Here is a 56,401-nt window from a genome sequence, read left to right as displayed (position 1 = left end):
CCTCTTCAGTGAACCGGTGGTGATCGCGCTGCCTCGGTCGCATCGGCTGGCGGCGGCACCGGTGGTGGCGGCGCGCGAGCTGCTGGCCGAACCCCTGCTGGGGTCGGCGTGTGCCGACCGGACCTGGAATGCGTTCTGGGAGCTCGATTCTCATCGGGGTGGGCGGCCCGCGCCGGTGGTGTCCCGATCCACCACCCTGCTCGAGGAAATGCACAAGGTGATGACCGGACTCGGGATCGTGGTCACCGTCGCGGCGTGCCGATGGCTGACCTTCCCCGGCGTGGCGTTGGTGCCGATCGCCGACGCGGCGCCGAGCCGGGTCGCGGTGGGCTGGCGGCGCGACCGGGCGTCGGAGCTGGTCCGCTCGTTCGCGGAGATCGCCCGGACGGTGCGCGACGATCACCCGGACCTGGTGCGGGCGGTGGCCGAACCCGACTTCGGCGACCCGACGCCGCCGGTGTCGTTGCGGTGAGGATTCACAGCCGCGTTTTGTCGATTGCCCGGATTCGGATGTTTCCCCGCGGCGAACGGCGGTCCTAGCGTTTGCCGCATGAGTCGATCCATGTGGCGGAACTTCGCGGGTGACCAACAGTGTCACCCGCGTGCGGTCGAGCGCCCGGCCGACGCGGCCGAGCTGGCCGGCGCGCTCGAACGCGCCGACCGCCGCGGCGATGTCGTGCGGGTCGCGGGGTCCGGGCATTCGTTCAATGACGCGGTGCTCACCGACGGCACGCTGATCACCCTGGAGGGCATGAACCGGGTCCTCGACATCGACCGCTCCTCCGGTCTGGTGCGCTGCGAGGCCGGGATCTCGTTGGGCGCGCTGAGCGCCGAGATGTGGGAGCAGGGACTGGCTTTCGCCAACCTCGGCGACATCGATGTGCAGTCCGTCGCGGGCGCCACCGCCACCGGCACCCACGGCGCCGGCGTCGGCCTGCCGAATCTGTCGGCGAGCCTGCGATCGATCGAATTGATGCTGGCCGACGGCACGCGTATGGAGGTGGACGCCGACACCGACCCGGAGGCCTACCGCGCCGCGCGGGTGAGCCTGGGCGCGCTCGGCGTGGTCAGCGCCGTGACCCTGCAAGCGGTGCCGGCGTTCACGCTGTCGGGTGTGGATACCGTGGCGCCGCGCGTGGAGGTGCTGGAGCGACTCGACGAATTGGCCGACGGCAATGATCATTTCGGCTTCTTCGCCTTCGCACACAGTCCGCTGGCGATGACCAAGACCTGGAATCGGACGCCGGAAGCACCACGGCCGCTGTCGAAATCGGCCGAATGGTTCCACGACGAACTGCTCACCAACTACGCCTTCTGGGGTGTGTGCCGACTCGGACGGGCACGTCCGCAGTGGATTCCGGCCTTGAATCGGTGGTGTACCAAGCTTTCCGGCAGTACCCGTCGCGTCGATCGCTCCTACCGGATCTTCGCGACACCACGCCGGGTGCCGATCACCGAGATGGAATACGCCATCCCGCGCGAGCATGCCGCCGACGCGGTGCGGCAGGTCCTGGCACTGGCCGAACAGCCGCGCTTCGATGTCCCGGTGCCGATCGAGGTGCGCTTCGTCGCACCCGACGATGCCTTCCTCAGCCCGGCCGGGAACCGCGCCAGCTGCTACATCGCGGTGCACCAGTTCGAGAAGATGGCGTGGGAGCCCTATTTCGGTGCCGTGGAACAGATCATGCGCGGCTTCGGCGGCCGCCCGCATTGGGGCAAACGGCATTTCCGGACCGCCGTCGACCTGGCGCCGGAGTACTCGGACTGGGACCGGTTCGCCGCAGTGCGTGACCGCCTGGACCCGGGCCGGCGCTTCACCAACGCCTACGTCGCACGCGTGCTGGGGGAGTGACGTGCCGCTGCTGCATGATCGTTACCCGGAGCTGCGCGATACCCTGCCGCACCTGTCGCTTGGAGCCGCGCCGACACCACTGCGCCGACTGCCGGCGTTCCCGGGCGCCGAGACCGAGATCTGGATCAAGGACGAAGGCGTCTTCGGCGACGGCGGCTGGGGTGGCAACAAGGTTCGAAAACTGGAGTGGCTGCTGCCCGATGTCGTGCGCCGGGGCCGGCGAACGATCCTCACCGTCGGCGGGCTGGGCACCAACTGGGGGCTGGCCGCCGCGCTGTATGCGGGTGAGCACGGGCTGGCCACCGTCCTGGCCCTGGTCGACCAGCCGGTCGACGAGCATGTGCGAGCCCAATTGGACCGTCTCCGGAATTCGGGCGCCACGGTGTATTTCACTCATACGGTGGCACGCACCGCACTGAGCGTCCCGGGTTTGCTGGTGCGTCACCGTACCGGGTGGACGCCACCGTATCTGTTGCCCGCAGGGGGCTCGTCGCCGGTTGGGGTGCTCGGCTACGTCGAGGTCGGATTGGAACTCGCGGCCCAGGTCGAGGCCGGGATCATGCCCGAACCCACACATATCGTCACCGCCGTCGGCTCCGGCGGCACCGCCGCCGGGCTCGCGCTGGGGCTCGCGCTGGCCGGGCTGCGCACCTGCGTGGTGGGCGTGGTGGTCAATGACAAACTACGGCTCGACCAGCGCGGCCTGCTGCGTGCGGCCCGGCGCGCCGAAGGGCTGCTGCGTGCCCGCGGCGCGCGTCTGCCGGATCCGGTTCTCAGCGCGGACCGACTGCTGCTGGTCCGCGATCAGCTCGGCCCCGGCTATGGTCATTCGACCGAATCTGGCCGGGCCGCAAGGACATTGGCCCTGGAGTACGCCGATCTCGAGCTGGAGCCCGTCTACACCGCCAAGGCCATGGCCGCGGTCCTGGACCTCGACCGGCGGCGGGTATTCGGCGGCGGGCCGATCGTCTATCTGCACACCGACGGCCCGCGGTGAGATCCGGCACGTGTTCGACCCGGTCCAGGGTGCCACCCGCATCGTCCGCGACACGCGCGGCCGGGTGCTGGTGGTTAGCCGGACCTCGTCGATTTGGGCCGCGCGGTAGCTGATCTTCCTACACTTGCATGATGGCGGATGCCTGCCGGGCATCCGATCGGCCGAGGGAGTGCACCGATGCCCATCTTGCAGTCCACGACGACCACCGTTGCTTCTTTCGCCATCGTGATCGACGGCCACGAAATCGCTTCGTTCTCGGATTTGGGCGGCATCGTGTCGGAGATCGAACCGGTGGCCTACCTCGAGGGCGGTGGCGGCGGTCCGATCCAACTGCCGGGGAAGGTCAAGCCGCCCCAGGTCGTGTTGCGCAAGGGCCGGACCGGCGGCGCGGAACTGTGGGCGTGGCACGAGTCGGCGCGCATGGGCCAGATGGCGGTGGCGCGCCGCAGTTGCACGCTGGCGATGTACGACGACCGGGGGAACCGGGTGGCGAGCTACGAGCTCGAGCACGCGTGGCCGTCGAAGATCGAGGTGTCCGCGGTGCGGTCCGGTCCGAGTGAAGTCCTGTACGACAGTGTCACGCTGGTGTGTGAGAACCTGCAGCGCATCACCGTCTGACGCCGTCGAGGGTGGCGCACGCCACGGTCTCGACTTCGCCGATTCCCTTCGCCGCCAAGACTGTTGACCTAGCGTTTGCTTCATGCTGCAACAACCGCTCGTCGGACACGTCAACGAAGCCGATATCCCCTGGGTGTGGGCCGGCGACGTGGGCCTGCAACTGCTTCGCGTCTCCCCGTCCGGTTTCGTGCTGCGCAACCGTTTCAAGGCCGGCTTCAGCCTGCCCACGCACAAGCACACCGGCGCGGTGAACGCCTACACCTTCTCCGGCGACTGGTACTACGCCGAGCAGGGCATCCACTACACCGCGGGCACCTTCATCCACGAGCCCGCCGGCTCCACCCACACCCTCACCGTCGCCGAGGATTCCGACGTCCTGTTCATCGTCGAGGGCGCGTTCATCGACCTCGACGCCGATGGCAATGTCACCGGCGTCGTCGACTCGAAGACCATCCAGGACGCTTACTTCGCCCTGTGCGACGTCGCCGGCGTCGAACGCCCCACCGGCATCCTCGAATAGCGGTCGCGGGTCAGAGGGTGGCGACCATCTTCTGAGCCGTGGCGGCGTGGCCGTACTGGTTCGGATGGAATTGGGCGCCTTCGCCGTTGTCGACCGAGGTGCCGTTGACCCAGCGGTCCGGGACGGCCTCGCAGACGTCGTGGCCGTCGTAGAGCTCGTAGGTGCTGAAGTAGGTGGTGCCGGGCTGGGAACGCAGCATCGTGTTGAGGCCGCCGACCACGGATTCGCGGATCCAATCGACGTCGCCGGTCAGGACCGGCTGGCGGCCCGCGCACAGGGATGCGTTGTCGGGCAGGATCTTCGGATACCCGACCAGCACGATGCGCGCCTGCGGAGCCTGGGTCCGGATGGCGGCCAGCAGCTGGGCGAGTTTGGCGGCGGTCATCGACAGCCGTCCCGGCATCTCCGCGCCGTACTTGTTCTTGCAGCCCGCCACCACTTCGGCGACCGCGCCCGCGCTGCCGCTGGCGCTGCCCGTCGCGAGACTGCCGGTGCCGCTGCCGGTTCCGAGGGTGCCCGCGAGCACGCAGTCCTTCACCAGCTGACCGAACCCGATGTCGTTGCCGCCGACGCCCAGGGTGACCAGGGTGGTGTCGGCGGTGACGGCCGGCAGCTGGCTGCTGGTCACCGTGTCGATGGTCGCGCCCCCACAGGTGACGTCGGTGAGGGCGTAGCCGCGCTGCGCCGCGAACAGGTGCGCGTAATTACGATCCGAGCGCGAGCACGGCTTGTCGAGAATGTTGGAGATCCCGACACCCGCCGCGTACGAATCACCCAGCGCCACATACTTTCCGCTGTCGGCGGCGGCCGGAGTGATGCTGGTCAGGGTGCCGGCGGCGATGATCGCGACCGCGGACAGGCAGTGCTTCAGTTTCACGAATGTTCCTGGTGACGGAGCTGGAGTAGATCGCCGCCGACCCTAGAAGATGACCTACCGTCCAGTAGGTCAGTTTGCGGGATCGTTATCAAGCAGGGTCGCGATGCGGGCGCGGTCTTCGGCGGTGGCGGGAAGGTGGACGACCATGAGCAGGTCGGGGTTCTCGACCAGGCGCAGCTGGTAGACGTCCAAGCTCACGGGGCCGGCGGCGGGGTGGTCGAGGGTGATGGTGCTGGCGCGGAAGTCCTGGACGGGGTAGTCCTGCCACCAGGTGCGGAATTCGGGGCTGGCCTCGGTGAGGGCGGCGACGATGGCGTTCAGGTGGGGGTCGTCGGGTGTGCGACCGACCAGTGCGCGGAACTGGCCGAGGATGGAGCGGGCGGCGGGCTCCCAGCGCGGCATCATGGCGCGGGTGCGTTCGTCGGTGAACATCCACCACAGCAGGTTGCGGCGGTCCGCGGGGAGCTCGGCGGGGTCGACGCGGATGCGGGCGAAGGCGGCGTTCCAGACCACGAAATCCAGGCAGCCGTCGTGGACCACCGCCAGATCCGGCATCAGCGCGTCGACCAGGCGTTGCAGGCGGGAATCATCAGTGTCCTCGTGCTCCGACAGATTCGGCAGTCCCGACAGCGCGCGCAGGTGACGGTGCTCGGCGGGGGACAGTCGCAGCGCCCGGGCCAGGGCGTCGACCACCTGCGGGCTGGCCGCGATCTTGCGGGCCTGTTCGAGCCAGGTGTACCAGGTCAGGCTGACGCCGGCCAGCTCGGCGACCTCCTCGCGGCGCAGGCCCGGTGTCCGTCGCCGGCCGGGCTCCAGATCCTCGAACAGCCCCACGTCCTTCGGCGTCAGCCGGGCGCGATGCGCCTTGAGGAAAGCAGCCAGTTCGGCGCGCTGATTGTCAGTCATCGAATCCTCCGATGACTAGCAGTATCGGTACCAGGACCAGAATTCGGCGCGCCCCCAAAGTTATGGACATCAGGTGATCGACACGGACCACCGCACACGGGGAGAACGACATGACGAACAACAAGGGCCCGGTACTGGTCATCGGCGCGACCGGACAGCAGGGCCGGGCCACCGCACAACAGCTGCTCGAACGGGGCTGGGAAGTCCACGCTTTCGTGCGCAACCTGGAATCGCCGGCCGCGATCGCGCTGCGCGCCGAGGGCGCGAACCTGATCCAGGGCGACCTCGACGACACCGACTCGATCCGGGCGGCGATGGACGGCGCGCACGGCGTCTTCATGATGCTCACCATGATGGAAGGCATCCACATCACCGCCGAAGGCATTGCCGCGGAACAGCGCCGGGGCAAAGCGGTCGCCGACCTCGCCAAGGAGCTGGGTGTCGCGCACTTCGTGTACAGCTCGCTGCGCGGCGCCGGTCAGAACACGGGCGTCGACTACTACGCGGCGAAAGAGGCGATCGAGGCGTACATCAGCGAGCTCGAACTGCCCGCCACGGTGCTGCGGCCCACCTTCTTCATGGACAACCTCAACGGATTCAACCGGCCGGTACCCGACGAGAACGGCGGGCTGGTCGTGAATCTCGCTGTGCGGAGCGAGATTCCGGTGTCGCTGATCTCGACCCACGACATCGGCGCCTTCGCCGCCATCGCCTTCGACCGGCCCGAACAGTTCATCGGCCGGATCGTGCCGCTCGCCGGGGACTACCTGACCCCGCCGCAGATCGCCGAGGTCATCGGACAGCACACGGGACTGCCCGCGCGCAGCAATGTGGTTCCGCTGGAACAGGTCCGGGCGTTCGACCCGCACGTCGGGCAGATGTTCACGCACTTCAACGAGAGCCCGGACGGTCCGCTCGACCTGGCGGCGCTGCGCGCCGAATACCCGGGTCTGCAGGATCTGGGGGCGTGGCTGCGCTCGATCGATTGGAAGCCGTGACAGTGCGGGATCACTCGGCCGGAGCGGTCGGCGGGCCGGTGAGATCCGGCCCGCGCGGGTGGCCGGTCGCGCGGTAACGGCCCAGGGCGGCGCGAAGCATCTGCTTCGTGTCGCCCGTTCGGCGTGTGTGGGTAGTCGCTCGTGGTGCCGGGTCGTGGCGCACGCCGGACCTTCCCTGTCGGCGATTCGAATGGGCTGACTCTCTCCGGATCTGCTTGGGCTGCACTGTGACTCGGGCGGATCTGCCCGGCGGCGGGCGCTCGTTGTGTCGGGGCGATCGATCGCGGGGTGCGAAGTTTTCGAACGGCCGCGGTGTGCCGTGCCGCGGGGTCAGCCTTGACGCATGAGCACACAACGAAGCCGAATGGACTCGGCGGCACAGCCGTTGAAGCGGGCGGCAGCGGCGGCCCGGCTGGAAATCGCGGTGGCGGACCTTCCGGAGCTCGGCGCCGGCTGGACGGTCGGGGAGGTGTGGCGGCTGCGGCGGGAACGGCCCGACTGGCTGATCGAGGCACGGCGGCGGTTTCCCGGGCGCGGGCCCCGGGGGCGGGTCCGGACACGCGCCGGTTCGATTGGCCCCGCCGGCGGGCGGTGATCGGCTTATGCTCGGGTTTACTGGCACGCTCTGGGTATCGAGGTCGCTGTGGCGCATGTCGATCCGTTCTCAACGCGCCGCGATACCACCCTCGGGTACGCGGCGGAGCTGGAGGCTGCCGGGTTCGGGGAGGCGGTCGAGGTCGGTCGCGGCGGATTCGGCGTGGTCTACCGGTGTTTCCAGCCGTCCCTGGGGCGGACGGTGGCGATCAAGGTGCTGACCACGGACCTGGAATCGGACGGTCTGGAGCGGTTCGTCCGCGAGCAGCTGGCCATGGGCAAGCTGTCGGGGCATCCGAACATCGTGCCCGTGTTCGAGGTGGGGTCCACCGAGACCGGGCGGCCCTACATCGTGATGCCGTACCACTCGCACGGGTCCCTGGACGCCCGCATCCAGCAGCGCGGCCCGGTGGACTGGCCCGAGGTGCTGCACTTCGGGGTGCGGCTGTCCGGGGCGCTGGAGACCGCGCACCGGCGCGGGCTGCTGCATCGCGACGTGAAGCCGGGAAACATCCTGCTGACCGAGTACGGGGAACCGCAGCTGGCCGATTTCGGTATCGCGCGGGTGACGGGCGGGTTCGAGACCGCGGCGGGCACGATCACCGGATCGCCCGCCTACACCGCGCCCGAGGTGCTGCAGGGCCAGGCCCCGGACGCGACCGCCGACATCTACGGGCTGGCCGCCACCCTGTTCTGCGCGGCCACCGGGCACGCGGTGTTCGAACGGCGCAGCGGGGAGCAGCTGGTCGCACAATTCGTGCGGATCACCAAGCATCCGCTGCCGGACCTCACCGATGCGGGCCTGCCCGCCGACCTGACCGGCATCATCGAGTCCGCGATGGCGCGGGAACGCTCACAACGCCCGGCCTCCGCCCTCGAATTCGGCACGGCGCTGCGGGAGCTGCAGGAATCGCACGGGCTGCCGGTCGACGACATGCCGATCCCGATGCCCGCCGAGGAGTCCGCACCGGAGACCACGTCACGCACGCCGAGCCCGGCCACCCCGACCCCGGGCCGCCGCCGCGCCCGCAATACCGCGGCCACGCCCCCGGTCCCCGCCACCCGCCTGCGTCCGCCCACCATCACCCGCGCCCTGGTGGAACGGCCCCGCCTGCTCGACGCACTGGGTGCGGGCAGCGACCGGCGGCTCGCGGTGATCCACGGCCCCACCGGTTTCGGCAAGACCACCCTGGCCGCGCAGTGGAGCGCGGTGCTGGCCGCGTCGGGCGCCTCGGTGGCCTGGCTGACCGTCGACAGCGACGACGACAACGTGGTGTGGTTCCTGTCGCACCTGATCGACGCCGTGCGCGCGGTCCGGCCCACCCTCGCGGGTGAACTGGGCGAGCTGCTCGAGGAGCACGGTGACGAGGCCACGCGGTTCGTGCTCACCTCGCTGATCAACGACATCGACCAACGCGATGAGCCGGTGACCGTGGTCATCGACGACTGGCATCGCGTCGCCGACCCGAAAACCCAGGCCGCGCTGCGGTTCCTGATCGAGGGCGCCAGCCCGGTGCTGCGCATCGTGGTGACCAGCCGCTACCAGACCGGCCTGCCGATGAGCTCCATGCGGGTCCGCGACGACCTGGTGGAAATCGACACCGCCGCACTGCGATTCACCCTCGACGAGGCGTATCAGCTGCTGGTCGGGCTGGGCGGGCTGGACCTGGATCGCGGCGACGTCGAGGACCTCACCGAATCCACCGGCGGCTGGGCGGCGGCCCTGCAGCTGGCCGCGCTGTCGCTGCGCGGCACTGACGATCCCGGACAGCTCATCGGCCGTCTCACCGGCCGCCACCACGCCATCGGCGAATTCCTCGCCGAGAACGTGCTGGAGACCCTCGAACCCGGGGTGCTCGACTTCATGGTCGCCACCTCGATCACCGAAAGAACCTGCGGCGAGCTGGCTTCCGCGCTCACCGGCGTCGCCGACGCGCAGGCCCTGCTGGAACACATCGAGCAGCAGGACCTGTTCCTGCGCCGCGTCGACGGCGGCCAGTGGTTCCGATACCACCAGCTGTTCCAGGACTTCCTGCGCCAGCGCCTGGAATACGACCGGCCCGAGCGGATCGACGAGCTGCACCACGCCGCCTCGCGCTGGTTCGCCGACCACCGGCACGTGAGCGAGGCGGTCGACCACGCGCTGCTGGCCGGGGACGAGCAGAGCGCCGTCGACATCGTGGAGCGCGACGGCATGTCACTGCTGGAGTACGGCCAGATGGCCAGCCTCATCGGCCTGGTCAACAAGCTGCCCCCGGCGGTCATCGAAACCCATCCGCGGCTGCAACTGGATCTGGCCTGGGCCAATATCCTGCTGCACCGGGCCCCGCAGGCCGAGCGCGCGCTGTTCCTGGCCGAATGCACGCTGGACAGTGGCGAGTTCGACGCCCGGACCTCGGCCCGGCTGCACGCCGAGGCGGGCGTGGTGCACGCCGTGGTGACCGTGCGCGCCGACGTGCTCAACGGCGTGGAGGATTGGCTCGCACCGTGTTTCGGCATGGCCGACGAGCTCTCGCCGTACGTGGTGGCCGTCGGGGCCAACTGCGCCAGCTTCGCCGCGGGCTACCGCTACGACTTCGACGAGGCCGTCCGCCTGCAGGAATGGTCCGCGCCCTACATGCGCCGGAACAAGGGCTTCTACAACAACATTCACGGACTGTGCTTCCTGGGCCTGGCCGCCGGCCTGCAATTGAACATCCCGCGCGCCGAGCGGTATTTCCGCAAGGCCCTGAAGATCGCGAAGCAGTTCGCGGGCAGCCACTCCTACGGTGCGCGGCTGGCCGGGTCGCTGCTGGGGGCACTGCTCTACGAACGCGGTGAGGTCGCCGAAGCCGAGCGGCTGCTCGACGAGGGCTACAAGCTCGACGCCGACGCCGGAGTGGTCGATTTCAAACTCGCCCGCTACGTGGTGGGCGCGCGGGTGAAGGCGCTGCGTGGTGACCGCGGCGCCGCCATCCGCCGTCTGAACGAGGGTGCGCGCGTGGCCGAGTCGATGTCGCTGCCCCGCCTGCGCGCCGAGATCGAGCACGAACGCGTCCGCCAGGGCCTGCCGCCGCACCCGGATTTCGGCCCGCTCCCGGTCCCGGATCACGCATCCCGCCGCCGGCCCACCGACCCCATCGACGAATTCACCGTTCTCTACGAGGAATTCACCGCGATCCGGCTGCTGCTCGCCGAATCCACCGCCGATTCCCGGGAACTGGCCCGCACCTGGGCCCAGGAATGGGTCGACGAGCTCGAAGCCGTCCGCCGCCCCCGCGAACTACTCGAGGCCCGCCGCCTGCTGGTCGCCTGCCTGGCCGCGACCGGCCGCACCACCGCGGCCGAATCCCTGCTGGCCACCATCACCGCCCAATGCGCCGAACTGGGCGTGCTCCGCTTCCTCCTGGACGGCGGCTCCCACGTCGTCGCCACCCTCGACGAGCTATCCGCCGACCAGGCCGACGGTAACTGGGACCCGTCCTGGCCCGAAGTCCCACCCGCGTTCCTCCGCGCCCTGGCCGAAGCCGATGCCGCCCAGCCCTTCTGATGCCCGACCGATCATCGGGTGGGGCGAGCCCCGGGGTGTCGTGTGCCCATCGGGCGTGATGGCTCGTGGGGCCCGCGGGTGTGGTGACCAATGGGCCAACGAAAGTGATGAGCCGCCGGCCCACGAGTAATGAGCCGCGGGCCTACGAGTGTGATGAGTCGCGGGCCCACGAGTGCGATGAGCCGCGGGCGTTCGAGCGTGGTGAGGAGGTCGGGGCGTGATGCGCCGCAGCGCGCGGGTGTGATCAGTCCCGCGGTTACTAACGGGACAAACCGGTCATCGGGTGTGACTAGAGTGAACGCGCTGGAAGTGGAGCTAGGCAGGGATTACGGGTGTGACTGAACCTCGACACGAGGCGCACGAGCGGGCGAGTTGGGCGGAGTTGTTCTTCGACCTGGTGCTGGTTTTCGCGGTGACGCAGGCCGCGCATGTGGCGGTGGCCGGGCAGAACTGGGGTGCCGTCGGGCAGACCGTGTTGTTGCTGGCGGTCATGTGGTGGTCGTGGGTGGGTACGACGTTGTCGGTGCACGGGGTGGAGGATTCCAACCGGCAGCGGATCTTCCTGTTCGCCTGTGGGCTGTGCATGTTCGTGATCGCGATCGCGGCACCGCACGCGTTCATCGGTCACACGCTGCCGCTGATGCTGGCGGGCGCGCATCTGGTGCTGCGACTGCTGCTGTGGGCCGAGATGCAACGCAAGCGCGCGTTCTCGCAGACGGGCGCCTTCACGAACTGGGTGAACCCGTTCACGGTCACCGTCGTCGCGGCGGTGATCCTGGTCGTCGCCGCGATCGCGCCCGCGGGCCAGGCGCGCAATGTGCTCTGGATCGTCGCGGTGTCCTTGGCTTTCGGCGGTCCGGCGCTGCTGGCGCGGCGGCTGGAGTCGGTGCAGTTCGGGGCGACGCATCTGCCCGAACGTTTCGCCACCTTCGTCATCATCGCGCTCGGCGAGACGGTGGCCTCGGTGGGATCCGAAGCGGCGGAAGCGCATCTGGGCGTGCTGTCCTGGGTCGCGGTGGTGCTGATCTTCGTGCTCGGTTGCGGTCTGTGGTGGCTGTACTTCGCCTACGGCTTCTCCGCGGTCGAGCATTCGCTGCGTACCAACCAGGTTCGCGGCGCGGTGGTGCGGGATGTGCTGAGCTACGGCCATGTTCTGCTGGTGATCGGTCTGGTGCTGGTGGCGGTGGGCGCGCGCACCATGGTCGAGCATCCGACCGGGACCGCGCACGGCGCCAACGGCTACCTGCTGCCGCTGGGCGCGACGCTGTACGTGTCGACGTTCCTGTTCACCCGCTGGCGCATGTTCGGCGCGGCCACCGTCGGCCGGTTCGTCGCCGCGGTGGTGCTGGCGATCCTCACGGTCGCGTCGCCGCTGCTGCCGGAGATCGCGACGCTGTCGGCGGTCACCGCGGTCCTGGTCGGATTGAATGCCTGGGAGTACTGGGTGGTTTCGACCGGACGGCCGCTGCTGCTGATGTCGCGGGCCGGGTCGCGTTAACCGACGGGCACGATGGTCGCGTCGATGGTCTGGATGAGACCGTCCCGGATGACGAAGGTTTCGGTGATGTCCACCGTCACCAGCCGCACCCCCGCGATCCCGGAGTCCAGCAGATACCGTGCGGTCACCACGTCGCCCGCCGTGCTGTATCGCAGGTTGTAGTAGCGCTGCACGAGCGAATACTGCATCCCGTGCTCGAGGTCATTGCTGAGCTGCGGCCCCGAGAACCCGGTCTGCAGCCCGGCCTCGACCCGTGTCGCGTTCGGCGCGAACCGCACTGCGGAGGCATCGTGACTGATCAGCGCGTCGATGTAGGCGCCGGCGAGGTGGACATTGGCAGTGTCGGCAGGCTCCGGTGTAGCGCCGGCGATTCCGGTCCCGAGCTCGAAGGCGGCCACCGCGGCCACCGCCAGCACTGCAACATGTGTCATTCTCATTCGCTGATGCTGGCTCGAGAGCCGATGCCGTGCAATCGTTTTCCGCCCATTCGACCGGCGGCCCCACGCTCCCGCGCGCGCCGTCGGTACCGTGACGGGCATGAATTCGCTGATGCACCGGATCCTGGATATCGCCCCGGTCTGGGTGTACCTCGTCGTCACGCTGCTGGTGTTCGCCGAGGATGCGATCTTCGTCGGGTTCGTCATCCCCGGCGAGACGGCCGCGGTGCTCGGCGGTGTGGCCGCCAGCCAGGGCCATGTGCAGCTGTGGCTGATGATCGTGCTCGTGGTGGCCGCCGCGATCCTAGGTGACAGTGTCGGCTACGAGGTAGGGAAAGTCGTCGGGCCGAAGCTGTTGCAGGCCTCGATCCTGGACCGGCACCGCGGCCGCCTCGACGGCGCGCAGGACTACCTGGCCCGCCGTGGCGGCTGGGCGGTGTTCCTGGGCCGGTTCACCGCCTTCTTCCGGGCCATGATGCCCGCCCTGGCCGGTACCTCCCGCATGCCCTACCGCCGGTTCCTGATCTTCAACGCGGTCGGTGGAATCGTCTGGGGCGCAATCTTCGTGGTGCTCGGCTTCGTCGCCGGGCAGTCCTACGAGGCCGTGGCCAAGACGGTCGGCCGGGATCTGGCGTTCGGCGCGGCGGCGGTCGTGGTGCTCGCCCTGATCGTGTGGAAGCTGCGCGAGCGCCGTCGCGAGCGTTCGTTCGAGGCCGAGTACGAGGCCTCCCACGCCAGCCCGATGACCCCCGAGACCGACTGATCGGCAGCCGAATCGGACGCACCGCTGCCTGTTCACCGGCCCGTCGCACATTCGTAAGCTCCTGACGATGTGATGACCTCGCCAATCCGACTGGGTGACAAGGTTTCTCGATGCTGAACCCATTCGGCGGACGGGGCATCACCTACGCCGACGACACCCCGCTCACCGTCGGCGGGCGCCGCGTCGGATACGGCGACGACGCCGCGAGCCAGCTGCGTTTCTCACTCGTACCGCGGCAACGAGAAGCCCGACACGTTCGTGCCGGAGAGCACCCTGTGGGGATCCGACGGCAAGGCGCAGGTGGAGGTGGCCGCCTGGTCGCGGGTGCGATTCAGCAGGTACTCGTTCATCCGCGTGGACGTCCGGCCCGGTGTGTTCGCCAGCGAGATGGACGTCGTCGCCGTCGACGAACGCGGCCGCGAATTCGACCGGGTGACCTACCGCCGGCTCATCACCCGGTAGCCGCCGCGGTCGCCGCCGCGGGGCGGCGCATACTTGGTGCCGTGGTTCAGATCCAAACGCCGCTGCACCTGAGCAGCGTGGTGAGCGCATGGCGGTGGGACACCTCGACGCTGCTGGTCACGGCGCTGCTGGGGGTCGCGTACCTGGCCTGCTTCCTGATCGGCCGCCGTCGCGGGGAACAGCTTCCGGTGAGCCGGGCGGTGTACTTCGGCGTCGCCGGGCTGGGGGTGTGGCTGTACTCGGGGATCGGGATGCCGGGGGTCTACTCCGACACCTTGTTCTGGGTGCGTGCGCTGCAGGTGCTGTTGCTGCTCTATGTGGTGCCGTTCGCGCTCGCGGTCGGTGCGCCGTTCACGGTGTTGCGTGCGGCGCTGGGCCCGGCGGGGCGGAAGCGCCTGGACGCCATGCTTTCCGGTGAGGTCGCCCGCCTGCTCACCCATCCGGCGACGGCCTCGGTGCTGATCTTGTTGCTGCCGTGGGTGTTGTTCCTCTCGCCGTGGTTCGAGGCGGTGTTGCGACACGGTGGGGTCGACGCGTTCACGCGAATCCTGGTGGTGGCCATCGGGTTCGTGTACTTCTACTCGCGTTTGCAGATCGATCCGGTGCCGCGGCATTTCACGCAGGGGTTGTCGCTGCTGATCACGGTGGGGGAGTCGCTCGCGGACGGCATTCTCGGGATCGTGCTGTGGCTGGGCCCGCTGGTGGCTGCCGGGTATTACGGTGCGCTGGGCCGTACTTGGGGTCCGGATGTGCGGCTGGATCAGACGATCGGCGCGGGCAATCTGTGGCTGCTGGGGGATCTGCTGGGTCTGATCTATTCGCTGGTCGTGATGCGTCGTTTCGCCGATGACGAGAAGCGCAAGGCCGGTGAGATGGATGCCGAGCTGGATGCGGTCGAGGAGGCCGAGCCGGAGTCGACCGGGCTGTGGTGGGAGAACGATCCGCAGTTGCGGGCGCGTTTCCGGCGCTGAGCGCGGAGTCGAATAGTGGTGTGGGTCACTGATTCTGGCACTGAGTGATGTCCGCTATTAAATGCAGCATTGATAGCTACTGCTCAGTAGATTCTTATTGGACGCCCGCCCAGGATGCTTGAACCTGCGTCCCTTCCGCTCTCCCGGGCCCACCCGGTGGAAGTTCCGCCCGCCAGAAAGCCAGAAGTCATGCAGTTCAGCAAAATTGCCGCCACCTCCGCGCTGGTCATCTCCGCCCTCGGCGTCACCGCCGGCGTCGCCTACGCCGAGCCCGCGCCCGCCCCGGCCCCCGTCCCGGTCCTGCCCTCGCTGATCGACGGCGTGAACCAGGGCATCGGCCAGGTTGCCCCCGCGATCCACTGGAACGCTCGGATCGAGGGCAACTCCATCGTCGTCGACACCGACAAGGGCTCGATGACCACCGACAACGGTCAGCTCCAGGTGCGCGACGACAACGGCATCGTCGTCGCCGCGGTCCCGCTGTCGTTCACCGTCGAGGATCTCGACTACCCGATCCAGGCGAGCGTCGAAGGTTTGCGCGCCACCCTGACCCCGAACACCGACCCCGCCGCCGCGCGCCCGACCAACCTGCCGCTACACGACGTGACCACTGCCAAGCAGCAGAGCTTCGATGACGCGGTCTCGGCCGCGGCCACCGAGTTCGGCCTGGCCACCGCCATCGGCACCCTGATCGGCACCGTCATCGGCGGCACCCTCGGCCTGCTGATCGGCGGCCTGGCCGGCGGCGGCGTGTTGTCGATCCCCGGCGCGCTCGCCGGTGCGGCCACCGGTATCACCCTGGGTGCGGCAGCGGGCCTGATCCTGGTCGGCGTGCCCGCCGCGATCATCGTCGGCATCATCTTCCTCAATCGCATCAACAACCCGGCCGAGCAGTAGCCGGTCATTCGCGAGAGCGGCCCGCGGCCACATCCCCTCCGAGGGGTGTGACGCGGGCCCTTATGCATTGCGGAAAGTTGCCTAGATCACCGAACACACGGTCGGCAAATACCGCATTTACGCAAAACATACGTTTCGGACCGCTTTCGCCACGATTTGGCAACAAATAGGCAACATTTGCTGGCTTATCTTGTCTCGGGTGCTCGATGAGGACCTCGCTCCCAAGAGGGAAGCGCCCAGTGAAGAAAGCGACGAAAAGTAATGCGTTTCAAGAAGTTTGCCGCCACCTCCGCCCTCGCCATCGCGGCCGTCGGCGTTTCCGCCGGCACCGCCTACGCTGCCCCCGCCGCGGCCCCCGAGGGCATCCACTGGGATACCAAGATCGAAGGCGCTTCCGTGGTCCTGAAGACCGACGCGGGCTCGTTGACCACCGAGAACGGCCAGTTCCAGGTGCGTGCGGCCGACGGCGGCGTGGTGACCTCGTTCCCGCTCAGCTACGTGGCCGGCGATGTGGCCCACCCGGTCGCCGCCGCGATCGACGGCAACACCGCGACGCTCACCCCGAACCTGGACCCGGCCGCCGCCTTCCCGGCCCCGGCGCTGCCGGCCCCCGCCCTGCATGACGTCGCCAGCCAGGCCGACCAGGACGCTGCCATGTCGGCCGCGGTCAACCAGTTCGGTCTGTCCACCTCGATGGGCACCCTGCTCGGCACCATCATCGGCGGCGTCGGTGGTTGCGCCATCGGCGCGGCGGGCGGCGCGCTGGCCGGCGTCGTGATCATGTCGGTGCCGACCGGCATCGCGGGCTGTGTCGCCGGTGCGGCCATCGGCATCCCGCTGGGTGCGGCCTCGGGTCTGGTGCTGACCGGTGTGCCCGCGGCCATCGCCGTCGGCATCGGCCTCTACAACCGCATGACCGCGCCGGACTCCACCCCGGCCAGCTAAGCGCCGGCCGCGGCCCGACCAGGACCACCTACGGTCGGGCCGCGCCGCGACCCGGGGCGTGCGGGTTGCGGCGCAACGCAATGCCTGTGCAGGAGGCATTGCGGGACAACAGAATTCGGGCCGGATCTCCTTGGGGGTGATCCGGCCCGAATTGTTTGTTTTCCGGGACCGCTAGCGCGGACGCCGCGACACGATGGAGTCGCGGATCAGGATGAACGCCAGCCCGGCCGCGAACAGGATCAGCGAGATGTAGCCGATATTGCCGCTACCCGACGAGCTGCCCTGCTGGTTCTCGAACAGCATCGCGAGCAGGATCACGACGACGACCCAGCCGGCGATGCGAGCGGTACGGCGGGACTCGCCGCTCCAGCCCCACGCGGCGGACGGAACCTCGGCGGTGTCGACCTTGGTGACGACCTCAGAGGGGTGCGCGGGTTCCAGTTCCGTGGCGGCCACTGTGGCTCCTTTACGGCTCGAATCGATTGCTGGCCAATATCGTGACATACGACCCAGCGTCGTAGCGACCAGGGGGCGGGGGACAATAGTCGCGTGTCCGACGTTGTGAGAGTTCTGCTGCTGGGCAGCACCGGTTCGATTGGTACGCAGGCACTGGAGGTGATCGCCGCCAACCCCGACCGCTTCGAAGTGGTGGGTCTCGCGGCGCGCGGTGGAAACACCGACCTGCTGGCCCGTCAGATCGCGGCGACCGGGACCACCAATGTGGCGATCGCCGACGAGGCCGCGGCCGCCGAACTCGGTGTGGCGCTGTCGGGTCCGGACGCGGCGACCGAACTGGTGCGGCGCACCGACGCGGACGTGGTGCTCAACGCGCTGGTCGGCTCGCTCGGCCTGGAACCGACGCTGGCCACCCTGGAGTCGGGGCGGCGACTGGCCCTGGCCAACAAGGAGTCTCTGGTGGCGGGCGGCTCGCTGGTGACGCGGGCGGCCAAGCCGGGACAGATCGTGCCGGTGGACTCCGAGCATTCGGCGCTGGCCCAGTGCCTGCGCGGCGGGCGCGCCGACGAGGTGGCCAAGCTGGTGTTGACCGCGTCGGGCGGGCCCTTCCGCGGCTGGACCACCGAGATGCTGGAATCGGTGAATCCGGCCGAGGCCAAGACGCATCCGACCTGGTCCATGGGTCCGATGAACACGCTCAACTCGGCGTCGCTGGTGAACAAGGGCCTCGAGCTGATCGAGACGCACCTGCTGTTCGGCATCGGCTACGACGACATCGACGTGACCGTGCACCCGCAGTCGATCGTGCACTCCATGGTCACCTTCAAGGACGGTTCGACCCTGGCCCAGGCCAGCCCGCCGGACATGAAGCTGCCCATCGCGCTGGCGCTGGGCTGGCCGGACCGGGTGCCGGGCGCGGCCGCCGCGTGCGACTTCTCCACCGCCTCCACCTGGACTTTCGAGCCCGTCGACAACGTGGTCTTCCCGGCCGTCGAACTGGCTCGGCAGGCGGGTAAGGCGGGCGGCTGCGTGACCGCGGTCTACAACGCCGCCAACGAGATCGCGGTGCAGGCCTTCCTCGACGGCCTCATCCGTTTCCCCGACATCGTGCGAACCGTTGCGCGCGTCGTGGAGTCCGCCGACCGCTGGGCCGCCGAACCCGGTAGCTTGGACGAGGTGCTCGCGGCCGATACGTGGGCGCGCGACACCGCTCGCACGATCGTGCGCGGCTGACTGCAGGAGAGGGCTCGTAACCGGATGGTCTACGCGATCGGCTTCGCACTGTTCGCCCTCGGGATCACGGCCTCGGTCGCCCTGCACGAATGCGGTCACATGTGGACCGCGCAAGCCACCGGCATGAAGGTGCGGCGCTACTTCATCGGTTTCGGGCCCAAGATCTTCTCGTGGCGGCGCGGTGAGACCGAATACGGTCTCAAGGCGCTGCCGCTGGGCGGTTTCTGCGATATCGCGGGCATGACCGCCCTCGACGAGCTCGAACCCGAGGATCTGGACCGGGCCATGTACCGGCAGGCCACCTGGAAGCGGCTGCTGGTCATGTCCGGCGGCATCCTGATGAACTTCCTCATCGGCTACATCCTGATCGTGATCCTGGCCGTGGGCTGGGGGCTGCCGCGTTTCGACCAGCCCGCGGAAACCCAGCTCGGCAAGCTCGGCTGCGTCTCCGACATGACCGCCGACCAGAAGCTGCTGGACTGCACCGGCACCGGGCCCGCGCAGTCGGCCGGCCTCCAGCAGGGCGACAAGGTCACCAAGGTCAACGATGTCCCGATCAAGACGTGGAAGGAATTCCGCGCCGAGACCGAGAAGCAGACCGGCCCCTTCACCTACACCTTCGAACGCGACGGCAAGACCATGACCGCCCCGGTCAACCCGCAGATGGCGGTCGTCTACCCGGAGAAGAACGGCACCCCCAAGACGGTCGCCAAGGTCGGCGTGGGCCAGGATTTCTACGGCCCGGTCCAGTACAACGTCCTGTCCGCGATCCCCGCCGCGGGCGCCTTCACCGGTCAGATCGCGGTCCGCACCGTCGAATCCCTGGCCCAGATGCCGTCCAAGGTCGTCGACCTCTGGCATGCCGTCACCGGCGGCACCCGCGATCCGGAAACCCCGGTCTCCGTCTACGGCGCCTCCAAGATCGGCGGCGAAACCGCCGAACACGGCCTCTGGTCGATGTTCATCCTGACCCTGGCCTCGCTGAACTTCTTCCTCGGCGCCTTCAACCTGCTCCCGCTGCTGCCCCTCGACGGCGGCCACATGGCAGTGGTCATCTACGAGAAGTTCCGCAACGTGTTCCGCAACCGCAAGGGTCTGCCCGACGGCGCTCCCGTCGACTACCTGAAGCTGTTGCCCGCGACCTACGTCGTGGTGGTTCTCGGCGGCGCGTACATGATCCTCACCCTGGTCGCCGACATCGTGAACCCGGTGAAGCTGTTCCCCTGACGAGTTGGTTCCGGTCAGGCGTGAACCACGTCTGACCTCCAATCGGAAACAGGTACTGCGGCAACGTCGTAGCCGATCATCGAACCCACCCGGTTCGCGGGTGTAGCGACGCTCACACTTGAACGTGTTCAACAATCTGCTTTACCCTCAGAGTTGAACACGTTCAAATAATGAAGGAGCTGGGACAATGGACTTAGTCGTTGCCACATACGCGACCTATGTGACCGTCAGCTTGGCGCTCACGTTCTGGGTGGCGCGCACCCTGCACCACACCGGCGCACGGTTTCTGGTGGATGTGATGAACGGTGACAGCGATCTCGCCGAAGTCGTGAATCATCTGCTGGTCATCGGGTTCTGGCTCGTCAACGCGGGCTTCGTGGCGCTGGCCTTGCGCATCAGCGGACCGGTCGTGGATGGGCGCGCCGCGATCGAGGAACTGGCCTCGAAACTCGGCATGGTGCTGCTGGTGCTGGGCGGCATGCACTTCGCAAACCTGATCGCCCTGAACAAGATCCGTCGCAGCCGGCACCAGGAGAAGCAGGACCCGGTCCCTCCCGTTCCGGTCGCCCCGGCCGCACTAGCCTGAGCCTCATGACCCGCCCCGAGCCCGCGACCGCGCGCGGCGAGGAAACTCGCCAGCAGATCATCGACGCCGCCCTGCGTCTGTTCGAGCAGAACGGCTACACGAAGACCACCATGCGCGCGATCGCGGGCGAAGCCGGCGTCAGCCTCGGCAACGCCTACTACTACTTCGGTTCCAAGGAGCACCTGGTTCAGGGCTTCTACCAACTGATCCAGACCCTGCACGAACAGCGGGTCGAGCAGACCGTCCGCGGCGACTCGCTCGCCGCCCGATGGCAGACGATGGAACTGGCCTTCGTCGACGTGGCCGCCCCCTACCACGAGTTCGGCGGCAAGTTCTTCGCCATCGCCGCCGAGCCCACCAGCCCGCTCAGTCCGTTCAGCGACGAAAGCCGGCCCGCCCGAGAGTCATCCATCGCCATCATGCGCAACCTGGTCATCGGCCATGACGTCAAGGGCGACAAGCGGCTGATGGCCGAGCTGCCGAATCTGCTGTGGCTGGCCCACATGGGCATCGTCCTGTTCTGGGTCCACGACCGCAGTCCCGACCAGGAACGCACCCGAATGCTGATCCGCCGAGTCGCCCCACTCGTCGAACGCGTTGTGGCGCTGTCGAGACTCCGTCCACTGCGCGCAGTACTGTACCCAGCCCTGGATCTCATCGAAGACCTCGGCAAATAGACGTCTATGCAGAGGTAGCAGGCCCATCGTCGTGGTTCTCGACGGCGGCGATATTCGGTTGTGGCCGTTACGATGTCGGCGCCGACCCGCTTGGTCGAGGAATTCCGACCTGGCGGGCCGGATCCCTCAGGCTCGCTCGTAGAAGCCGTCGATTCGGCCGCGGGCGTGGGCTCGGGCCACGGCCAGGGCCTGCTTGGGTTTGACCGAATCAACGGGCTTGCCCTCGACGTCGGTGAGGGGTTCGGTCAGCGCGAAGATCTGGAACGCGTAGCGGTGCGGGCCGTGTCCCTTGATGGGGGAGGGGCCCATGTAGCCCCGGCCCCAGTCGGAACGTAGCAGTCGAACTTCGGCCGGCGCCGTGGCCTTTCCCAGTGCGCCGCGCGGCAATTCGGTGACGGTTGGTTCGAGCAGTGCGACGCAATGCACGAAGGGCGCTGAGCCGGGGGCGTCAGGGTCTTCGATGACCAGGAGCAGTTGCGCGGTGCCCTCGGGCGGGGTCGACCACGTCAGCGCCGGGGACTCGTCCTTGCCGCCGATCCGCTTCCCGGTATGGACGTCCGGCAGGGTCGATTCGTGTGCGAAATCCGCACTGGTGACAGTGATTTCCGTGGAGGCGGACAGTCCCGGCCGATTCCAGGCCAGTCCCGCGTCACCCGCGCGTCGATTCTTCAGCAGCTTGCCGAGCAAAGCCATTCGGTTCTCCCTGTGTGCTGGTGGGTTTCAGAGTTTGCGCGCTTCAGGGGAGGCGAGCAGTGGTTGCGCGAACCGCCAAATCTCCTCGGCCCCATCGAATTCCATCGTCGAATTTGCGCCCGGCACGCCCGCATGCTCGGCGGGTATCACGACACCGGGCCAGGTGTGGCCGCCGCCGAACACTGTCCATTCGAGGACGCGAGTGCCGCCGGTGCCCAGCCCGGACAGCTCGCGCTGGGACTGGTCGGTGCGAATGGTCTCACTCGCTCCGGCGCAGCCGTTCAGCTCGCGCCAATGCTGCCCGGAGTCGGCCAAACCATAAGTGCGGCCACGTAGTTCACCGTCGGGCCCGCGATGGCGGGAGTGCCCGCCCTCGATCGGCACCCACGGATCGCCATCGCCGTTGATCAGGATGCCCGAGACCGCGTGCGTCGGCTCCACTCCCGCCAGATCGGCAGGCAGTCCACCGGAAACCGCCGCGAACACCGGAACCAGATCCCCGATCTCCAGCCCCGCACGGTGAGCCATGAACGCGCCGTTGGAGATTCCAGCGACGATCGAATGCTCGGCCACCGTGTCATAGCGCTCAGCGCTCCACTCGATCACAGCGCGCAGAAACGCCACATCATCCACACCCGCCTCATCAGCGAGCGTTACCCCACGCCCATCGGCCCAGCACCCCGACCACCCCTGTGGAAACGCGACCCCGATTCCCCACCGGTCAGCATTCGTCCGAAAGGTGGTCCAGTCCCGCCATTCACGCTTCGTACCCCCCGACTGATTGCCGTGCAGCACCAGCACGAGCGGCCGACCAGGTTCGCTGGGCGGCCGCATCAGAACTGTCCGCTCCCGCCCGCCCAACGTCAGTTCGCCCGTGACCATCCCATCCACCATCCGCCGGACTCCCTCCGAAATGAATACAGTCAAACTGCGCAGTCTTCCTGTACTTTATGGAGTCGTGAGCGAACTGACAAGCGATCCAGCAGAACTCGCCGACAACCTCCAGTCCGTAGTCGGCGCCCTGGTCCGCCGCATGCGCGCAGCCTCACCCCGCCGAGCAATCTCCCTGTCCCAGATATCAATCCTGAAACGCCTCGACCGGGACGGCCCCGCCACCGTCGCCGACCTCGCCCGCGCCGACAAGATCCGCCACCAGTCCGTCACCACAGCCGCGTCCACCCTCATCGACCGCGACCTGATCCGCCGCACCACCGACCCAACCGACCTCCGCCGAAAACTCCTCGAACTCACCCCCGCCGGCCGAGAGCTACTGACCGAACGCCGCGAAGCCGGCTCGGGCCATCTCGCCGATCTCCTCGACGAACGCATGACCGCGGCCGAGCGGAAGCAACTCTCGCAGGCGCTGGACCTGCTCCGCCGCCTCATCGATTGACCTGCCGCATGTCGAATCCACAGGCCGGCCCGATCAGGCGATTGCACAGCCGACGACGGCGGCCGCTGCGGAGAATTGATCGGTGGTCTGTGAGGTGTTGACGCTCAGCGTCGCCGCGGTCCCGTGCGGCGTGGCGACGGCCAGGGTGCTGAATCCGGGGATACCGCCGGCATGCCCCCAGACGTCCTTCATGTCCTTGCCGTCCTGGCCACAGGGCAGGTGTAGCCGGATCAAGCCGAGTCCGTAATTCATATCTCCGGACTGTTCCATCGCGACGGTCTGCTCCATCTGCGTGAGTTGTGCTGCGGGAAGCAGCTTTCCGGCGACCAGGGCAAGGAAGAACCGGTTCAGATCGGCGCCGGTGGAGATGAGGGCGCCGGCGGCGCCCGTCCACGCCGCCTCGGTGTCGGTGGCGTCGACCCAGTTGACGTCGACCTTGCGATAGCCCAGCGGGTGCGGATCCCGGATGGTGGTGTCGCCGGCCGCGGGGAAGTAGGTGTCGTGGAGCGCGAGGGGTTCGAGGATGCGACTGCCGATCTCGACGGCGAGGGTTCGCCCGGTGAGCTTTTCGATCATCATGCCCAGCAGCACGTAATTGGTGTTCGTGTACTCGAACCGCGCCCCCGGCTCGAACTGTGGTGGCATGCTCATCGCGATCCCCACCAGATCCGCCGGTGCGAGATCCCGGTACGCCTTGCCGTCACCGGTCTGATCGAGCTGCTGCGGCAATTTGTTCGAGGGATCCTCGGGCGCGAAGTCCGCCAAGCCGCTCATGTGCTGCAGCAGCTGCCGCACGTTGATGCGGTCGCCGTCATTGCCGTTGCCCTGCACCGCGCCCGGTAGATAGCGTGAGATCGGCGCGTCGAGGTCGACCTTGTTCTCGGCGGCGAGCTGCAGCACCACTGTGGCCACGAAAGTCTTTGTGACACTGCCGATCCGGAAATGTGCGCCCTCCGCGTAGGGCGCTCCGGTGGCCACGTCTCCCGCCCCCGCGGTCACGACCTGCCGCCCGTCGGGACCTTCGAGAACCACCTGTGCCCCGGGCATTCCGGAACGCACCGCCGCTGTCACCGCATCGGACACCTGCCCGACCGCCGGCGACCGACCCACGGTTTCACCCGCCCCACTCCCGCACCCGGCCACCACCACCGCTGCGACCACCAAGCCACACCGAAACCCATTCACACCCATGCGTCCACTCTAAGGACGACCCTCTTCCCACCCATCCGGCAAAACCCGGAATCCTGTACTCGGGGTGTGAGGTCCAGATCCGCGAAAAGTCACGCTAAGCCCCCGCAGCCGTTTTGCGGCTGGTGACTCGTTCCTGAATGGCCTGTTCTGCGATGAACTCTGTTGTGGCACATGGGTATAGCGGAGCCGATCCCCATCGTTGAGCGATGGACACGCCGGGCGAGGCAGCATCCGCCGAAAATCGGGCGGATATCGGCGCGGTCACCATAGGCGCTGGTCAGGCGAACTTCGTGGCGGAACAAATTTGAGTGGCCATCGCGTCGCCTCGGTGTGCACTCGACGTGCGGTGCCTCACCGGCCTCTCGCCTGTCCGATTCTTCAAAGACGCCACGCTCACCGCCGCCTAGCCTCCGGTGCATGAGTATCGACCTGGAAGCTGCCCGACAGTTCATCGAATCCGGCGCCCGTGTCCTGGAACGCCACCAGCTCGCCGTCCTTCTCGACAACGGGCCCGTCGAGCCCGTGCTGACCGCGCTCGCGGCCTATCAGAACGGTGACGGTGGGTTCGGCCATGCCCTCGAGCCCGACGTGCGGTGCCCTGGCAGCCAACCGGCCGCGGCAGTGGTGGCCCTCGACGTCCTCGCCGACATCAACGCCACCCGCGCCCCCATGGTTACCGAGATCGCCGACTGGATCGCCACCATCGCCCACCCCGACGGCGGTATCCCCACCGTGCTGCCCTCGGCAGACGGCCACCCCCGCACACCCTGGATGACACCGAGCCCGGAAGCGGGCTTCCTCACCTATGCCCTCGCGGCCGGACTGTGGCGACTCGGCGCACAGCATTCGTGGCTCGACACCGCGACGACCTGGTGCTGGAACCAGATCGAGGCGATCGACAAACCGGTCGGCTACACCGTCAAATTCGCCTTGCAGTTTCTCGACGCAGTCCCAGACCCCGCCCGCGCCGCCGCGGCCACCGAGCTGCTACGTCCGGCGATTCGCGAGGACGGCACGGTGCCCGTCGAAGGTGGAATCGAGAACGAGCACATCAAACCTCTCGACCTTTCGCCCCGACCCAACGCACCGAGCCGGGCCCTGTTCGACGACTCCACGATTACCGCCGAACTGCAGCGACTCGAACACGAACAACTCGACGACGGCGGCTGGGACTTCGACTTCCTGCACTACTTCGCCGGCCAGACCGTGGAATGGCGCGGCCTGACCACCCTGGCCGCCATCCGAACCCTGCGCGAGCACCGACGGATCTGACCCGCACCACAACAGCTGCTTCGACATCTGCATCATCGAGGACCACGACGCCCGAGGACGTCGTCAGCCATCGTTCTCCGAACCTCTACCGGGCACGCCTGTTCGGTCCGGGCTATCGAAGCCGATGCCGCCCGACCGTCGAGTTCGGTAGGGCGGGAAGTATGCCGGGCGGTCAGCCACTGATCGAATGCATCATCGTTGTCATGGAAGCTGGTCATGGCTGATCGCCCCTGCCGTAGTCTTCGAGCCGGGCGTGCCGAAACCGGGATCCCGTCAGTCCCGCTGCCGCTACGGCGAGTCCTGCGACCGCAATCCAGAGGGCTGTGCGCTGACCGGACCAGACAGCGAGTGCACCGCCCAGTGGTGCACCGATCACCACTGCCGCACGATTCATCGAACGCATCGTGGCGCGCATCCGTCCCAGCAGCCGGTCCGGTGTCACCGACTGGCAGTACCCCATCTCCAACGGAGAGTCGATTCCGACCGACAGCCAGAACACGAACTGCGCGGCACACAACACCGCGATACCGCTGATTCCTTGGTGTGCCAGCGGGATCAGCGCGTATCCGGCAGGAGCCAGCCAGCGGCCGACGATGATCGCCGGCCCCACCCCCAGCCGGGTCCCCAGCCTGACCGCGACCGAGGAACCCACGATGCCGCCGACTCCACCGACGGCGAGGGTCAGCCCATACACCGCGGCATCGAATCCCAGGTCCGAGATGACGAACACGACATAGATCGTCGACACCATCGACGTGCACAGAAACCACGCGTGCGTCGCCAACGTCAGCGGGCCGAGCATCCGGTGCCGATAAACCCACCGCACCCCTTCGCGTAGCTCGCTGCCCATGTCGCGGGCCTGCGGTTGCGGTGGGATCGTTTGTTCCGGGACTCGCAGTCTCGCTATCACGACACCGGAGATCAGGTAGGTCACCGCGTCGATCAGAATCGCGGTGGGTGCGCCGAGCAGTTTGATCAGCAATCCCGCGCCGGCTTGACCGCCGACCTGTGCGACCGCTGCCGATTGTTCGAGGCGCGCGTTGGCCTGGGTGAGCAACGGCGCGGGAACCAGGCTGGGTAGTAACGACTGGTGCGCAACGTCATAGGCCAGCGACACCGCACCGAAGACCAGCACAAGCCCGATCAACAGCGGCATCGTCAACACCTGGGCCGCAGCCGAGAGCGGGATCAGCGCCAGCACCGCGGCTCGAATGAAATCCGCGCCGACTACGACCGGTTTGCGCCGGTACCGGTCGATCAATACTCCCGCGATCAAGCCGAACAGCAGGTATGGCAACCACTGGGCTGCCCGCAACACCCCGAGCTCGAAACTCGAAGCACCCAGGGTCAACAACGCGAGGATCTGCAGGGCCTGCGCGGTGATGTAGGTCCCGAAGATCGACACACCGTCGGCGAACCAGAACCACCCGAAACCCGGAACCGCCAACAACGGGTACCGAGAACGCGATCGCGCGAGATCTTCTGCCGGCACTCGATTCCCCTCCCTTTTCCTACCCGAGACCGTCTCTACCAGAACACAGTTGCACCAGCCGCGAGCAACTTGCCGACCCGGCGTCCGTCGTTGCTGTTGCCCGGCGGTGTTACGTGGTGCAGTCGAGGTGGCGGTAGATCGTCTTGCGGGAGACTTTGAAGGTTCCGGCGATTTGGGCGACGGCGTAACGGCGTTTGCCGTCTTCATCGGTCTCGTCGTACATCTCCCGCGCCTTGATTACCGCCCCGGTGAGACCGGGCATCGGGCAGAGATTCGGAGACTCGCCATGACAGCAAACCCATCACATGAACCGCGCTGCGACCAGCCCGCTCGCCGGCCGGGAAAGCGGCATCCGAGCGCACCGGCCATCGCGCGGGGTCCCGATGACGATGTGCCCGTCGTGTGGCCGGATCCGAGTCGGCTCGAATCGTGGTGGGACGCCGTCATGCACCTCGCCGCCGAGCCACCCACATCCACCTGACCAGGTGCTATGTGCGGATGGCGGCGGGCGTCAGGTCGATCATGTTGTCGGCTGTGGTGATGGTGTCGGTGCGGTGGGTGATGGCGATGATGGTGGTTTCGTCGGCGAGGGCGCGCAACGAGGTCAGGATCTTCGCTTCGGTGTCGCTGTCGAGGGCGGAGCTGGCTTCGTCCAGGAACAGGATCCTGGGCCCGGCGATGAGCGCGCGAGCGAGGGAGAGCCGCTGTTTCTCGCCGCCGCTGAGCAGGCGCCCACCCTCGCCGATCGTGTGGTCCAGGCCGTCGGGGTACTGGTCGAGTTTGTGGCCCAGCCCAACCTTGGTCAGGTGTCGACGATCTCGGAGTCGGTGAATTCTCTTCCCAGCAGGACGTTTTCGCGGATCGACACATTCATCATCATCGGTTCTTGGGGCACGTAGCCGACCCCGGACCAATAAGTGTCGTCGTCGAAGGTGTCCAGGTTTTGTCCGTCGATGCGGACGGTGCCGGTGTAGGTGGTGTTGAGTCTGAGCAGGATGTTCATCAGCGTGGATTTGCCCACGCCGGAAGGACCGATGATGAAGTTGAGGGCTCCCGGGGTGAACGAGGCGTTGAGTCTGTCGAGGACCGCGGGACCGTCGCTGGAGTAACGCGTGGTGAGGTTCTCGATGTCGAAGACCGGTGCTCGGGTGAACATGGCCACGGCTGTGTCCGCCGCCCGGTCAGAGGTGGTGACCGGAGACTGGTCGCTGAAAAGCTCGAGAACGGGTGCGGCCATGGCTTTGGCCTGCGCGAAGTCCCGCAGTGAGGTGCCGACGAGTTCGAATGGCCTGTTGAGCTGGGCCAGGACCAGGACGAGCAGCAGTATCTGGTCCAGGTCGTAGCCGCCGCGGTGGAGCAGCAGCAGGGCGCCGAACGCGCCGCAGTACTGCACCATGACCAGCAGGCCTTGCAGTCCGCCGTGGATGACGCGGCGGCTGTAGAAGGCGTTCCAGTTCGTGCGGGCGTCGTCGTAGTTGCGACGATTGAGGTCGGCGATCCAGGATTGCCCGCGGTAGATGCGGATCGACACGATGGCGGCGACGACATTGCCGAGCAGGTTGGCGTTGTCGTTGGTCTTACGTTGAGCCTCACGTAAGTACCTGTCGGTGACCTTGTTGCTGCGCAGGGTGAGCCACACTGTCGCGGTCCCGTAGGCAAGGACGAACACCGCGACGACTGGATTGATGCTGCGGCTGATCACGACCATGGACACAGCGACGTCGGACACGCTGGCCACGATCACCATCATGAACATCTGGATGTAGATTTTGTTCGACTGGCTGAAGCTCTGCACCAACGCAGAGATCTTCGCAGCGTTGGCGCGGGTGAACACCGAACTGTCGGCGTTCATCACCTTGCTCAGCAATTCGTCGCTGGTGACGTATCCGACGTCCTGTTGTACCCGGTTCATCAGCACGGTCTTCGCGTCCTGAAGGAACCGTGCGGCCGCGGTGGCGGCGGCGAACAGGACGAAGAAGCCGAACAGCTGCGCGGTCGGGCGGGTGATGTCGGAGACCGCGCGTACGAAGATCAAAGGACCCGCGATCGAGGTGAGCGATGCCAACAGGGTGATCGCGGTGAACGCGACCATATGCGCGCGCGAGGACCGCAGCCCTCGCCGCAGGATCGCGGCTTGCTCGCGGCCGATGATCCGATCAGAGTGGTGCCAAGGCACGGGTGATCCATTCGTTGGTCAGGGTCGCGCGAATCAGAGCAAACTTTGTGTCGCCGTCGGGGACACGTCCGTCGGCGAGGTGCGTAAGTTCTTGCCGGTCAAGAAGATTCCGGTCGCACAGCTCACCCTCGCACAGGTCCTGGGCGAGTCGGCGGTAATCGTAGCGGGTGTCCGGATCCCGTCCGCCGCCCTTACCCGCGCGGTGGACGATCTCGGTCGGCAGTTCGGTGAACAATGCCCGCTCCAGCGCGCGATCGATGCCGCGGTGCAGGTGATGGGTCCTCGAGGTGGTGAGGCTCGCGCGGATCAGCGGCCAGAACAACGCCGGTTTACGTTGGGTGATCTCACTGCCGGCCAAGGCGATCTGGTTGATCTCGGCGTTGCGCAACGCGACGTACTGGAATCCGAGCGACAGCGGCCAGGCCCCGACCTTGCTCGCGAGCGCATCCGCTACCCCCACCCTTCGTTCGCGAGACACTATCGGCGGCAACGCGTTTCCGCAGTTCGAGCGCGTAACGCATGCCCTGTACGCGGCAATGTCAACCCTTCTGGGTTAGCAATACACCACCCGCGGGCGAGGGCCAACGCCCATATCCGTTGTTGTTTCGGCGATTACTACCCGGACCCCCACCTCAGCGATCGTCGATCCTGTCGTGAGGGTCTGGAATGCCCGCCTCACCGAATCAGGATCGGCCCGGGACACACTGGCCCGCTATTGGGGATATCCCCCACTTCCGGGTGTCGGGGTGGGCGCGCGTTCCGCGATACACCACGCCGCAACTTCGGCCCGACTGCTTGCGCCGAGTTTTCCCATGATGTGGTGCACGTGGACTTCGACAGTCTTCTCCGAGATTCCCAGGGCACGCGCGATCTGACGGTTCGTCCGACCCTGTGGAACAAGTGCGGCGACCTGACGTTCGCGGCGCGTCAGGCGAGGTTTGGGTGACGAGCCCGCCGGGGCCTCGAGTTCGTCGAGGATTTCCCGCACATACCCGTCGCGGTCGGCCTCGATACGTTCGGCGCCCTCACATCTGCAGAGATCGAACTTGTGATGACCGAGCTCGTCGAGTGCTCCGCTGACCGATTCCGACGCCCACTCGGCCATGAACGGCAGAGCAGTGGTTCCCATCGCGTTCCACAGCGCGTCGCACGCGCCGACCAACTCGGCAAGACGCGAGGGTTGAGAGCGGCCGAACGCGATCACGCCTGCGGTGAACAGCGCCGTCGACAGCCCGAACAGCGCACCCAACTCGCGAAACGCCGCAAGACTGCGGTGAGCGTGGGTACGTGCGTCGGTGAACCGATCGGATCGCCACACGGACTGCGCGCGAATCAGAGAAGTCCAACTCATCCCCTCGCTGTCGCCGACTGCTCGCAGAATCCGTTCCGCGGCTTCGGCATCACGATCCGCAGCCCGATACTGTCGGCGTCCCAGTTCGACACCGGCAAGAAGCATCAGGCTCCATCCCTGCGCGAGGAGCCCCGAGGGTCTGCCCGCGTCGATCGCCGGCTCAGCCACCACCAGCGCTTCGCGGATCTGCACTTCAGCCTCGTCCACATCGTCAGCGAACAGCGCAGTCAGGCCTCGGTACTGAATAGTCCGGGCCAGCCTGGCCGAGGAGCCCAGCTGGCGGAAGATGACAGCCGCCCGATCCAACGCCTCCCGCGCCGATGCGACATCGTTCTGGAACGTGGCCAATTCTCCGACGCCGAGCCACGCGCCCGCGGTGGCCCCGGCGTCCACCTCGCCAGGCATGGCCAGCACCGTCACCAGCCACCGGCGACCCTCCCGGAAGTGGCCGCGGACTCCCCAGAAGTGTGGAAGTGCAGCGGCGATGCGGGTCGCGGTGGCCGCGTCGCCGCGTGCCACGCTCCATGCCAGGGCGGCACGGAGGTTCGGATGCGATTGTTCGAGCCGTACGAGCCACTGTGTGTCGCCACGACCACGGAACGTTGTCGCGGCAGCTTCGGCGACCGCGCAAAAGTGTTGTGCGTGTGCATGGTTGAGGCGCTCGAGATCCGCGTTCTGGCGCACATGCGCCAGGGCGTAGGTGCGCAGGGTTTCCAACAGACGATACGAATTCGGTTCCGTGTTCGTGTCGAAGACGACCAGCGACTTGTCGACGAGGGCAGCAAGTCGGCCGACGGTATCCACTCCGCACACCGCCCGGACATCGTCGATTCGGAAGCTGCCCGTAAACACCGCCAGGCTGTCGAACACCTGCCGTTCGGCAGGACTGAGCAGGTTGTAGCTCCAATCCACTGCGGCGATGAGCGTCCGGTGATGCGGTAGCGCCGCACGGTTCCCCCGCGTGAGGAGTGCGAATTGATCGTCGATGCGCGCGGCGATCTCATCAACGCTCAGCGAGCTCGTTCGGGTGGCGGCCAGCTCAATGGCCAGCGGCAGGCCGTCCAGACGCCGGCAGATCCGGGCAATGTCCACGGCGTTGTCGTTCGTTGCTGCCAGCTGCGGATGCACGGCCCGCGCCCGTTCGAGGAAGAGCTGGGTGCTGTCCGCGCCCGCGACGACACCGGCCGCGTCCGCGGATTCATCGGGAATGCTCAGACCCCTGACATGCTGGATCGCCTCACCCGCTATGGCGATCCGCTCCCGACTCGTCGCGATGATCCGCAGACCCGCGCACCGGCCGAGCAGTACCGACGCGATTGCAGCGACGGCGCCGACGAGATGCTCGCAGTTGTCGAGCACGATCAGCGCAGGCGCCGCGCTCAACCGAGCCGCGAGAACATCTTCCGTCGGACGATCGGGGTGTTCGGGCACCCCGATCACCGACGCGATCGTGTGTGGAACGAGGTCGGGGTCCGGAACCGAAGCAAGTTCGACCAGCCAGCAACCGTCGACGAACTCGTCGCTGTACTCGCGTGCAAACTCGAGTCCGAGACGGCTCTTGCCGGCACCACCTGGCCCGACGAGGGTCACCATGCGATGCCTCTGGAGCAGCACCCGAAGCTCGACCAGCTCGGACCCACGCCCGACGAAGCTGGTTACCGGGTGAGGAAGATTGTTCAGCGGCGGCGACGGTAACCAACCGCAGGAGGGAGTGGACGATCCCTCACCCAACTCGTCGACCACCGACCTGTCAGCGCCACCGAAGGCCATGGTCATGAGATTATCGTCACCACACGCCAGGGCCTGGTCAAGCTTGGGCCCACCCCCGACCCTGACCAACCAGGGATCCGAAATCCGCCCGGATCGCCGATCGAGGACCGTTATGTTGTCCGCGGCGAGGAGCAGGCCCTCGCGCTGCTCACCGGCGAAACGGGCGATGCCGATCCCGACCCGGTCGCCGGCTAGTGTCCAGGGAGGAGACAATCGCTACCCTGCCAGCATTCGGTGGGCCCATCGTGACGGCATGAGCATCCGTGAGATCGCGACCCTGATGGACCTCAGCCCGGCACGGGTCGGGCAGATCCTCGCCGAACCCGACCACGGTCCGCTCGTGGATCAATTGCGTGCGCTGCGACAGAAGTGGGGTGTCGATACCGAACCGGCGACCCGCGCCGCCGCAGATCACATCATCGCCGCGCTCACCGCCGCCGAACTCGCCGACGCCAGTCCCGAACCTGCCGGTGCCCGACGTCATCAGACCGTTTTCCGAACACCCCTGAGGCGGGCGGCAGCCGGCTCGGGCCCGGTGGACCCCTACGACCCGAAGTCGATCCGGGCGCTCGGGTGCGCGGCGGTGATTCGGTCGCGGACCTCTCGGGGGAACCGGTTGCCGTAGAGGTCGGCGGTTTCGAGGTCGGGGAGCGTGTCGAAGTCGGACGGCAAGTCTTCGAGGCCGTTGAAGGCCAGGCGGACGGTCCGCAGCCGGCGGAACGTCCCGATCCCGGCGAAGTGCTCGGGCTCGAGCCGGCGACGCTTGCCGTCCCGGCGCCACCTGTCGATCCGGAGTTCCTCCAGATCGGTCAGCTCCATGGCGAACAACTCCCGGAGGAAGGCGTGCCCGGGCTCGGGGCCGCGGCTGCTCTGCCCGCTGAAGCCGAGGACCCTCAGCGCGGGCAGGCGGCCGAGGTCCGGCAGCGGGTCGCGCAGCAGGCCGAGGCTGCCGCCGAGGTCGAGGTCCACCAGCCGGGTCAAGTGGAGCAGGCTGTCGGGGATGGTGTCGAAGTTGTTGCAGCTCAGATCGAGTCGGCGCAGGTTCGGGAAGGTGGTGACCACTTCGGGGAAGGTCAGCAGGTACCGGGCGGGACTGCCGGACATCGACACCTCCTCGACGCCGGTCAGGCCGCGCGCGGAGTCGGGGAACACGACGTTGGTGCCGTCGGCGACCAGCTTCCGCAGCCCGACCAGACCGCCGAAGGTGTCCGGCAGCAGGAATCGCGTCGACTCGGGCGGCATCCGTCCCACCTCGTACTCCGCGCCGGTCTGGACGGACAGATCGGAGATGTCGAGTTCCTCCAGCGCGGACAGCCGCCCGACGGCGGCTGGCAGGGTGAACTTGACCTCGTTCTCGTTCAGGGACGAGTTGCCGGCGACCCGCAGTACCCGCAGCCCGGCCAGGTCGCCGATCGACCCGGGCAGGGCGGTCAACTCGCAGTCGCGCACCGACAGGTGCTCCAGTCCGGTGAGCGTCCCGATCTCCTCGGGCAGCTCGCGGATCGGATTGCGGTCCAGGATCAGGGTGCGCAGCCATGGCATCCGGAGCACCTCGGCGGGGAACGCCTTCAGCTTGCGCCCGGTCAGGTCGAGATGTTCGGCCCGGTCGGCCAGGGCCCTGGACAGCTGGTCGTCCAGCGCCGCGGCCGCCGACTCGCGCGCCGACCGGGCCCCGGGCCGCAGGACGGGCAGCCCGGCACGCAGCCGGTTCAGGAACGCCTTGATGTCCAGGCGACCCTCGTCGTCGACGACCTCGGGCACGAACGCCTCGGCGAGGCCGTTCCCGGCGACGAAGTCGGCGTCCCGGTCGCAAACGCCGAGGTTGTCCACCCAGCGCGCGCCCGGGGCCGACAGTGCCATGTAGTGGTCGAAGTGGATCGCCCAGGGGGTGTCGACCACCCCGGCCGCCAGGGAGCCGTGGTTGTAATAGCCGTACACCATGTGGGTGAAAGTGCCGTTGTGGATGCGGATCTCGGCGTCGCCGCCTTCCAGTGTCTCGGCCCGGGTGTGGCCGCCGACGTAGAGCCCGGGCCAGTCCTCGTAGAGCGCGATCGGGCCGTTGACCGTCAGGTCACCGGTCACCACGATCAACTCGACATCGCCGTCGCCGTCGGCGTCCACACCGCGCAGCTCGGCGACGGCGGAGAGGAAATCCCCGTCAAGGGTGAGGTCACCGTCGAAGAACAGCACCGTGGGATCGTCGGGATCGTCTGCGGCTCCGTCGAACTCGGCGGACAACACGCCGCCCAGGCGGGCGTCCACGTCGGCGTAGGACAAGCGGTCGGGCATGGAAAAGGTCGACATGCGGGAGAGCATATGTTCGTGGCTCGGCTGCGTTGCTCGCTCGACCAGCCGCCGTCACGGGGGCGTTTGAGCCGGGCTCGGTGCAGGTTTCGCCCTGCTGGCGCTGTCCACCGCCACACCGCCGGTCACCGGCACGGTGCCGGCGTCGATCGCGGTCACCGCGCACTGGGTCGCACCGCAGCTGGTCGGCGATATCGCCTACCGCGAACGCACCGCCACCGGCTTGCGCCATCCATCCTGGCGCGGACTGCGATTCGACCGCGCACCCGAGGACATCACCATCCCTGAGGTCAACTGACCCGCCCATCCACAAGCCGCTGGCCATCGTTTTCCGAACGCCGCGGCAGCCCCTGGAAATGCCGCCAAAGAAACAGAGGGCGCTCAATCTCGTTCGGAACAAGCCTATTTCACATAGCTTCGGCCTGTGAACACTGAGAACCGGGCAGTCTGGACCCGACTGACAACCCTCGCTCCATTCATGAAAGTCGAGACGCTGCCCATCAGAGGTCTCAGAACTATCGCCGTTGCGGCCGCAGCAGCGGCCGCGCTCATTGCGGGAGCAGCCCCGGCATCGGCCGACATCGTCTCCGTCGAGCTGTTCAGCCGCACTGGCGACGGCGGGTTCCAGGGTGCCTACATCTCTGTGAGAGCGACGACCTCGACCCCGGTGACGATCGAGGTCAATGGAGTCACGCTGGGGGGCAGCCCATTTGCGCTGAGGCCAACCAACGGCGCCAACTACATCGTCACCGTCGAACTCAACCTGGCAGCCGGCGACCAGCACATCGTCGCCTCGCAGAAGACTGCCGATGGCACGACCAGCCAGCAGTCCGCCGACGTCAGGTCCAACGGCACCACTGGAAGCTCCTCCTTCACCCCGAACCCGATCCAAACGATCCTGAACGGCTTTCAAACCGGCAGCACCGGCGGCCACACCGTGACGTTCGGAGTGAACTAGGCGATGGACTCGCGGTCGAATCATTCCGTTCTGGCGCGCCCCGCCAACCTGGGTCGCCGCGGCACCGAGGCGGTCGAGAGGACCGCCTGATCGTTCTCCGAACAGCCCGGCGTGAGCGGGAATCGGCGGGAATTTGGTTCGAGTGTTCAGCCCGCGGTCACCACTGCTGCGCGGGTCCACCGTTGCACGGGATGACCTGAACGACGCTCGTGAGGGTTCTGCCCTCGAGGGTTTGGCCGTCCAGGCACATGGCTCCGTCGAGGCCATTGTGGAGAGTGTTGCCGGGGCCGGTGAACCACTCCTGCACGAGGCCGCCGTTGCACGGGATGACTTGAGCGACTCCGGTCAGGGAGGTGCCGTCCATTGTCTGCGCGTCGAGGCACATACCTGGGTTGAGGCCGTTTCGCAGACTGTTGGCGGATCCGTTGATCCACTGCTGCGCGGGCCCACTGTTGCAGGTGATGACTTGAGCGACCCCCGTCAATGTGACACCGTCCATCGTCTGCGCATCCAGACACGTGCCCTGAACGAGCCCATTGACCAGCGTCATACTCGCCGCCGAGGCCGACGGCGCGCAGATCACCATTGCCGCGGCGGCCAGCGCGGCTCCTGTCCCGAGCAGCCGCACCGGCTGCCGACTCCCCCGCTGCGCCGACGAACCGTCCGCCCACTGACCCACTCGAGTAACACGCGACTTCTTCATATAGTCCCCTCCGCATCGCATCCACATCCCGGAGCGACTTCCGTTGTAGCCGAACATCTTCCGTCCGACGCGAAGCGAAAGTATCCAGGCCAGCTTTCAAGATCCTTAACAACCTCATGCGCCCGGCCCGCCCGATCGCACTCGACAATGTCGGGCATCGTCGTTTGGCGCCGTGCTTCCCGTACCAGGCGTCCTGCTGACGGGAATGCTTTGGCGCGGTGCACATTCCGTGTATCAATCCGTGTTGCCTTTGCCCCCGGGTGGGCATGTCGTCGCCGATGCGCTGTCCGTTGTCGTAGAAGTAGAAGTGGCCAGGTCCGGAACTTGACCCGCTCGCCGACCCGGTCGGGCCGGACGAGACATTGAACGGGATTCCGGCCGCGCTCGGTGCGCAATAAACGCCCGCAAGCTGGAGGACTACAGCCACCCACTGACAGCACTGGATTGACGAGCCACTCTTCGCCGGAGAAGACCGAGACGGAGCTGGTGGGTTCTTGGAGTCCCGGACACCGCCGCCGACGCGGGGGACCGCGATGTGGCGTCGGGGTGCTGACGGCCGGTGTGGTGGACACGCGTCGCTGTGACACCGCCTGGATGGTGGCACCGTCTAGGCTTGCCGAGCGGCATCCCTCCGTGTGGGTTTGCCCCATGTGTTGTCGAGTTGCCGATAGTCGCGAACCGGAAGGCTCCAGGCATGCGACGTTCGTTCACCGGCGCCGTGGTCGCCATGGTCGCGGCGAATCTGGCCGGGGTGGGATTGTGGGCCGGTGGCGCCGGACTCGGCCGCGCTCAGCCGCCCGGCACGGATGTCTCGGGTGGGGGAGTCCATGTGACGGCGTCGGTCGACAGCATCGTGGTGAACCCGCCCGGTGACCGGACACCGAACTTCCTCATGACGTTCTCGCATGCAGCGCAGATGTCCGGCGATTACTCGGTCACCGTCGACGGCGGCCGGATCACCTCAGGTGAGGCGGTGGCGGGATTCATCCTCGGCTGCGGGATCAGTGTGGACGGCGGCTTCGGCGTCGATATCGGCACCTATCAACAGCTGGGCACGATTATTCCCGCTGGGGTCATCAGGCCCGGTGTCGTCGGAAATCTGGGCGTGGCCGAAGGCGTGTTCGCGAACCTGGGACCCGGCCAGGTCACTGTCGCGAGAACGGAGACGGCCCGCCTGGGTGCCACCACGACGTTCCCGCTTCGCATCGCGTTCAACAATGCCGCGCTCAATATCGCGCAATGCGCCTCGCCGGTGTCGGCCGTCCCGTTCGTCACCACCACGGTGAGCACCGCTGTGGGACTCGCGCAGACCACCGCCTACGGCGACCAGTTCACCTTCTGAAGCGGTGGCCCGGTTGGAGTTGTAATCCTTCGCGCCGCAAAGTGTCTCGTTGAAGGCGTGTGGGGCCCAGTGGCGCGGCTGTGGCGCGGGGGCACTGCCTTCGGGCGCGGGGAGCACGGTGACGGTCGCCGACTTCGACTGTGTGCCATCGGAATTCCGGGTATCGGGGTTCAGAGGTGACTGTCGATGCCAGGGCCGGCGGGCTGAGGCTGCACCGCGGGCCCGATCGCGACGTGTGCGAGAAACGCCGGCAGATCGATGCCCAGATGCTGGGTGACCTCACGCAGCGCGTTGTCGAGTGCCGCCCGCGTGGACCCCGGCTGGGGGTGTAGCCGCACGACGGTGCCCGCCCGCCGGATTTCGATGTGGCAGACCTTGTCACCGCGGGTGGACCCGGCGACCGGGCGCGGTGCACCGATGACGACGTGGGCCTCACCGCCGCGGCGGCCGACCCGACCGCTGATGAATATCTGCACGCGAGCACTTCCTCTTCGAGCGACGATTTCTGCCGTGGCGGTCCGAATTGCTGCTCGGGCCGGGTGGATAGGGAGGAGCCCGGAGGCTGATCCACCCGGCCCGAGCACGATGCGCCGCTCGGAGTCTGCGAAGCGGGGCATCGATTCCGGAGTCGTCCACGGTTGACCCCGGCCGGATGATCCGAAATGAGAATGCGGCGCGATAACCGTGCCCTGATTCCCGCCACGCTCCACGATCGGCTCACCCGTACCGCACCGTATCGAGATCCTGGGCTGGAGCGGCCCGAATGCCGCGTTGATGGCACGAATCGAGAGTGTCCAGGCACGGAAAGTCACCGACATCTCGGAATTAGCTACGTGATCGAGATTGTCGTGCAGAATGCCGAACAGAACCGGCCCGACCGGTCGGTGAACCCTAATGGGGTGAAACACCCCCACAGCCGTGCGCCCAGTCGCAGTGGCACCCTCGGCCGGTGGCCGGCACCGGCTCGCAGAGCCCACGGGCAACGTCTGTCCTGGGGCGGTCGGCCCCGGCGCCGGCCGGGGCCGACCGCGCCCTGGCTGAGGATCGTTTTCCGAACGTCTATCGGGCACGCCTGTTCGGTTCCGGCTATCGAAGCCGATGCCGCCCGACCGTCGAGTTCGGTAGGGCGGGAAGTACATCGGTGGGTGTATCCAGCGCTATGTGCAGGCGGGTGCAGAAGGCGTCGATACTGTCGTAGCGAGTGAGAATCTCTCCGAGTAGCCGGTGACCGGCTGTCGCCTCGATTGTGTCGCTCACTTCTTTCCCCTCTCGGAAGTGCTGCCGCGGGTCTGGACTGGCGTTGCCCGGCATTCTGCACGGTGTCCTCGCCCCCGGGGCAGTTTCTTCGTAGCTATCTATGACTTTTTGTGCCGAGAGCACTCTCGATTCGTGTCAGCGGGCGACGAATCGACCTGCTCGGACCTCGGCGGCCAGTACGGTCCGGTGAAGGGTGGGCTGATCGGGGACATGCGGCGGTGCTCGGGTTCGGTTACTCCGCCGCGACCGTTTCGCTTCGCCCTGCCGGGTGGATCGCTCAGACTCCCGATCCACCCGGCCCCGCCAAGCCATCACCGGTGAAAGTCCGGCACGGGAGTTCATCCGCCTGGGCTTGTTCGCCGACCGGCATCCGGCGCGAGCCAGCCCGGGTAGAGATTCACTAGGGGGTTGCCAAAGCCCGGGTTTCTGGCACGAAAGGTCATACCTTTCAGTGCTGTTGCGCCGTCTTTCCCCGTCTACAGTGGTCGTCGTCGCCGAGTGCTGGGGGTTCGCTCGGAGATGATGGGTAGGTGTCTCGACTCTGTCGGTCCCAAACGCACGTCCCAGCGTTCGGCAATCGAGACCCCTACTCCCGGCCCAGCCCCCTCACCGGTCTCCGTCAGGCTGCAGTAGCGACTCCCATGGCCGGCGCAGGCGCTGCTGGTCGGCCTTGCTGAGGGTGTGACGGGAAACCTCCACGAAGACGGCCATTTCCGTGGCCATGCGGAAGTAGCTGATCCAGTCGTCTGGTGCAGTACTGAAATGTCTTTCCAATACGTGCTCGACCACGGCGAGCGGGTAGTTGTACTGAGCACGGAAGTGCGCTAGGCGAGATTCGAGCTCCGGGGGAGGTCCCAGCCACCCGGCATCCCGAGCGAATTGTATTGCGGAGTGCGGCATCTGACGAGCTTCCGCAAGTAGATCGGCCATGGGGAGAACATCGCCGACACCGGCCGAGTATTACTCATTTATCAAAATCGTCCAGAATGCCAGTATTGTCCGATTGCCTCACAACAGGTGTGCCGAAAATTGGCAGAAAAGCAGACAACGCCTTTCGTTGACTACCGCGTCGGTAAGCCGTCCACACCACCACTCGGGACCGCGACGAACGCATTTATGTGTTCTCCGGCGCCAGAAATGACCGGCGCCTCGAACGGCGGATCCCCGAGCCGAACGGCAGCCCAACTGGCCGGGGCCCGCAGAGCTACCGGCACGAACATCGATCTCGAACACACCTGCGTGGGGAGGAAGTTGGGGTCAACCGGGAAGTCCGGTCCGGATCAAGACCCGCTGGGTGCTGGAGCGCCGGGGCGACGGCGGCCGCTGTTGTCGACCACGGCGCTCAGGTAGTCGATGCCGGTCAGGTAACTGGGCTCGAACGTGTCGGGCTCCTTCTCCATCGGAGGCGGGTTCCAGGTGCCGTCGGAGTTCATCGAGGGCGTGCCGGGGCGGTATCCGCCGGGCACCCAGTGGCCGGTGCACCCGACCTGCAGCTGCTCGGTGGTGCGGCTGTTCACCCAGACCGACGTCTCGTACCCGTCACCGAATCCCGAGCAGTGCACCCGCACCTGGATGCGATAGATGTCGTCGGTGTCGTTGCGGCAGCTGCGATCACTGCACGAAACCCCCTCGGCCAGATCCGTCGCGAATGCGGCCGGGGCCAGGGCGCAAGCCGCGGCGGTGATCAGGGCCGCAGTGCCCAGACCGACCAGCAACCGTTGAGTCATGTGTGAATCAGCTCCTATCGACTTCGACCCGACCTGGGATTCAGCTTGCCGCACAGGAGGTTTCACGCATATCGGGGTAAACCCGGAATTCGCTCAGCGGGTTTGACGGTGACGGTGATGGTCGGGGCCTTCGAGCCGGCCCCCGCCCGCATCCCCCAGCGACCTCGAACCCAGGCCGGCCCAGCACGGTGGCCATGGTCAGCTTCCGGACGCCGATGTCAACGGGCCGTAACGACCTCATCATCAGTCGGCCACGATTGGGCACCGACCGATTGAGAGGGGCGATCTGTTGGTATGCGCTGTGTGTCGGCGCAGTGCACAACCCCGACCACTGAGCCGACACCAGGGTCGTGCCCCACGTGCACTACCGCGACGCTGGGGCGCGACCCGCGCGATCGGTACCTGGTCCACACCGGGTGCGCCAGGCTGCGCCCGCTGGGTTCGATCTCGGCTGTAGACCCCGAGAATCGGCTCGAACGTAGCCCGCCCTTGACCTTGAATGCCTAACATGGCGCACGTCGGCCCCCTCTGCGGTGGTGCAGACCCCTCGGCATTGCCCCTGGGCCTTGGTGGTATTCCTCGCGTGCGGTCGACCTCGGCGTACACCGCCGCAGCGAGTTGCGAATCCAGCCCGCCCGGTGAGACCCGGCGTCGGGCCAGAGATTCGGAGGTGCCCCATGACAGCAACCCCACGAGAACCACGCGGCGACAGGCTCGCTCGCCGGGCGGGAAAGCGGCATACGACGACACCCACCATCACCAGCGGTTCCGGTGACGATGTTCCCGTGGTGCGCTGGCCGGAGCCGAGTCGGCTCGAATCGTGGTGGCACGCCGTCATGCATCCTGCCGCCGAGCCACCCACACCCACATGACCAGAACTGGCGGGAGCATCACGACGATGCGACCGTTCGATCATCAGGAAGGTTCAGCAATGTTCGCAATGACCAGGCAAACGGTGGCTCGGGCCGTCCTCGCCGGTGCGATTGCGGTGGCTCCGGTCACCGCCGTGACCGTACCGACCCAGGCCGATGTGGTCACCAACTATGCCCCCACCCCTGTCGATCAGCACTTGGACCACGGCTCGGAAGCCAAGCACTTCTTGTTCCCTCCGGGCTGGGGAATCCCTCCGGGATGGTTCAAGCATCTACTGCCGTTCGAGTTCTTCGATTGGTTCGATTGGGACTAGCAGAGCGCTCGATACAACCGCCGGCGCCGACACTCGCACGGTCGCCGATGCATGCGCTGCGCCCGCACGCATGTCCGGATTGCGGCTCCCCGGCAGATCCTTGGTGGTGACGAGTTCCTGCTCCCTTCAGTGCAGTTCGTTGTCAGGCGCTGCCGGTGGAGGGGGAGCTGTGGACGCCGCAGTTCACCGGTGCGGGTGTTTGGATCGGGGTCCCGGCTGGGGCGGGTTGGACGGTGATGGTGATGGTCGGGGCATACACTGCGCACCTCATGACCGATAGTGCCGAATCGCGGTGCCCTGTCGAATGTCGTCGGTGCGGCTGGCTAGTGTTCTTCGCCGTGGCCGCAACTGGCGCGGGTGTGGAGATTACGAACTCCAAAGTTCCTGGCGCAGAGCGTGGCTCGTGGTCGGCTGTGGTGAGGGAACGGGGTTCGGGTCGTGGAGTTGGCGCGTGGTGCAAATGCGCTCGTGGCCGCGTCGGCGGTGTCGCTGGTTCTGCAGTGGGATGGTGGTCGGGAAGTGGACCCGCACGCTCTGCTGCTGGCGGAGTCGGGGAAGATCCGATCCGACGATGATTTCGTGTTCTTCAACGCTCCCGAGCATCCGTCCGGTGCCGTGGTCTTGGAGCGGGTTGTAGCCGGCCAGGCCGGGCTGGCGGTGAACCTGAGCGCTATCGAGCCCAGCGTGGATCGTGTCGTGATCGCGGGATCAGTGGCATCGGGGTCGTTCCAGGACGTTCCAGCGCTGGTACTCAGCGTGCTCGGAACCGGGGGCCGACTGTTCGACTATCGGGTGTCGGGCCCGGAAGCCGTGCAGGCCATGGTGTTCGGTGAGTTCTATCGCCGGGACGGCGGCTGGAAGTTCCGTGCGGTCGGGCAGGGCTGGTCGAGCGGATTGCGCGGACTCGCTGAGGAATTCGGCGTCTCGGTGGACGATGACGAGACCCCCGCGCAGGTCATCGCACCGGGTTGGTACGCGGCACCCGACGGCACCGGGCACATGCAGTGGTGGAATGGGACGGCCTGGGCGGCTGACCGTCGACCGCGGCATCCACAACATGAACCGGCGATCTGCGAGCGGTGCGGGCGTCCACGGGCTGTGCACCGAGTCGGTGGCGCACCCCGAAGTCGGAGTTTCGGCCAATCGTCCGCGCAGCCAACGGTTGTCGCGTCGCCGTGTCAATGGTGTCAGCGCGAGGTTCAGCGCCTGATGGACGCCTGGCGAGGTCAGGCATGGCAGGTGCTGACCGAGGACGGCCCCTGGGGTTCGCGGTGGGACGACCTGTGGGTGACGCTCAGGTTCCACATGATCAGTGAGGCGACCGGGCGCGAGGCCCTGAGGTCGTTGGCTATCGCGCATCTGGAGCGGATGGTCGCCTTCGCCTTCGCCGACAACCAGATCGATCAGCAAGAACTGGACGACTTCGAACGGACCGTTTCCGAGTTGCAGGCCGCGACCGATCTGTCCACCGCGGGATCGCTCATTCATGGTCTGCGGCAACGGATGCTCCGTGGCCGGTCACTCGCCGAGGTTCGGGCCGGAGACCTTCCCCGGCTGAGCCGTCCCGATCTACATCTCGCAATGGACGAGTTGCTGCACGTGGACGTCGACGCGACGCAGATACGCTTCCTGGCCAGCGGTCCGAAGCAGACCACGGGCCGCCTGCTCGGCAGCAGCAGCAAGCTGCGTTTCATCGGTGCCGGGACGGGATCCGAACTGGCGTGGGCCAAGATCGTTGCCATCCGGCACGAATACGACACGGTCGTTATCGATGCGACGACAGCTCGGGGCGGTGGCAGCTACCGGGTGCGGGATGCCGAGTATGTCGCAGCGGTGCTCGAGGGCGCGCTGCGCGTCGCGAAGCGTCTCGTGCTCGCGCCCGGACAACGCGACTCCCGTGCGATCCCGCAGGAGATGAAATCCCGAGTCTGGCAACGCGACGGCGGGAAATGTGTCGAGTGCGGAGCCCAGGAGTACCTCGAATTCGACCATGTCATCCCCTGGAGCAGAGGCGGTGCTACCAGCGTCGACAACCTCCAGATCCTGTGCCGCGGCTGCAACCTGGCCAAGGGCGCGCGAATGTGATCGCGCCCGCGGTCCCGGCGTCAGCGCTTCCAGACGCCGCTGGCGAGGAAGACGTCCCACTGGTCGGTGGTGAACCACAGCTCTGGACCTCGGGCGTGGTCCTTGGTGTCGCGGACACCGACTCGGTCGTGGCCGAGGAAAACCTCGACGCACTCGTTGGCCTGGGCGGATCGGCTGGACTTGAACCACTCGTCCATCGGCGGCTTCTTGATCATGCTGAATGCTCCCTCGCCATCCTCGATACCAGATCCCTGGTGTCTTCTTCACTCAACGCTACCGCTTGCATTCCCGCTACCGCCTGCTTGTAGCGATCGATGACGTCACGCCGTTCGAGGTAGAGCGCTCCCTCCGCGCCCTCGGTATATATCACAGGCGGCTCCATCAATTTGCTTGCCATGGGCGGGAATTCGAGCAGCGTGAAGGACTGGACTATCAGTCCGGGATGAGTGCCTACCTGATGAGGAACAATTCGGATCGAAACATTTGGTCGTTCACCGATTTCCGCGAGGTGGCGCAGCTGCGCGGTCAAAACTCCTGGACCGCCGGGTTGATGCAACAATACGGACTCCGACAGTAGTGCAACGAGATTCAAGCTGTCATTGACCAGGCGTTGCTGCCGTCGGGCGGCAAGCTCGAGCAGCCTCTCGACATCGACCGCGGACATCTCGGGAACTGTGGCGGTAATGATCGCGCGACGGTATGCCGGAGCTTGCAGAATGCCCGGTACGAGTACCAGCTGATGGGACGTCATCTGCGTCGCCGCGTCCTCCAGTCGGAGGTAGTGGTCGAAGTAGGTCTTGTACACATCGCTGTACCCCTGCCACCAGCCCTTGCTAGTGCCCTGCGCTTTGGCCAACTTGTCTTGTCGTCTGACCGCATCCCACATCTCGAGCGCCTCCGCATGCTCGGCGGGTGCAACCTGATAGATGTCGAGCAGCCGCTCGATCTGCGGTGTCGAGATCTTCGATGGCAGGCCGTCCTCCAGTCGCAGGATGGTCGGCGGCGAGACGTCGATCGCTAATCCCGCCGTCAGCATGCTTTTCTGTGATCGCTCCCGGAATGACCGGAGAAGGCGGCCGAATCCTCGTCGGGGGATGGTGGATCCAGTCATTTCGTTACCCTCGCTATCTGGGTTGATACGCGATGAAACGTTCCTCACTGTAATTCCATTGTATTTCAAGGCACTTCGGCCATGATTGTTTCATCCAAACGTCTCCCGGTGTCTACTTTCAGTCAGCGGCAGGTGCGGACGGCGCGCATCCGACCTCCGCCAAATCCACGCTCGGGGAACACCATCGACGAGGAGATGGTTGTAATGGCTTTGGACACATGCTCATTCGTTTTGGTTGTGATGTCGTGCGCGCTGATCATCGCCGCCATCCACTGGGGAGTCTCCGATGACACCCCGCGAACTCCGCCCGCGCCGAGTGACGCGCTCCTCGTCGCGGGCGGGCACCACCTTCCCCGCGTCCCCTTGCACAACCGCCACCGCCGGCACGGCCGGCACCGGGCCTGGTGACGACGTGTACTCCGCCTTCTCGCACTACCGGATTCCGGCGCTCGGCCCCTTGACCGCCCTGGAACTCCGCGCCCTGCTGCTACGTCACATGACCTGCATCGCGGGCCACGGCCACACCCCTCAGGATTGCAGCGCCCGCACCCAACTGCTCGAGATCGCCGCTCAGTGAGACACCGGGCCGACCGGGTCGGCGTCTCATTGCGCCATTTCGCGCAGCAGCGTCCGGCAGAGGCGGTCGGCTCGGCGGGTGGTTTCGGGCTGGCGGAACTCCGGGGTGAGGGCCAGGACCTGGGCGCAGGCGGTGTCCAGGTCGATGAGGTGGCCTACCGAGACGAAGACCGGCTTCACGCCGGTTCGGGTGCGGAGGGCTCGGCCTACCGGGTCGCCGTCGATGGTGATGACGGAGGAGGAGCCCCGGTCGGGGCCCGGTTCCTCGTAGTCGCCCCAGGCGTTCTTGGCGACGCCGAGGGTGGGGATCCCGGTCAGTAGGCCCAGGTGGCAGGCGAAGCCGAAGCGGCGGGGATGGGTCAGGCCCTGGGAGTCGCAGATGATCAGATCCGGTGTGACGGTGAGGTTTTCCAGGGCTGCCACCGTGGTGGGGAGTTCGCGGAAGGCGAGCCGGCCGGGGAGGTAGGGGAAGGCGGTGGTGCCGCGGGCGGTGGCGGTTTCGACGGTGTCGAGGGTGGTTGCGTCGAGAATCACGATGGCGGCGGCCACATTGCCGTTGTCGTCGTAGGCGGAGTCGAGGCCGGCGATCGTCCGGAACTGCGGTGGACGGGGATTCGCGGCGATCACCTCGGCGCGCAGCCGATCTTGAAGTGCCACTGCCTCTTCCGGCGTGCGTGGCCAGGGACCGGGATTCGCTACCTTCACTTCTCGGAGCGTAAACCTTCGCCTCGATTGCTACGAATAAGAACCGTAGGCCCCGGCCGATTCCGAGTCCTGCTCCCGGCGCGGGTACCGTTGTCGCCGCCGTCACAGGGCGACCGGTATTCGGGCCTCGGTAAGCTCGGAGCCGGTAAGGGTGAGGACTCAGTTGAAAGTAGGCAGCCGATCGTGAGCAGTGCCATCGCATTGGGGATGCCGGCCGCACCGGCGGCCGTCCTCGCACCACGGCGCAAGACGCGCCAGCTGATGGTGGGCAATGTCGGAGTGGGGAGCGAATTCCCTGTCTCGGTTCAGTCGATGACCACCACCAAGACCCATGACATCAACGCCACCCTGCAGCAGATCGCGGAGCTGACCGCGTCCGGCTGCGACATCGTGCGCGTCGCCTGCCCGCGTCAGGAGGACGCGGACGCGCTGGCGACCATCGCCAAGAAGTCGCAGATCCCGGTGATCGCCGACATCCACTTCCAGCCGCGCTACATCTTCGCCGCCATCGACGCGGGCTGTGCCGCGGTGCGCGTCAACCCTGGCAACATCAAGGAGTTCGACGGCCGCGTCAAGGAGGTCGCCAAGGCGGCCGGCGACGCGGGCATCCCGCTGCGCATCGGCGTCAACGCCGGTTCGCTGGACAAGCGCCTGCTGGAGAAGTACGGCAAGGCCACCCCCGAAGCCCTGGTCGAGTCCGCGCTGTGGGAGGCGGGCCTGTTCGAGGAGCACGGCTTCGGCGACATCAAGATCTCGGTCAAGCACAACGACCCGGTTGTCATGGTCGAGGCCTACCGTCAGCTGGCCGCGCGCTGCGACTACCCGCTGCACCTGGGTGTCACGGAGGCCGGTCCGGCCTTCCAGGGCACCATCAAGTCGGCCGTGGCCTTCGGCGCGCTGCTGAGCGAGGGCATCGGCGACACCATCCGCGTCTCGCTCTCGGCCCCGCCCGCCGAGGAGATCAAGGTCGGCTCCCAGATCCTGCAGTCGCTGAACCTGCGTCCCCGCAAGCTGGAGATCGTCTCCTGCCCGTCGTGTGGTCGCGCCCAGGTCGACGTCTACACCCTGGCCAACGCGGTCTCCGCGGGGCTCGAGGGCATGGAGGTCCCGCTGCGTGTGGCCGTCATGGGCTGCGTCGTGAACGGTCCCGGCGAGGCCCGCGAGGCCGACCTGGGTGTCGCCTCCGGCAACGGCAAGGGACAGATCTTCGTCAAGGGTGAGGTCATCAAGACCGTGCCCGAGCACCTGATCGTGGAAACCCTCATCGAAGAGGCCCTGCGCATCGCCGAGGACATGGGCGACATCGCGGGTTCCGGCGCCCCGGTGGTCACCGCGGGCTGACCCACTCCGATCGACCGGCCCGGCCTCGCCTCCGTGCGAAGGACCGGGCCGTCGCCGTTTTCGCTGGTCGATGGGCGGTTGGGGGCAATCTTGCGGCGCGGACCGGGAAGTTCTGGCAGGCTGTGAGCGTGCGGAGTGTGCTGGAGCCGACTCGCCGGGGCCGGATATCCGGGGCCCGTCAGCTCGCGAACCGCGATCTGACGCAGGTTCTGCGTGTGCTCGATACCGATCCGGTGGCGACCTGCATGGTCGCCGCGCGTCTGCAGGAGTTCGGCCTCGACCAGCGCGGCGTGTACGGCGAACTGTGGAGCCGGGGCGGGCCGGGGGACTCGCTGTGCTTCTCGGGGGCCAATCTGGTGCCGCTGCGTGGCGGCCGCGACGATCTGCGCGCCTTCGCCGAGAAGGCGATCAAGGGGCCGCGGGTGTGTTCGTCGGTGGTGGGCCGGCGGGAGCTGACCTTGCCGCTGTGGGAGTTGCTGGCCGCGCACTGGGGTGCGCCGCGGGAGCTGCGTGACGATCAGCCGTTGCTCGCGTTGGATCGGCCCGCCGCTATCGCTCCGGATTTGCGGGTGCGCCGGGTGCGGCCCGAGGAGATCGATCGGTATCTGGTCGCGGCGATCGCCATGTTCACCGAGGAGATCGGCATCGACCCCCGGTCGGGCGACGGCGGGCGCAGCTATCGACGCCGGGTGGCGGGGCTTATCGAATCCGGCCGGGCCTGGGCGCGATTCGAGGACGGTGAGGTCGTCTTCAAGGCGGAGGTCGGCGCGTTGTCGCGACGCACCGGGCAGATTCAGGGCGTATGGGTCCATCCGGACAAACGCGGCGAAGGGTACGGAACGTCCGGCACCGCGGCCGTGGCCAATGTGGTGGTGTCCTCCGGGCGCACCGCCAGCCTGTATGTCAACTGCTACAACGACGTTGCGCGCCGCGCCTACGCGAAGGTCGGGTTCCGGCAGATCGCAACATTCGCGACGGTGCTGCTGGATTGACCGGATTTCCTGTGATGTCTGCGTGAAATCCGTTCCGGTGCAGTGTGTCGCACTGGTTTGCCAGTAGTTGGCTCTAGCATCTGACCCGATGTCAACTCGGGTTTTTTCCACGCTGATCGCCGCCGCGGTCGCGGTCGCCGCGGCCGGGTGTTCGTCGGGTCCCCAGGGGCCCGCGCAGGCCGCCGAGGCCTTCGTCTCCGATTTCGCCGACCACGACGTGGACTCGGCCGCCGACCGCACCAGCCAGCCCGAAAGAGCCCGTGCCGCACTCGGTTCGGCGTGGGATCAGCTGCAGGCGGAGAAGCTGGTGGCGACCACCGGCGCGGCCCGGGTCACCGGCGACACCGCCGTCGTCGACTACACCTACGAGTGGCACCTGCCCAAGGACCGCGTCTGGACCTACCAGGGCCAGCTGCAGATGGGCCGCGCCGACGGCAAGTGGCAGGTGCGCTGGTCCGCGGCCGACATCCACCCGCAGCTGGGCAATACCCAGACGCTGCAACTGCGTTCGAACCCGGCGCCGCGCGCCCGCGTGAACGAGCGCTCCGGCGGGGATGTTCTGGTGCCGGGCTCGCTGTACCGCGTGCAGTTCAAGCCGTCGGCCTCGTCGGATCCCAACGGTGTCAGTGTCGCGCTGGCGAATGCCTTGCGCCGCTTCGACGACAAGATCGACGCCGCGACGCTGCTACGCGCCGCCCGCCGCGCCGACGGCCCCTACACCGCCGCCCAGCTCACGGAATGGGAGTTCGGCGAGGTCAATTCGGCGCTCATGGGCCTGTCCGGGGTGACGTTCAGCAAGGAATTCGATCTGGTCCCCACCGACCGCCACTTCGCCCCGGATCTGATGACCCAGATCCGCAAGACCGTCATCGACGAGGTGGACGGCAAGGCCGGCTGGAGCGTGGTGACCGTCAACTCCAACGGCGTCGACACCGATGTGCTCGAGGAGGTCGACCCGCAGACCTCCCCGTCCTTCTCGCTCAGCGTGGACCGCTACGTCCAGAATTCCGCGCAGCGCGCGGTGGACGCTCGCACCGAGCAGGCCATGATGGTCGTGGTGCAGCCGTCCACCGGCGCGATTCTGGCCGTCGCCCAGAACGAGGCGGCCGACAAGGACGGACCGGTTGCGGCGACCGGTCTCTATCCGCCGGGTTCGACGTTCAAGACGGTGACGGCCGCCGCGGCCATGACCGCCGGCCTTGCCACCCCCGACACCGTGGTGCCGTGCCCGAGCCAGATCGTGGTGGGCGAGCGCACCATTCCCAACTACGACCTGTTCAGCGTCGGCAGCGTGGCGATGGCGACCGCGTACGAGCGCTCCTGCAACACGTCCTTCGCCAAGCTGGCGTCCGAACTCGAGGGCGATGACCTGCGCACCGCGGCGGCCGCGCTGGGCCTCGGCCTGGACTACACGATCGCGGGCCTGCCGACCGCGTCCGGTTCGGTGCCCGCCGACCACGATCTGGTGCAGCGCGCCGAGGACGGCATCGGTCAGGGCAAGGTGCTGGCCAGCCCGTTCGGTATGGCGTTGGTGGCGGCGACGGTCGCGCACGGTTCGGCGCCGGTGCCGTATCTGATCGCGGGTCATCAGACCCAGGTGTCGGGGGACCGGCCGCACTTGAAGCCGGAAGTGATCGACGGTCTGCGCCTGATGATGCGCAAGGTGGTGCTCGGCGGTACGGCCGAGCGCATCGTCGATCAGGGTGAGGTGTACGGGAAGACCGGCGAGGCCGAGGTGGACGGCGGTTCGCACTCGTGGTTCATCGGCTACCGCGGCGATCTGGCCTGGGCGACGCTGGTCGTGCGCGGCGGCAGTTCGGACAATGCGGTGGCGGTGACGCGCGATATGGTCGCGGCCTTGCCCGCGGGGTATTGATGGAGGGTCAGCGTCCGGTGTAGCGGCCGTCGGGCCGGACGCAGGCGGAGGGCTGGATCTCGCCGATATTGTCGGAGACGTACCGCTGGTCGGCGAGCGTCTTGACGGGTGGGCCTTCGGTGGATCCGTCGCCGAGCATTTCGGTGACGCCTGCTCCCGCGAGAATCATGCCCGCGGTGGTAACCAGCAGAAGGGCCGAGCGCTTCATATCCCTCTCCCTTGTTTGGGGATGAGTGAGGAGACCCGAACGGTGTCGATTCGGTTGATCCGGTACTCAATTGAGGTTGGCTGAATGTTTGCCAGTGCATGAAACGTTAATCGGTGACCCATGCCGGAAGCAAGGCGTATGCCTGTTGCCGCACTCCGCTTTGACAGGAATTTGGCACGTCAGAGCCGCTATCGGACTGTAAAGTTCGCTTTCAGTTCAGAGATGAGGTCAGTTTCGGTCAGTTTGCGCGCTGCAGGCTGGCCGCCAGATGGTGGGTCAGCGGCTGCTCGACCGCGGCCATCCGCAGGGAGTAGTCGAGGGTGTCGCCCGCGACGGTGAAGGTCCGGCCCAGCGCGGTCACCGACTTCGCGCTGCTGCTCATCCCGATCGAGGTGGAGTCGAGTTCCAGGCGCAGCTCGCCGCCCTCGCGCACCAGACGGCCCTCACAGATCTCGGTGATCCCGGTGGGGTGGGCCAGGATCAGTTCGATCCGGTCGTCGCCGAGTGCACGCAGGTAGCCGGTCTCGCTGTGCATGGGCCGGCTGCCGTCGGCGGCGCGGGTGCGCTGCCGGTAGGTGAGGAAGGGGCGGCCGACATGGCCGAAGTGCACTTCCTCCAGGTACTCGAACGAATCGATGGTCGGGTATTCGCCGCGGCCGCGGCCCCGCCAGGTGCCCAGCAGCGGGGCCAGGTGGGCGATGTCGGGGTGGGGCGCGACGGGGGTTTCGGGTTCGAGCACGGCGGACAGCTTAATCCGCCGCCCGCATCGCTGCGGGAGGTCGGGGCATCCGCGCGCCGACTTTCCGGATAGGGGTATTGATCTTTCAGGCGCGGCTTGCCCGCCGATAGCCGTAAGCCGCCGGTACGGCGAACACGATGATCAGCCCGAGCGACCACACGATCGTCTTGATCAACGGCCCGGCCACCGGCCCGCCCGCGGCCAGCGCCCGCATCGTGTCGACCGCCACCGACATGGGCTGATGCTCCACCACCGGCTGAATCCACTTGGGGTAGGCCGCCAGCGGCACGAAGCCGGTGCTGAAGAACATGAGCAGCGAGGACAGCAGCGCCACCGCTTCGACCAGGGCGGCCTTGGCGGTGAAGACCGCGATGGCGGTGACCATGGTGGCGAAGGCCAGCCCGAACAGCACCGGGATGCCCAGGAACGCGAGCGCTTGCCAGGGTCCCCGCCGGAAGCGGAAGCCGATCGCCATGCCGAAGCAGATGATGACCACGGTCCCGGCGAAGATCCGGATCCCCTCGGCGATGATCCGCGCGGCCAGTCCGGAGGCGCGGTGCACGGGCAGCACCCAGAAGCGGGCCAGGATGCCCGCCTCGCGTTCGCGGCCGAGCATGACGCCGCTGGCCACCGTCCCCGACAGCGCGCCGACCAGGGTCACCATGGGCGTGGATCCGTAGAGGGCGCTGTGCCCGGAGAACTTCTCGATCTGCGAGCCCACCACGATGTCGAGCATGAGCAGCAGCAGGCACGGCACGACGAGGGTTTCGAGCAGCGTGACCGGGTCGCGCACCCAGCGGGTCAGCAGCCGCTGGGTCTGAATCCAGGTGTGCCGCAACAGGGCCGGGGCGGAGCGTTCGCCGAACAGGAGGGTGTCGGTGGCTTCGGGGTGTGCGAGGGTGGCCATCACGACCTCTTCAGGTTCTGCCGGGCGATGAAGTAGCAGGACACGGCGATGGTGCCGACGATCCACAGCACCGTCGGCATCATCAGCGACCAGGTGACCGGGTGCGCATGGCCGCCGGGGTCGCCGCCGAGTGCGCGCAGCGCCTCGGCGAATTGCGAGACCGGCTGGTTGCGGACGAAACCCTGTACCCAGTGCGGGAATTGGTGGGCGGGGGCCAGACCGGTGGAGAGCATGCCGAGGATCAGCGGTGGCAGCACCAGCATCTGGGTGGTGGCCTCGGGGCTGCGGGTGTAGGTGCCGATGGCGTCGGCGCCCAGGCAGAAGTTGATGCCGATGAGCAGGCCGAGCACCAGGAATCCGACGGTGTGGGCGAAGCTGCCGGCGAATCGGAAGCCGACCACGTAGGTGCCGATCACGCCCGCGACGAGTCCGATGAGCAGCCGGAACACATTGGAGGCCATGCGCGCCGCGGCGGGCACGATCGGGTGCATAGGCATGGCGTCGAAGCGCCGATCGAGTCCGGAGACGGCGTCGGTGGCGGCCCGGAAGGCCGCGGAGACGCCGGTGAACGCGCAGGCCTGCAGGATGACGATGGGCGCCATGAATTGCGCGTAGCTGCTGAATCCCAGTCCGGCGAAGGACATCACGCGGTTGAGCGGGATGTAGAAGCTGGCGGTGAAGGTGAGGGGTGCGGCGATGGCGGTGATGATCTCGCCGGTCTTGACCGAGGGCACGATCAGCCGCACCGTGAGCACCCACCATTGGGCGAGGGTGGCGGGGGTGGCGCGGACGTCGGTGAGCCAGCCGGTGCGTGCGGCGGCGGTGGCGGTGGCGGTGGCGGTCATCCCCGGGTCCGATCCTCGGCGGTGCGGTGGCGGCCGCCGCCGTCGCCGCGGAGCCGGATCGAGGGTGAATCCTCTTCGGGTTCCTCGGTTTTAGGGGGGATGTGCCCGGTGAGTTCGAGGAACACGTCGTCGAGGGAGGGTCGCCGCAGCGCGATGTCGACCAGTTCCAGTCCGGCCGCGTCGAGCCGCCGCAGCGCCTCGGCAAGTGTTTTCGCGCCTTCGGGCGCGGGGATGGCGAGCCGGTCCGAATCCTCGGTCAGCGCTTCGCGAACGGTGGCCGGGAGCAGGTCGCCGAGGGCGTCCATGAGGGCGGGCAGGTCTTCCAGGCGGAGCGGGACGATTTCGCAGTAGCTGCCGCCGGTGCGGGCCTTGAGTTCGTCGGCGGTGCCGGCGGCGATGACGAGGCCGTGGTCGATGACGATGATGCGGTCACACAGCGCGTCGGCTTCTTCGAGGTATTGGGTGGTGAGCAGGGTGGTGATGCCGTGTTTGCGGAATCCGCCGACCAGGTCCCAGACGCCTTGGCGGCTGCGGGGGTCCAGGCCGGTGGTGGGTTCGTCGAGGAACACCACTTCGGGTCGTACGACCAGTCCGCAGGCGATGTCGATGCGGCGCCGCATGCCGCCGGAGTAGGTGCCGACGCGGCGTCCGGCGGCCTGGGTGAGGTCGAATTCCTCGACGAGTTCGTCGGCGCGGGCGCGGGCGGCGCGTTTGCGCAGGCCCATCAGGCGCCCGAACATGACCAGGTTCTCGTAGCCGGACAGGGCGTCGTCGAGGGCGGCGAACTGCCCGGTCAGCATGATGGAGCGGCGGACGTCGGCGGCGTCGGCGACCACGTCGTGGCCGGCGACCAGCGCGCGCCCGGCGTCGGGGGCGATGAGGGTGGACAGGATGTTGACCATGGTGGTCTTGCCCGCGCCGTTGGGTCCGAGGATGCCCAGGACCTCGCCGGGCGCGGCCTTGAAGGTGACTCCGCGCAGTGCCTGGACCGCGCCGAAGGATTTCTCGACGCCTTCGACGACGACACCGTCGGCCGCGGTGTCCGCCGGGTTGGTGAGGGTGGCCGGTCCGGCGGCGCCGAGGGTGGCTGTTGTGGTGTTCACATCGTTGGTATCGGGTTTGCCATTGTCGGTGTTCACGGCGTCCCTCCCAGGTGCGCGTCGAGAATTCGGGCGATGGCCGCGAGCGCGTGCGGTGCGGTCAGTTCTTCGTGGCTGACGTCGATGTCGTGGTTGGTGATGGTCCCGGTGATCCAGGGCCGCCAGCCGCCGGGTCCGAAGATGTCGGAGGTGTGCACGGTGGCGCTGAAATACAGTGCGTCGCCGTGGAAGACGGGCCGCTGGTAGCCGGTGCGGGTGGCGGCGGAGGCGTTGTAGGAGGCGGCCATGCGTTCGAGGGTGGCCGCGTCGACCAGGTCGACGCCGCCCATGCGATCGCGGATGAGGGCGGCGGCCTGTTCGGCGGTGGTGTCGGCGGGGATGTCGGTGATGCCGAAGACGGACCCGAAGGCCGCGACGAAGGACCCGGCGGTGAGCTTGTCGATGCTGTCACCGTCGATATCGGTGCTGTCCGCGTCGAGCAGGGCCAGGGTGCCGACCTCGTCTCCGGTTGCTTCGAGCCGGGCGGCGACCGCATGCGCGATGAGGCCGCCGAAGGACCATCCCAGCAGATGATAGGGGCCGCGAGGCTGGAGTCGGCGAATTTCGGCCACGTACCGCCGGGCGAAGTCGTCGATGCTGCGGGCGTGCGGTTCGCCCGACAGGTCGGGTGCCTGCAGGCCGTAGACGGGTCGTCCGGGGGCCAGGGCGTCGGCGAACCCGAGATAGGTCCAGGCGATGCCGGACGAGGGGTGGATGCAGAACAGGGCGGGTTCGGTGCCGCCGGGCCGGATGGGCAGCACCACGTCCAGTCCGAGTCCGGGTGACGTGTCCGCCCGGGTGGCGGCCAGTTCGGCGGCGGCCTGTTGCTCGCGTAGTTCGATCATGTGCTTGCGTTCGGCGTCGGCGGCCAGTTCGGCGGCCGGGGAGCCGGCGAAGTAGGCCGCGGCGGCGAGCGCGTCGGTCCACAGGTGGGCCAGCATGGTGATCTCGTGCCGGGGCAGCAGGGTTTCGGGGAAGGTGAAACTGGCCTGCAGCCGGTCCCCGGCCACGACGGCGTTGATCTCGATTTCGGCGGTGACGGGCACGTCGGCGTGCTCGGTCGGGTGCAGGTCGCCGAATTCGTCGGTGGGCAGCCAGCCGAGATCCTCGAGTCCGGCCGGGATGTCGGCGGTGGCGTAGCGGCCGAGATAGTTGAACCCGATCCGGCCGGGCACCCGCGCGGGCAGCTCGGGGCCGGTCTCGGGGTTGAGGTACCGCAGCATGCCGTAGCCGATTCCCTTGTCCGGCACCGCCATCAGCTGATGTTTGATCGCGCGGATGGCCGCGCCCATGGCGGGCCCGCCGGCGAGGGCGTCGCGAATCGGAATGTCCGACAGTGCCAGTCGCACCGGGTAGACGGTGGTGAACCAGCCCAGGGTGCGCGAGAGGTCCGCGCCCGGCACGATCTCCTGTTGCCGCCCGTGTCCTTCGAGCCGGACCAGCACCGCCTCGGAAGGTTCCATGCGCCAGCGCATGACGGCCAGCGCGAGCGCGGCCAGCAGGGTGTCCTCGACCGTGCCGTCGAACAGCGCGGGCAGGGTGGTGAGCAGGGCTGTGGTGACGTCGGCGTCGAGTTCGACCTCGACCGCGCGCACGGCAGGCACCCGGTCGATCGCCGGGTCGAGTTCGCGCGGGCCGACCACCGGATCGGGGGTGGCGGCCACCTCGCGCCAGTAATCCAGTTCGGCCGTGCGGGTTTCGCGCTGCGCGGCCTCCTCGAGGGCGTGCGCCCACCGGCGCAGGGAGGTGCCGGTCTCGGGCAGGATCGGGGTGGTGTCGCCGCTGACCTGCGCCCAGGCGGCGATCAGGTCGGGAATCAGGATCCGCCAGGACACGCCGTCGATGACGAGGTGGTGGGCCACCAGGATGAGGCGGCCGCGCCGGGCGGCGGGGCTGCCGGGGGCGGGGTCGAGCCACACCAGCTGCAGGACGGTGCCGGTGGCCGGGTCGAGGCGGCCGAGCGCGGAATCGGTTTCGGTGAAGGCGTATTCGCGCAGGTCGACAGCGTCGGCGGTATCG

At 67.4% G+C, this 56,401-nt stretch carries 53 protein-coding genes and 3 pseudogenes (2 of these 56 cut by a window edge); 31 read left to right on the top strand and 25 right to left on the bottom strand.

Annotated elements, in window-relative coordinates:
* The 5 genes from ACYVKL_RS26390 to ACYVKL_RS26370 form a co-directional block, all read left to right on the top strand.
* Positions 1–472 carry the 3' end of a LysR substrate-binding domain-containing protein gene (locus ACYVKL_RS26390; protein WP_379171767.1) on the top strand. 482 nt of this gene lie to the left of the window's left edge, so the window shows 472 of its 954 coding nt (coding positions 483–954); its start codon lies beyond the left edge, outside the window; the stop codon is at positions 470–472.
* A 78-nt stretch (positions 473–550) separates the two neighbouring features.
* Positions 551–1,852: a D-arabinono-1,4-lactone oxidase gene (locus ACYVKL_RS26385; protein ID WP_379171765.1), complete on the top strand. Its 1,302-nt coding sequence runs from the start codon at positions 551–553 to the stop codon at positions 1,850–1,852.
* Between the two features lies 1 nt (position 1,853).
* A complete protein-coding gene (locus tag ACYVKL_RS26380; RefSeq protein ID WP_379171763.1) occupies positions 1,854–2,849 on the top strand; it encodes a 1-aminocyclopropane-1-carboxylate deaminase/D-cysteine desulfhydrase in 996 nt (331 codons plus the stop codon).
* A gap of 177 nt (positions 2,850–3,026) precedes the next feature.
* The gene (locus tag ACYVKL_RS26375) at positions 3,027–3,467 is read left to right on the top strand and encodes a phage tail protein (RefSeq protein ID WP_379171761.1); all 441 of its coding nucleotides are present in this window, start codon (positions 3,027–3,029) and stop codon (positions 3,465–3,467) included.
* Between the two features lie 82 nt (positions 3,468–3,549).
* A complete protein-coding gene (locus ACYVKL_RS26370) occupies positions 3,550–3,987 on the top strand; it encodes a 2,4'-dihydroxyacetophenone dioxygenase family protein (RefSeq protein ID WP_213556993.1) in 438 nt (145 codons plus the stop codon).
* Positions 3,988–3,997: 10 nt separating this feature from the next.
* Here ACYVKL_RS26370 and ACYVKL_RS26365 read toward each other — a convergent pair whose 3' ends face one another.
* Both ACYVKL_RS26365 and ACYVKL_RS26360 read right to left on the bottom strand, forming a co-directional pair.
* On the bottom strand, positions 3,998–4,864 hold the full coding sequence (locus ACYVKL_RS26365; protein ID WP_379171759.1) for an SGNH/GDSL hydrolase family protein: 867 nt from the start codon (positions 4,862–4,864) through the stop codon (positions 3,998–4,000).
* A 69-nt stretch (positions 4,865–4,933) separates the two neighbouring features.
* Positions 4,934–5,770, bottom strand: a complete 837-nt coding sequence (locus tag ACYVKL_RS26360) for a helix-turn-helix transcriptional regulator (protein WP_379171757.1) — start codon at positions 5,768–5,770, stop codon at positions 4,934–4,936.
* Positions 5,771–5,880: 110 nt separating this feature from the next.
* On the opposite strand from ACYVKL_RS26360, the gene ACYVKL_RS26355 reads away from it, so the two are divergent.
* From ACYVKL_RS26355 to ACYVKL_RS26340, 4 genes are all read left to right on the top strand, one after another.
* Positions 5,881–6,768, top strand: a complete 888-nt coding sequence (locus ACYVKL_RS26355) for an NmrA/HSCARG family protein (protein WP_379171756.1) — start codon at positions 5,881–5,883, stop codon at positions 6,766–6,768.
* A 343-nt stretch (positions 6,769–7,111) separates the two neighbouring features.
* Positions 7,112–7,363: a hypothetical protein gene (locus tag ACYVKL_RS26350; protein ID WP_379171754.1), complete on the top strand. Its 252-nt coding sequence runs from the start codon at positions 7,112–7,114 to the stop codon at positions 7,361–7,363.
* A gap of 48 nt (positions 7,364–7,411) precedes the next feature.
* Complete coding sequence (locus tag ACYVKL_RS26345) at positions 7,412–10,891, top strand: protein kinase domain-containing protein (RefSeq protein WP_379171752.1); 3,480 nt, start codon at positions 7,412–7,414, stop codon at positions 10,889–10,891.
* 334 nt (positions 10,892–11,225) lie between these two features.
* Positions 11,226–12,389: a low temperature requirement protein A gene (locus tag ACYVKL_RS26340; protein WP_379171749.1), complete on the top strand. Its 1,164-nt coding sequence runs from the start codon at positions 11,226–11,228 to the stop codon at positions 12,387–12,389.
* Here the strand turns inward: ACYVKL_RS26340 and ACYVKL_RS26335 are convergent.
* Positions 12,386–12,820 carry a DUF8021 domain-containing protein gene (locus tag ACYVKL_RS26335; protein ID WP_379171748.1) on the bottom strand — a complete coding sequence of 145 codons (435 nt, stop codon included), beginning with the start codon at positions 12,818–12,820 and terminating at the stop codon, positions 12,386–12,388. The genes ACYVKL_RS26340 and ACYVKL_RS26335 overlap by 4 nt on opposite strands.
* A 106-nt stretch (positions 12,821–12,926) precedes the next feature.
* Between ACYVKL_RS26335 and ACYVKL_RS26330 the strand changes: the two genes are divergently transcribed.
* From ACYVKL_RS26330 to ACYVKL_RS26310, 5 genes and pseudogenes are all read left to right on the top strand, one after another.
* Positions 12,927–13,589, top strand: a complete 663-nt coding sequence (locus ACYVKL_RS26330; protein WP_379171746.1) for a DedA family protein — start codon at positions 12,927–12,929, stop codon at positions 13,587–13,589.
* Positions 13,590–13,817: 228 nt separating this feature from the next.
* A pseudogene (locus ACYVKL_RS26325) lies at positions 13,818–14,051 on the top strand (phosphoesterase); the annotation flags it as partial.
* Between the two features lie 41 nt (positions 14,052–14,092).
* Positions 14,093–15,022, top strand: a complete 930-nt coding sequence (locus tag ACYVKL_RS26320; protein WP_379171744.1) for a cytochrome c oxidase assembly protein — start codon at positions 14,093–14,095, stop codon at positions 15,020–15,022.
* Between the two features lie 189 nt (positions 15,023–15,211).
* On the top strand, positions 15,212–15,919 hold the full coding sequence (locus ACYVKL_RS26315) for a DUF8020 domain-containing protein (RefSeq protein ID WP_379171742.1): 708 nt from the start codon (positions 15,212–15,214) through the stop codon (positions 15,917–15,919).
* Between the two features lie 261 nt (positions 15,920–16,180).
* Positions 16,181–16,864 (top strand): DUF8020 domain-containing protein, encoded by a 684-nt coding sequence (locus ACYVKL_RS26310; RefSeq protein WP_379171741.1) that lies wholly within the window; start codon positions 16,181–16,183, stop codon positions 16,862–16,864.
* 171 nt (positions 16,865–17,035) lie between these two features.
* Here the strand turns inward: ACYVKL_RS26310 and ACYVKL_RS26305 are convergent, their stop codons facing one another.
* A complete protein-coding gene (locus ACYVKL_RS26305; protein ID WP_379171739.1) occupies positions 17,036–17,320 on the bottom strand; it encodes a DUF2631 domain-containing protein in 285 nt (94 codons plus the stop codon).
* A gap of 93 nt (positions 17,321–17,413) precedes the next feature.
* On the opposite strand from ACYVKL_RS26305, the gene dxr reads away from it, so the two are divergent.
* From dxr to ACYVKL_RS26285, 4 genes are all read left to right on the top strand, one after another.
* Entirely contained in the window at positions 17,414–18,553 is a 1,140-nt protein-coding gene (gene dxr, locus ACYVKL_RS26300) for a 1-deoxy-D-xylulose-5-phosphate reductoisomerase (protein WP_357193721.1), read from the top strand.
* 24 nt (positions 18,554–18,577) lie between these two features.
* Positions 18,578–19,780: a M50 family metallopeptidase gene (locus tag ACYVKL_RS26295; RefSeq protein WP_379171737.1), complete on the top strand. Its 1,203-nt coding sequence runs from the start codon at positions 18,578–18,580 to the stop codon at positions 19,778–19,780.
* Positions 19,781–19,967: 187 nt separating this feature from the next.
* Positions 19,968–20,366 carry a hypothetical protein gene (locus tag ACYVKL_RS26290; RefSeq protein ID WP_379171735.1) on the top strand — a complete coding sequence of 133 codons (399 nt, stop codon included), beginning with the start codon at positions 19,968–19,970 and terminating at the stop codon, positions 20,364–20,366.
* A 5-nt stretch (positions 20,367–20,371) separates the two neighbouring features.
* Positions 20,372–21,043, top strand: a complete 672-nt coding sequence (locus ACYVKL_RS26285; protein ID WP_379171733.1) for a TetR/AcrR family transcriptional regulator — start codon at positions 20,372–20,374, stop codon at positions 21,041–21,043.
* Between the two features lie 126 nt (positions 21,044–21,169).
* On the opposite strand, the gene ACYVKL_RS26280 is transcribed toward ACYVKL_RS26285, so the two are convergent.
* Entirely contained in the window at positions 21,170–21,736 is a 567-nt protein-coding gene (locus ACYVKL_RS26280; protein WP_379171731.1) for a YbhB/YbcL family Raf kinase inhibitor-like protein, read from the bottom strand.
* A 27-nt stretch (positions 21,737–21,763) separates the two neighbouring features.
* Positions 21,764–22,369, bottom strand: coding sequence for a CE1 family esterase (locus ACYVKL_RS26275; protein WP_379171729.1), 606 nt, complete (start codon positions 22,367–22,369; stop codon positions 21,764–21,766).
* A 325-nt stretch (positions 22,370–22,694) separates the two neighbouring features.
* On the opposite strand from ACYVKL_RS26275, the gene ACYVKL_RS26270 reads away from it, so the two are divergent.
* On the top strand, positions 22,695–23,129 hold the full coding sequence (locus tag ACYVKL_RS26270) for a MarR family winged helix-turn-helix transcriptional regulator (RefSeq protein WP_379171726.1): 435 nt from the start codon (positions 22,695–22,697) through the stop codon (positions 23,127–23,129).
* Positions 23,130–23,162: 33 nt separating this feature from the next.
* Here the strand turns inward: ACYVKL_RS26270 and ACYVKL_RS26265 are convergent, their stop codons facing one another.
* The gene (locus ACYVKL_RS26265; protein WP_379171724.1) at positions 23,163–24,239 is read right to left on the bottom strand and encodes a serine hydrolase domain-containing protein; all 1,077 of its coding nucleotides are present in this window, start codon (positions 24,237–24,239) and stop codon (positions 23,163–23,165) included.
* Between the two features lie 498 nt (positions 24,240–24,737).
* Here ACYVKL_RS26265 and ACYVKL_RS26260 point away from each other — a divergent pair, with 498 nt between their 5' ends.
* Positions 24,738–25,592, top strand: coding sequence for a hypothetical protein (locus ACYVKL_RS26260; protein WP_379171722.1), 855 nt, complete (start codon positions 24,738–24,740; stop codon positions 25,590–25,592).
* 214 nt (positions 25,593–25,806) lie between these two features.
* On the opposite strand, the gene ACYVKL_RS26255 is transcribed toward ACYVKL_RS26260, so the two are convergent.
* The 5 genes and pseudogenes from ACYVKL_RS26255 to ACYVKL_RS26235 all read right to left on the bottom strand — a co-directional run bounded on the left by ACYVKL_RS26255 (position 25,807) and on the right by ACYVKL_RS26235 (position 32,387).
* Positions 25,807–27,039 carry an MFS transporter gene (locus ACYVKL_RS26255; RefSeq protein WP_379171720.1) on the bottom strand — a complete coding sequence of 411 codons (1,233 nt, stop codon included), beginning with the start codon at positions 27,037–27,039 and terminating at the stop codon, positions 25,807–25,809.
* A 154-nt stretch (positions 27,040–27,193) separates the two neighbouring features.
* Positions 27,194–27,346, bottom strand: a complete 153-nt coding sequence (locus ACYVKL_RS26250; RefSeq protein ID WP_379171718.1) for a hypothetical protein — start codon at positions 27,344–27,346, stop codon at positions 27,194–27,196.
* A 439-nt stretch (positions 27,347–27,785) separates the two neighbouring features.
* Positions 27,786–29,176: pseudogene (locus ACYVKL_RS26245) on the bottom strand (ABC transporter transmembrane domain-containing protein); the annotation flags it as partial.
* Between the two features lie 64 nt (positions 29,177–29,240).
* Positions 29,241–29,648: a hypothetical protein gene (locus ACYVKL_RS26240; RefSeq protein WP_379171716.1), complete on the bottom strand. Its 408-nt coding sequence runs from the start codon at positions 29,646–29,648 to the stop codon at positions 29,241–29,243.
* 324 nt (positions 29,649–29,972) lie between these two features.
* Positions 29,973–32,387, bottom strand: coding sequence for an ATP-binding protein (locus tag ACYVKL_RS26235; protein WP_379171714.1), 2,415 nt, complete (start codon positions 32,385–32,387; stop codon positions 29,973–29,975).
* A 247-nt stretch (positions 32,388–32,634) separates the two neighbouring features.
* On the opposite strand from ACYVKL_RS26235, the gene ACYVKL_RS26230 reads away from it, so the two are divergent.
* Complete coding sequence (locus tag ACYVKL_RS26230) at positions 32,635–33,006, top strand: hypothetical protein (protein WP_379171712.1); 372 nt, start codon at positions 32,635–32,637, stop codon at positions 33,004–33,006.
* Here ACYVKL_RS26230 and ACYVKL_RS26225 read toward each other — a convergent pair.
* Entirely contained in the window at positions 32,925–34,685 is a 1,761-nt protein-coding gene (locus ACYVKL_RS26225) for a leucine-rich repeat domain-containing protein (protein WP_379171710.1), read from the bottom strand. The genes ACYVKL_RS26230 and ACYVKL_RS26225 overlap by 82 nt on opposite strands.
* A gap of 94 nt (positions 34,686–34,779) precedes the next feature.
* Between ACYVKL_RS26225 and ACYVKL_RS26220 the strand changes: the two genes are divergently transcribed.
* On the top strand, positions 34,780–34,983 hold the full coding sequence (locus ACYVKL_RS26220) for an ATP dependent DNA ligase (protein ID WP_379172070.1): 204 nt from the start codon (positions 34,780–34,782) through the stop codon (positions 34,981–34,983).
* A 180-nt stretch (positions 34,984–35,163) separates the two neighbouring features.
* The gene (locus tag ACYVKL_RS26215; RefSeq protein ID WP_379171708.1) at positions 35,164–35,643 is read left to right on the top strand and encodes a hypothetical protein; all 480 of its coding nucleotides are present in this window, start codon (positions 35,164–35,166) and stop codon (positions 35,641–35,643) included.
* A 157-nt stretch (positions 35,644–35,800) separates the two neighbouring features.
* Here ACYVKL_RS26215 and ACYVKL_RS26210 read toward each other — a convergent pair whose 3' ends face one another.
* Positions 35,801–36,271 carry a ricin-type beta-trefoil lectin domain protein gene (locus ACYVKL_RS26210; protein ID WP_379171706.1) on the bottom strand — a complete coding sequence of 157 codons (471 nt, stop codon included), beginning with the start codon at positions 36,269–36,271 and terminating at the stop codon, positions 35,801–35,803.
* Positions 36,272–37,040: 769 nt separating this feature from the next.
* On the opposite strand from ACYVKL_RS26210, the gene ACYVKL_RS26205 reads away from it, so the two are divergent.
* A complete protein-coding gene (locus ACYVKL_RS26205; protein WP_379171704.1) occupies positions 37,041–37,688 on the top strand; it encodes an MspA family porin in 648 nt (215 codons plus the stop codon).
* Between the two features lie 170 nt (positions 37,689–37,858).
* On the opposite strand, the gene ACYVKL_RS26200 is transcribed toward ACYVKL_RS26205, so the two are convergent.
* A complete protein-coding gene (locus ACYVKL_RS26200; protein WP_379171702.1) occupies positions 37,859–38,164 on the bottom strand; it encodes a hypothetical protein in 306 nt (101 codons plus the stop codon).
* Between the two features lie 2,061 nt (positions 38,165–40,225).
* Complete coding sequence (locus tag ACYVKL_RS26195) at positions 40,226–40,672, bottom strand: hypothetical protein (RefSeq protein WP_379171700.1); 447 nt, start codon at positions 40,670–40,672, stop codon at positions 40,226–40,228.
* Positions 40,673–41,570: 898 nt separating this feature from the next.
* Between ACYVKL_RS26195 and ACYVKL_RS26190 the strand changes: the two genes are divergently transcribed.
* From ACYVKL_RS26190 to ACYVKL_RS26180, 3 genes and pseudogenes are all read left to right on the top strand, one after another.
* Positions 41,571–41,858 carry a hypothetical protein gene (locus ACYVKL_RS26190; RefSeq protein ID WP_379171698.1) on the top strand — a complete coding sequence of 96 codons (288 nt, stop codon included), beginning with the start codon at positions 41,571–41,573 and terminating at the stop codon, positions 41,856–41,858.
* 438 nt (positions 41,859–42,296) lie between these two features.
* A pseudogene (locus ACYVKL_RS26185) lies at positions 42,297–42,764 on the top strand (TerD family protein); the annotation flags it as partial.
* A gap of 303 nt (positions 42,765–43,067) precedes the next feature.
* Positions 43,068–43,943, top strand: a complete 876-nt coding sequence (locus tag ACYVKL_RS26180; RefSeq protein WP_379172067.1) for an HNH endonuclease — start codon at positions 43,068–43,070, stop codon at positions 43,941–43,943.
* 20 nt (positions 43,944–43,963) lie between these two features.
* Here the strand turns inward: ACYVKL_RS26180 and ACYVKL_RS26175 are convergent, their stop codons facing one another.
* Positions 43,964–44,158 carry a DUF397 domain-containing protein gene (locus ACYVKL_RS26175; RefSeq protein ID WP_379171696.1) on the bottom strand — a complete coding sequence of 65 codons (195 nt, stop codon included), beginning with the start codon at positions 44,156–44,158 and terminating at the stop codon, positions 43,964–43,966.
* The gene (locus ACYVKL_RS26170) at positions 44,155–45,054 is read right to left on the bottom strand and encodes a helix-turn-helix domain-containing protein (protein ID WP_379171694.1); all 900 of its coding nucleotides are present in this window, start codon (positions 45,052–45,054) and stop codon (positions 44,155–44,157) included. Before ACYVKL_RS26170 ends, ACYVKL_RS26175 begins: the two co-directional genes overlap by 4 nt.
* A gap of 286 nt (positions 45,055–45,340) precedes the next feature.
* Between ACYVKL_RS26170 and ACYVKL_RS26165 the strand changes: the two genes are divergently transcribed.
* On the top strand, positions 45,341–45,631 hold the full coding sequence (locus ACYVKL_RS26165) for a hypothetical protein (RefSeq protein ID WP_379171691.1): 291 nt from the start codon (positions 45,341–45,343) through the stop codon (positions 45,629–45,631).
* A 26-nt stretch (positions 45,632–45,657) separates the two neighbouring features.
* Here ACYVKL_RS26165 and ACYVKL_RS26160 read toward each other — a convergent pair whose 3' ends face one another.
* Positions 45,658–46,287 carry an endonuclease V gene (locus ACYVKL_RS26160; RefSeq protein ID WP_379171689.1) on the bottom strand — a complete coding sequence of 210 codons (630 nt, stop codon included), beginning with the start codon at positions 46,285–46,287 and terminating at the stop codon, positions 45,658–45,660.
* Between the two features lie 255 nt (positions 46,288–46,542).
* Between ACYVKL_RS26160 and ispG the strand changes: the two genes are divergently transcribed.
* The 3 genes from ispG (at position 46,543) to ACYVKL_RS26145 (ending at position 50,544) form a co-directional block, all read left to right on the top strand.
* The gene (ispG, locus tag ACYVKL_RS26155) at positions 46,543–47,676 is read left to right on the top strand and encodes a flavodoxin-dependent (E)-4-hydroxy-3-methylbut-2-enyl-diphosphate synthase (protein WP_379172065.1); all 1,134 of its coding nucleotides are present in this window, start codon (positions 46,543–46,545) and stop codon (positions 47,674–47,676) included.
* Positions 47,677–47,804: 128 nt separating this feature from the next.
* Positions 47,805–48,668, top strand: coding sequence for a GNAT family N-acetyltransferase (locus ACYVKL_RS26150; RefSeq protein WP_379171687.1), 864 nt, complete (start codon positions 47,805–47,807; stop codon positions 48,666–48,668).
* 88 nt (positions 48,669–48,756) lie between these two features.
* Positions 48,757–50,544: a penicillin-binding transpeptidase domain-containing protein gene (locus tag ACYVKL_RS26145; protein WP_379171684.1), complete on the top strand. Its 1,788-nt coding sequence runs from the start codon at positions 48,757–48,759 to the stop codon at positions 50,542–50,544.
* Positions 50,545–50,551: 7 nt separating this feature from the next.
* Here the strand turns inward: ACYVKL_RS26145 and ACYVKL_RS26140 are convergent, their stop codons facing one another.
* The 6 genes from ACYVKL_RS26140 to ACYVKL_RS26115 all read right to left on the bottom strand — a co-directional run.
* Complete coding sequence (locus ACYVKL_RS26140) at positions 50,552–50,752, bottom strand: hypothetical protein (protein ID WP_379171682.1); 201 nt, start codon at positions 50,750–50,752, stop codon at positions 50,552–50,554.
* A gap of 238 nt (positions 50,753–50,990) precedes the next feature.
* Positions 50,991–51,500, bottom strand: a complete 510-nt coding sequence (locus ACYVKL_RS26135; protein WP_379172063.1) for a peroxynitrite isomerase — start codon at positions 51,498–51,500, stop codon at positions 50,991–50,993.
* Between the two features lie 76 nt (positions 51,501–51,576).
* A complete protein-coding gene (locus ACYVKL_RS26130) occupies positions 51,577–52,398 on the bottom strand; it encodes an ABC transporter permease (RefSeq protein WP_379171680.1) in 822 nt (273 codons plus the stop codon).
* Positions 52,398–53,243 carry an ABC-2 transporter permease gene (locus ACYVKL_RS26125; RefSeq protein WP_379171678.1) on the bottom strand — a complete coding sequence of 282 codons (846 nt, stop codon included), beginning with the start codon at positions 53,241–53,243 and terminating at the stop codon, positions 52,398–52,400. The genes ACYVKL_RS26130 and ACYVKL_RS26125 overlap by 1 nt, the downstream gene beginning before the upstream one ends.
* Positions 53,240–54,346, bottom strand: coding sequence for an ATP-binding cassette domain-containing protein (locus ACYVKL_RS26120; RefSeq protein WP_379172061.1), 1,107 nt, complete (start codon positions 54,344–54,346; stop codon positions 53,240–53,242). The genes ACYVKL_RS26125 and ACYVKL_RS26120 overlap by 4 nt, the downstream gene beginning before the upstream one ends.
* A gap of 32 nt (positions 54,347–54,378) precedes the next feature.
* On the bottom strand, positions 54,379–56,401 hold the 3' end of the coding sequence (locus ACYVKL_RS26115; protein ID WP_379171676.1) for an amino acid adenylation domain-containing protein. The gene runs 11,198 nt beyond the window's last position; only the last 2,023 of its 13,221 coding nucleotides appear in the window; the start codon falls outside the window, past its right edge; the stop codon is at positions 54,379–54,381.

This window comes from Nocardia tengchongensis (assembly GCF_054781395.1).
This window is presented reverse-complemented; position numbering and strand designations above follow the sequence as displayed.

Excerpts from the sequence above, each read along its gene's own strand:
- ACYVKL_RS26315 (WP_379171742.1), top strand. The coding sequence starts at position 15,212 with ATGCAGTTCAGCAAAATTGCCGCCACCTCCGCGCTGGTCATCTCCGCC.
- ACYVKL_RS26290 (WP_379171735.1), top strand. The coding sequence starts at position 19,968 with ATGGACTTAGTCGTTGCCACATACGCGACCTATGTGACCGTCAGCTTG.
- ACYVKL_RS26330 (WP_379171746.1), top strand. The coding sequence starts at position 12,927 with ATGAATTCGCTGATGCACCGGATCCTGGATATCGCCCCGGTCTGGGTG.
- ACYVKL_RS26370 (WP_213556993.1), top strand. The coding sequence starts at position 3,550 with ATGCTGCAACAACCGCTCGTCGGACACGTCAACGAAGCCGATATCCCC.
- ACYVKL_RS26180 (WP_379172067.1), top strand. The coding sequence starts at position 43,068 with ATGGACGCCTGGCGAGGTCAGGCATGGCAGGTGCTGACCGAGGACGGC.
- ACYVKL_RS26310 (WP_379171741.1), top strand. The coding sequence starts at position 16,181 with ATGCGTTTCAAGAAGTTTGCCGCCACCTCCGCCCTCGCCATCGCGGCC.
- ACYVKL_RS26125 (WP_379171678.1), bottom strand. The coding sequence starts at position 53,243 with ATGACCGCCACCGCCACCGCCACCGCCGCCGCACGCACCGGCTGGCTC.
- ACYVKL_RS26195 (WP_379171700.1), bottom strand. The coding sequence starts at position 40,672 with ATGACTCAACGGTTGCTGGTCGGTCTGGGCACTGCGGCCCTGATCACC.
- ACYVKL_RS26165 (WP_379171691.1), top strand. The coding sequence starts at position 45,341 with ATGACACCCCGCGAACTCCGCCCGCGCCGAGTGACGCGCTCCTCGTCG.
- ACYVKL_RS26225 (WP_379171710.1), bottom strand. The coding sequence starts at position 34,685 with ATGTCGACCTTTTCCATGCCCGACCGCTTGTCCTACGCCGACGTGGAC.
- ACYVKL_RS26235 (WP_379171714.1), bottom strand. The coding sequence starts at position 32,387 with ATGACCATGGCCTTCGGTGGCGCTGACAGGTCGGTGGTCGACGAGTTG.
- ACYVKL_RS26140 (WP_379171682.1), bottom strand. The coding sequence starts at position 50,752 with ATGAAGCGCTCGGCCCTTCTGCTGGTTACCACCGCGGGCATGATTCTC.
- ACYVKL_RS26215 (WP_379171708.1), top strand. The coding sequence starts at position 35,164 with ATGAAAGTCGAGACGCTGCCCATCAGAGGTCTCAGAACTATCGCCGTT.
- ACYVKL_RS26145 (WP_379171684.1), top strand. The coding sequence starts at position 48,757 with ATGTCAACTCGGGTTTTTTCCACGCTGATCGCCGCCGCGGTCGCGGTC.
- ACYVKL_RS26130 (WP_379171680.1), bottom strand. The coding sequence starts at position 52,398 with ATGGCCACCCTCGCACACCCCGAAGCCACCGACACCCTCCTGTTCGGC.
- ispG (WP_379172065.1), top strand. The coding sequence starts at position 46,543 with ATGCCGGCCGCACCGGCGGCCGTCCTCGCACCACGGCGCAAGACGCGC.
- ACYVKL_RS26285 (WP_379171733.1), top strand. The coding sequence starts at position 20,372 with ATGACCCGCCCCGAGCCCGCGACCGCGCGCGGCGAGGAAACTCGCCAG.
- ACYVKL_RS26260 (WP_379171722.1), top strand. The coding sequence starts at position 24,738 with ATGAGTATCGACCTGGAAGCTGCCCGACAGTTCATCGAATCCGGCGCC.
- ACYVKL_RS26280 (WP_379171731.1), bottom strand. The coding sequence starts at position 21,736 with ATGGCTTTGCTCGGCAAGCTGCTGAAGAATCGACGCGCGGGTGACGCG.
- ACYVKL_RS26230 (WP_379171712.1), top strand. The coding sequence starts at position 32,635 with ATGAGCATCCGTGAGATCGCGACCCTGATGGACCTCAGCCCGGCACGG.
- ACYVKL_RS26170 (WP_379171694.1), bottom strand. The coding sequence starts at position 45,054 with ATGACTGGATCCACCATCCCCCGACGAGGATTCGGCCGCCTTCTCCGG.
- ACYVKL_RS26250 (WP_379171718.1), bottom strand. The coding sequence starts at position 27,346 with ATGCCCGGTCTCACCGGGGCGGTAATCAAGGCGCGGGAGATGTACGAC.
- ACYVKL_RS26335 (WP_379171748.1), bottom strand. The coding sequence starts at position 12,820 with ATGACACATGTTGCAGTGCTGGCGGTGGCCGCGGTGGCCGCCTTCGAG.
- ACYVKL_RS26175 (WP_379171696.1), bottom strand. The coding sequence starts at position 44,158 with ATGATCAAGAAGCCGCCGATGGACGAGTGGTTCAAGTCCAGCCGATCC.
- ACYVKL_RS26190 (WP_379171698.1), top strand. The coding sequence starts at position 41,571 with ATGCGACCGTTCGATCATCAGGAAGGTTCAGCAATGTTCGCAATGACC.
- ACYVKL_RS26295 (WP_379171737.1), top strand. The coding sequence starts at position 18,578 with ATGGTCTACGCGATCGGCTTCGCACTGTTCGCCCTCGGGATCACGGCC.
- ACYVKL_RS26375 (WP_379171761.1), top strand. The coding sequence starts at position 3,027 with ATGCCCATCTTGCAGTCCACGACGACCACCGTTGCTTCTTTCGCCATC.
- ACYVKL_RS26355 (WP_379171756.1), top strand. The coding sequence starts at position 5,881 with ATGACGAACAACAAGGGCCCGGTACTGGTCATCGGCGCGACCGGACAG.
- ACYVKL_RS26360 (WP_379171757.1), bottom strand. The coding sequence starts at position 5,770 with ATGACTGACAATCAGCGCGCCGAACTGGCTGCTTTCCTCAAGGCGCAT.
- ACYVKL_RS26350 (WP_379171754.1), top strand. The coding sequence starts at position 7,112 with ATGAGCACACAACGAAGCCGAATGGACTCGGCGGCACAGCCGTTGAAG.
- ACYVKL_RS26205 (WP_379171704.1), top strand. The coding sequence starts at position 37,041 with ATGCGACGTTCGTTCACCGGCGCCGTGGTCGCCATGGTCGCGGCGAAT.
- ACYVKL_RS26385 (WP_379171765.1), top strand. The coding sequence starts at position 551 with ATGAGTCGATCCATGTGGCGGAACTTCGCGGGTGACCAACAGTGTCAC.